Origin of the sequence: Streptomyces sp. NPDC051555 (genome assembly GCF_044454405.1) — a bacterium.
GTDB lineage: Bacteria > Actinomycetota > Actinomycetes > Streptomycetales > Streptomycetaceae > Streptomyces.
Genome location: NZ_JBITDP010000008.1, coordinates 168,397 through 224,473 on the forward strand (window position 1 = coordinate 168,397; position 56,077 = coordinate 224,473).

Sequence of the window (56,077 nt, forward strand, 5' to 3'; positions counted from 1 at the left end):
CGCTCGCTCAGCGGGCGGGAGGGGCCGGCCGCGGCCAAGTGCCGTTCCTTCGCCACCGAGCTGGCCAAGGGCATCAAGCCCGTGACCGTGCGGCTGGTGGACGAACGGATGACCACGGTCACCGCGGCCCAGGGCCTGCGGGCCGCGGGGCGCAACGCCAAGAAGGGGCGCTCGGTGATCGACCAGGCGGCCGCTGTGGTCATCCTCCAGAACGCTCTGGAGACCGAACGGGTATCAGGTAATCCGCCCGGTGAGTGCGTCGAAGTGGTTGTCTGATCGCGATACGGTAACGTTCCGCGCGATGTGACGGCATTCGAACAGCCGTCGCCCACCACTTCTGAGGCGGAACCGGGTGCCGCGGCCCACAAGCAGCCGCTGCCTCCGTCTCGCGGCTCTAGGGGACCGATGACCGAGTATGGACGGGGCTCCGGCCCTGAACCGTGGCACCCAGAGGACCCTCTCTACGGGGACCCGGCGTGGGCCGGGCACCAGGCCCAACAGGGTCAGGTGCCCTACGCCGTCGGCCAGCAGCAGTATCCGCAGGAGCCGCAGTACCAGGGGCAGCCGCAGCAGTACCAGCAGCAGCCCCAGCCGCAGTACGCCCAGCACCCGCAGCAGTACCCCGCGGAGTACCAGGGGCAGCCGCAGCAGTACCAGCCCGAACACCCGCAGCACCTTCAGCAGCCGCAGCACCCCCAGCAGCTGCACCCGCAACACCAGCAGCAGCAGTACCCCATGCAGCAGCAGCCCCAGCAGCAACTGCACCCGCAGCAGCAGCCCGGGTACGACGGCCAGCCGGACCAGGTCTGGGACACCGGCCAGGGCCAGCAGGCCGTTCCCTACGGCGTGGACCCCTACGCCCAGCAGGCCGTGGCCTACCCGGGGGAGACCCCGGACGGCTACGCCACGGACACGGCCTACCCGCCGCCGCAGCCCCCCGGCCGCCGCCACCTCGTCCCGGAGCCCTCCACCGAGTGGCAGGACGAGGTCGCCGAGCCGGAGGAGGAGTCCCTCCTCGCGGCCGGTGGCGGCGGCGACGCGGACGAGCCCCCGTCCGGCGGACGACGCGGCGGCCGCGGCAAGGGCAAGGGCGGCAAGAGCAAGGGCACCAAGCGCACCGGCTCGGCCTGCCTGATCGCCGCCCTGGTCATCGTGGGCGCCGTCGGCGGCGTCGGCTACTACGGGTTCTCGTACGTTAAGGCGAAACTCGGCATGGCCGACGACTACACGGGCGAGGGCACCACCTCGGTCGACGTCGAGATCCCCAAGGGCGCGACCCTGGGACAGATGGGCGCCATCCTGGAGAAGGCGGGCGTCGTCGCCAGCGCCGAAGCCTTCGTGAACGCGGCCCAGGAGCACCCCAAGGGCAGCGGGATCCAGCCGGGTCTCTACCCCCTGCGCAAGCAGATGTCGGCGAAGTCCGTCGTCGAGGTCATGTCCGACCCCTCGAAGCTGAACGTGATCATCGTCGCCGAGGGCCTGCGCAACGTGCAGGTCTACGGTGCGATCGACAAGAAGCTCAAGCTCCAGGAGGGCACCACCGCGGAGCTCGCCAAGCGCGAGGTCAAGACGCTCGGCCTGCCCGCCTGGGCCGAGGACGGGCAGAACATCAAGGATCCGCTGGAAGGGTTCCTCTACCCGGCGCGCTACGACCTCACGACGGGCATCACCCCGCAGGACCTGCTCAAGAAGATGGTCAAGAACGCCACGGAGAAGTACGGGGCGCTCGGCATCGAGGGCAAGGCGAAGGACCTGGGCCTCAAGTCCCCGCTGGAAGTGGTCACGGTCGCGAGCCTGGTGCAGGCCGAGGGCAACAAGCACGAGGACTACCGCAAGATGGCGGCCGTCATCTACAACCGCCTCAAGCCGACGAACAACGTCACCATGCAGCGCCTCGAATTCGACTCGACGATCAACTACATCAAGGGCACGAGCAACATCAACGTCTCCCGCGACGAGACGCGCTCCATCGAGGACCCGTACAACACCTACAAGGTCAAGGGCCTGCCGCCCGGAGCCATCAGCAACCCGGGCATCGACGCGCTCAACGCGGTGCTGAGCCCGGACAAGGACGGCTGGATGTTCTTCGTCTCGGTCGACGGGAACAAGACCAGCTTCACCAAGACCCTCGCCGAGCACAACAAGCTCGTCGAGGAGTTCAACGCACGACAGGCACAGAAGAAGCAACAGCAGAGCGGTGGGTAGCGGGAACATGTCACGGATAAGGGCCGCGGTGCTGGGTTCGCCCATCGAGCACTCCCTCTCACCGGTGCTGCACCGCGCCGCTTACCAGGAGCTGGGCCTCGTCGACTGGTCATACGACCGCTTCGAGACCGACGAGGCCGCGCTCCCCGGATTCCTCGCGGGGCTCGGCTCCGAGTGGGCCGGGCTGTCGCTGACCATGCCGCTCAAGCGGGCGATCATGCCGCTGCTCGACGAGGTCAGCGAGACCGCCGCCTCCGTGGAGGCGGTGAACACGGTCGTCTTCACCGAGGACGGCCGCAAGGTCGGCGACAACACCGACATCCCCGGGATCCTCGCCGCGCTGCGCGAGCGGGGCGTGGAGCGGGTCCCGACCGCCGCCATCCTCGGGGCGGGGGCCACGGCCTCCTCCGCGCTGGCCGCCCTCTCCCGGATCTGCTCCGGCGAGGTCACGGCGTACGTCCGCTCCGCCGAGCGGGCCGCCGAGATGCGCCGGTGGGGCGAGCGGCTCGGCGTGCCCGTGCACACGGCCGACTGGTCGGCCGCGGCCGAGGCCCTGGGCGCGCCGCTGGTGATCGCGACCACCCCCGCCGGGGCGACCGACGCCCTGGCCACGGCGGTCCCCGAGCGACCGGGCACCCTCTTCGACGTGCTCTACGACCCCTGGCCGACCGCACTCGCGGCGGCCTGGTCGCGGCGCGGCGGGCAGCTGGTCGGCGGTCTCGACCTCCTGGTCCACCAGGCCGTCCTCCAGGTCGAGCGGATGACCGGCCGCTCTCCCGGCCCGCTCGCCGCGATGCGGGCCGCCGGGGAACGGGCCCTGGCCGCCCGGTAGATCCATCCGGGGCGGTGGGCCCGTAACCGCCTGTACCCGTCCGTACCCGCCCCGACCTGCCACAGTGGCGTCCGATAGCTGGACCGGGGGCCGGTACATCGGCCCGGACGTGGGAGGATCGGGGGTGGCGGGCCCGGACGGCGCACCCGGTCGCGCCTTAGCTGTGCCAGGCGCGAGCATGAGGAGCATCGTTGAGCAGGTTGCGTTGGCTGACCGCCGGGGAGTCGCACGGACCGGCGCTGGTAGCGACGCTGGAGGGGCTTCCCGCCGGCGTTCCGGTCACCACCGAACTGGTGGCCGACCACCTGGCGCGCCGCCGGCTCGGATACGGCCGCGGTGCCCGGATGAAGTTCGAGCAGGACGTGGTGACCTTCCTCGGCGGCGTCCGCCACGGTCTCTCCCTCGGTTCCCCGGTCGCCGTCATGGTCGGCAACTCCGAGTGGCCCAAGTGGGAGAAGGTCATGTCGGCCGACCCGGTCGACCCGGCCGAGCTGGAGGGCTCCGGGCGCAACGCCCCGCTGACCCGCCCCCGCCCGGGCCACGCCGACCTCGCGGGCATGCAGAAGTACGGCTTCGACGAGGCCCGCCCGATCCTGGAGCGCGCCAGCGCCCGCGAGACGGCCGCCCGCGTCGCCCTCGGTGCCATCGCCCGGTCCTTCATCAAGGAGACCGCGGGCATCGAGATCGTCTCCCACGTGGTGGAACTGGCCGCCGCCAAGGCCCCGTACGGCGTCTACCCGACCCCCGCGGACGTCGAGAAGCTCGACGCCGACCCGGTGCGCTGCCTCGACGCCGACGCGTCGAAGGCGATGGTCGCGGAGATCGACCAGGCCCACAAGGACGGCGACACGCTCGGCGGCGTCGTCGAGGTGCTCGCCTACGGTGTCCCGGTCGGCCTCGGTTCGCACGTGCACTGGGACCGCCGCCTCGACGCGCGGCTCGCCGCCGCGCTCATGGGCATCCAGGCGATCAAGGGCGTCGAGGTCGGCGACGGCTTCGACCTGGCCCGCGTCCCGGGCTCCCAGGCCCACGACGAGATCGTCTCCACCTCCGAGGGCCTGAGGCGCACCTCCGGCCGCTCCGGCGGCACCGAGGGCGGACTGACCACCGGCGAGCTGCTGCGCGTACGGGCCGCCATGAAGCCGATCGCGACCGTGCCCCGCGCGCTCGCGACCGTCGACGTGGCCACCGGCGAGGCGACGGTCGCCCACCACCAGCGCTCCGACGTGTGTGCCGTCCCCGCGGCGGGCATCGTCGCCGAGGCGATGGTCGCCCTCGTGCTGGCCGACGCCGTCGTGGAGAAGTTCGGCGGCGACTCGGTGACCGAGACCCGCCGCAATGTCCGGTCGTACCTCGACAACCTGCAGATCCGGTGACCGGCGGCCCCCTGGTCGTCCTGGTCGGACCGATGGGGTCCGGCAAGTCCACGGTGGGGGCGCTGCTCGCCGAACGGCTCGGCGTGCACTACCGGGACACGGACGCCGACATCGTCGCGGCGCAGGGCCGGGAGATCGCGGAGCTCTTCGTCGACGAGGGCGAGCCGTACTTCCGCGGCCTGGAGCGCGCGGCCGTGGCCGACGCCCTCGCGGGACACACCGGGATCCTCGCCCTCGGCGGCGGTGCGATCCTCGACGACGGCACCCGGGCCCTGCTCGCCGGGCTGCCCGTCGTCTACCTGTCGATGGACATCGACGAGGCGGTCCGCCGGGTCGGCCTCGGCGCGGCCCGCCCGCTGCTCGCGGTCAACCCGCGCCGCCAGTGGCGCGAGTTGATGGACGCGCGCCGCCACCTGTACACCGAAGTCGCGCGCGTCGTGGTGGCCACCGACGACCGCACCCCCGCAGAGGTCGCCCAGGCGGTCCTCGACGCTCTGGAGTTGAAGGACGTATGACAGACCAGGTGACGCGCATCCAGGTCGGCGCGAGCTCCGGGCACGACGCCTACGACGTGCTGGTCGGCCGGCAGCTGCTCGGCGAGCTCGGCACCCTGATCGGCACGAAGGCGCAGCGCGTCGCGGTGATCCACCCCGAGGCGCTGGCCTCCACGGGTGAGGCGCTGCGCGACGACCTCGCGGCCCAGGGCTACGAGGCGGTCGCCATCCAGGTGCCGAACGCCGAGGAGGCCAAGACCATCGAGGTCGCGGCGTACTGCTGGAAGGCCCTGGGGCAGTCCGGCTTCACCCGCACCGACGTGATCGTCGGCGTCGGCGGCGGCGCCACCACCGACCTCGCGGGCTTCGTCGCGGCCTCCTGGCTGCGCGGCGTGCGCTGGATCGCGGTGCCGACGACCGTCCTCGCGATGGTCGACGCGGCCGTGGGCGGCAAGACGGGCATCAACACCGCCGAGGGCAAGAACCTCGTCGGCGCCTTCCACCCGCCCGCCGGTGTGCTCTGCGACCTGGCGGCCCTCGACTCGCTGCCCGTCAACGACTACGTCAGCGGCCTCGCCGAGATCATCAAGGCCGGATTCATCTCCGACCCGGTGATCCTCGACCTGATCGAGGGGGACCCGCAGGCGGCCCGGACCCCCGAGGGCCCGCACACCGCCGAGCTGATCGTGCGCTCCATCCAGGTCAAGGCCGATGTGGTCTCCAGCGACCTCAAGGAGTCGGGCCTGCGGGAGATCCTCAACTACGGCCACACCCTGGCCCACGCGATCGAGAAGAACGAGCGCTACAAGTGGCGCCACGGCGCCGCCGTGTCGATCGGCATGGTCTTCGCCGCCGAACTGGGCCGGCTCGCCGGCCGGCTCGACGACGCGACCGCCGAGCGGCACAAGAGCGTGCTCGCCTCGGTGGGCCTGCCGCTGACCTACCGCGGCGACCAGTGGCCCAAGCTGCTGGAGACCATGAAGGTCGACAAGAAGTCCCGCGGCGACCTGCTGCGCTTCATCGTCCTGGACGGGCTGGCCAAGCCGACCGTCCTGGAGGGCCCCGACCCGGCCGTGCTGATCGCGGCCTACGGCGAGGTGTCCGCGTGAGCCGCAAGGTGCTCGTGCTGAACGGCCCGAACCTGGGCCGGCTCGGCTCCCGCGAGCCCGACGTGTACGGGGCCACCTCGTACGCGGGGCTGGTCGAGAGCTGCCAGAGCCTCGGCCGGGAGCTCGGCTTCGACGTCGAGGTCCGCGAGACCAACGACGAGGGCCAGCTGGTGCGCTGGCTGCACGAGGCCGCCGACGGGAAGATCCCGGTGGTCATCAACCCCGGCGCCTTCACGCACTACTCCTACGCGATGCGGGACGCGGCGGCGCAGCGCACCGCGCCGCTGATCGAGGTGCACATCTCGAACCCGTACGCCCGTGAGGAATTCCGGCACACTTCGGTCATCGCCTCGGTGGCGACCGGGACCGTGGCGGGCTTCGGACTGGGCTCCTACCGGCTCGCGCTGCACGCGCTGGCGGAGGAACTGCCCGCGGCCTGAGATAACGTTCTCGCATCAGTCCTCGCCTGAACGAGACGGAGTGGCAGCGGATGCAGCACGGAGTGGGGGGATGGGGCGAGCCGGGACAGCATCCGGCCGCCCCCGCGCAGCCGCCGATAGCCCCCGTGACCGGCTGGGCCCCGCCGCCTGCCGGCCCGCCGCACCCGTCGCACCCCGGGGGGCCGCCGCGCCACCACGCGGGCCCGCCGCATCCGGCCGGCCCGCCGCACCCGCCGGCTCCGCCCGCTCCGCCGCACCACGCGGGTCCGGTGCACCCCGCGGGCCCGCCCGCTCCGCCGCATCCCGCCCCCGTGCCCGCGCCGCACGGGGCGCCGCGCCGGCCCGGCTACGTACCGGGCGCGGTGGTGGCGCCCGTACCCGAGGCCACCGGGCACATCCCGCTGCCGGCGGCCGCGCCGCCCGCCCCCGGCACGGGCGTGGCCACCCTCGCCGTCCTGCTCATCGGCCCCGCCGGCGCCGGCAAGACCACCGTGGCCCGGCACTGGGCGGGCTCCCGGCAGGTGCCGACCGCGCACATCAGCCTGGACGACGTCCGCGAGTGGGTCTGCTCGGGCTTCGCCGACCCGCAGGCCGGTTGGAACGACCACTCCGAGGCCCAGTACCGGCTCGCCCGCCGCACCTGCGGCTTCGCCGCCCGCAACTTCCTGGCCAACGGGATCTCCTGCATCCTCGACGACGCGGTCTTCCCCGACCGGCCCGTGGTGGGCCTGGGCGGCTGGAAGCGGCACGTGGGGCCCGGGCTGCTCCCGGTGGTCCTGCTGCCCGGCCTGGAGATCGTCCTGGAGCGCAACGCGGCCCGCTCCGGCAACCGCCGCCTCTCCGACGAGGAAGTCGCCCGGATCCACGGCCGGATGGCGGGCTGGTACGGCTCCGGCCTGCCCATCATCGACAACTCCCACCTGGACGTGGAGGGCACCGCCCGCGCCCTCGACGAGGTCCTGGCCCGCGCCATCTCGACCCCCGCCAGCTGGTGACCACGGCCTAGGGCGGCCGCGCACCCCGTCCGGACGCGCTCGTCGAGCCGGATGCGCGGGGCGCTCGTACGCTCGAAGACATGTCAGACGTGTACGCGGCCCGTCGGGCCCTGCTCCGCGACCGCTGTGCCGCAGCGGGCAACTCCGCCGCACTGATCACGCGTCCGGCGAACGTCCGCTATCTCGCCGGGGCCTTCCCCGAAGGGGCGGTCCTGCTGATCGGGCCCGCCGAGGACGTCCTCCTCTGCGCCGCCTCGCCCACCGGCGAGGCGGACGAGGGGCGGCTCGACGAACACCTGCGGCTGTCCGTCCTGTCCGGTCCCGGCGCTGATCCCGCCGTCGCCGCGGCCGACCTCGCCTGCGGCAAGGACGTCCGGGCGGACTCCCTCGCCGTCGAGGAGCACCACCTCACCGTCGCCCGGCACCGGGCCCTGCGCTCGGTCGCGCCCAGGCTGCGGCTGGCCGACCTCGGGCCCGCCGTCGAACAGCAGCGGCTGATCAAGGACGAGGAGGAGATCGCCTGTCTGCGGATCGCCGCCGAGATCGCCGACCAGGCCCTCGGTGAACTCCTGGAGTCCATCCTCGTCGGCCGTACCGAGCGCCACCTCGCCCTGGAGCTGGAGCGGCGGCTGGTGGACCACGGCGCGGACGGCCCGGCCTTCCCCACCTCCGTCGGCACCGGCCCGCACTCCGGGCGCTCCCGGCACCGGCCCTCGGACCGGCGGGTGGAGGAGGGGGACTTCCTCTCCGTCTGCCTGGGCGCGAACTACCGCGGCTACCGGTGTGAGATCGGCCGTACCTTCGTGATCGGTACCTCCCCCGCGGACTGGCAGATCGAGCTCTACGACCTCGTCTTCGCCGCTCAGCGGGCCGGCCGGGAGGCGCTGGCGCCGGGGGCCGCGTACCGCGACGTGGACCACGCGGCGCGCTCCGTACTGGACTCCGCGGGGCACGGGGAAGCCCTCGCTCCGTCGACCGGACACGGCGTCGGTCTCGAAATCGACGAGGACCCGCAGCTTGCACCTACAGCAATGGGTAAACTGGACGCTTGCGTGCCGGTCACCGTCGAACCGGGGGTTCACCTCCCGGGCCGGGGCGGCGTCCGGATCGATGACACGCTCGTCGTACGCCCTGAGGCGGACGGCGGACCCGAGCTACTCACCATCACGACCAAGGAGCTGCTCGCGCTCTAGCTTTGCTGTGCGCGCCACCCGTGGTCCACCAGTCCAGGAGATTTCGCAACCGTGGCTTCCACGAACGACCTCAAGAACGGCATGGTGCTGAAGCTCGACGGGGGCCAGCTCTGGTCCGTCGTCGAGTTCCAGCACGTCAAGCCCGGCAAGGGCCCGGCCTTCGTGCGCACCAAGCTCAAGAGCGTGATGTCCGGCAAGGTCGTCGACAAGACGTTCAACGCCGGCACCAAGGTCGAGACGGCCACCATCGACCGCCGTGACATGCAGTTCTCGTACATGGACGGCGACTACTTCGTCTTCATGGACATGGACACCTTCGACCAGCTGATGGTCGACCGCAAGGCCGTCGGCAGCGCCGCCAACTTCCTGATCGAGGGCTTCACCGCCTCCGTCGCGCAGCACGAGGGCGAGGTGCTCTACGTCGAGCTGCCGGCCGCCGTCGAGCTCGTGATCGAGCACACCGACCCGGGCGTCCAGGGCGACCGCTCCACCGGCGGCACCAAGCCGGCGCGCCTGGTCACCGGTCACGAGATCCAGGTCCCGCTCTTCGTCACCACCGGCGAGAAGGTCAAGGTCGACACCCGTACCAGCGACTACCTCGGCCGGGTGAACAGCTAACCGTGGGAGCCCGGAGCAACGCCCGCAAGCGTGCTTTCCAGATCCTCTTCGAGGCGGACCAGCGCGGTGTACCCGTGCGCGAGGTCCTCGCGGACTGGGTCCGTCACTCACGGAACGACACCGACGGCCGTCAGCCGGCGGTCAGCGAGTTCACGATGGTCCTCGTCGAGGGGTACGCCGACAAGGTGGACCGCATCGACGACCTGATCGTCACCTACGCCGTGGACTGGGACCTCGACCGCATGCCGGTCGCGGACCGGAACATCGTGCGCCTGGGTGCCTACGAGCTGATCTGGGTAGACGAGACCCCGGACGCCGTGGCGATCGACGAGGCGGTCCAGCTCGCCAAGGAGTTCTCGACCGACGAGTCGCCGTCCTTCGTGAACGGGCTGCTGGCCCGCTTCAAGGACCTCAAGCCGAAGCTGCGACGGGACGAGAGCGCCTAGCGTCCCAGTGGTTCGGTACGCGTAGGGCCCGCAGCGCATCGCGCGCCGCGGGCCCTTCGCGTGTCCGCCCCTCGGGGCGGGAAGCGGAAAAACCGGCGGGGGCCGGGAAGCACATGGCTTCCCGGCCCCCGCCGGTAACGTTTCTGCTGGGCCTGGGCCCGGAGGTCAGAACGCTCAGATCTCCTCGTGGGTCACCGCGCGGCGGGCGTCCGCGTCCAGCACGCCCCAGCTGATGAGCTGCTCGGTCAGGACCGAGGGGGACTGGTCGTAGATGACCGCGAGGGTGCGCAGGTCGTCCTGGCGGATCGACAGCACCTTGCCGTTGTAGTCGCCGCGCTGGCTCTGGATCGTGGCCGCGTAGCGCTGGAGCGGGCCGGCCTTCTCGGCGGGCACGTGGGCAAGGCGCTCCAGGTCCAGACGGAGCTTCGGCGGCGGCTCGGCCGCTCCGCCCGGAGTGGTGCCCGGCAGGAGTTCCTGCACCGGCACACCGTAGAAGTCCGCCAGCTCGGCGAGGCGCTGGACGGTCACGGCGCGGTCCCCGCGCTCGTACGATCCGACCACCACGGCCTTCCATCGGCCCTGGGACTTCTCCTCGACACCGTGGAGGGAAAGGCCCTGCTGGGTGCGGATGGCACGGAGCTTGGCCCCGAGCTGCTTGGCGTATTCGCTGGACATAACGCTCCCGGACGCTGTGACGCTGTGATGATATGGACAACGTGCGGCTGCGCCGCGCGGCTGGTAACTCACTGTGAGGTTACGCAGCGTTACTTGGATGCGTCAAGCCGAATGGTCTCCCCCGCCCCCTTTAAGGGGACCCGCCCGACCCGGGTCGGGCGGCCCCGGACGGCCCTGGTACCGTGGATGCCGTACGACCCGGTTGCCTGCGGCAGCCGGCCAGACGTCCTTTAAGGTCCGTCCCGTGAGGCGGAGAAGGAGGTCCTTTTCATGGACGCTCAGCATGACCGGCACACCGCCGACGGTGCCCGCCCCGTTCTCGAGGCGCAGGACATCGCGCGGGTGCTGACCCGTATCGCCCACGAGATCGTCGAACGCGCCAAGGGCGCCGACGACGTGGTGCTCCTCGGCATTCCGACCCGCGGCGTCTTCCTGGCCCGCAGGCTCGCAGCCAAGCTCGAAGAGATCACCGGCACCAAGGTCCCGGTCGGCTCCCTCGACATCACCATGTACCGCGACGACCTGCGGATGAAGCCCGCCCGGGCGATCGGCCGCACCGAGATCCCCGGTGACGGCATCGACGGCAGGCTCGTGGTCCTCGTCGACGACGTGCTCTTCTCCGGACGCACCATCCGCGCGGCCCTCGACGCCCTCGGCGACATCGGCCGCCCGCGCGCGGTCCAGCTCGCCGTCCTCGTCGACCGGGGCCACCGCGAGCTGCCGATCCGCGCCGACTACGTCGGCAAGAACCTCCCCACTTCGCTGCGGGAGACCGTCATGGTCCAGCTCCAGGAGGAGGACGGCCGCGACGCCGTGCTGCTCGGCCAGCGGACCGCCCCGGCAGGCGGGCAGTAGCCCGAACAGGTGAGGGCCCCCGTTCACGGGTGCCCGCGCCGACGCCTGCCCGCGCGGACGCCCGCCCGACCGGCGCCCGCCCGCTCGACAGCCTGCCTTCCCGCCCTCCCCAGCCCAGACCCACGGACTCACGGAGCACCCAGATGAAGCGTCACCTCATCTCGGCCGCCGATCTCTCGCGCGACGACGCCGTCCTCATCCTCGACACCGCCGAGGAGATGGCCCGGGTCGCCGACCGGCCGATAAAGAAGCTGCCCACCCTGCGCGGCCTGACCATCTGCAACCTCTTCTTCGAGGACTCGACCCGCACCCGCATCTCCTTCGAGGCCGCCGAGAAGCGCCTCTCCGCCGATGTGATCAACTTCGTGGCCAAGGGGTCCAGCGTCTCCAAGGGCGAGTCCCTCAAGGACACCGCCCAGACCCTGGCCGCCATGGGCATCGACGCCGTGGTCATCCGGCACAGCGCCTCCGGGGCCCCGTACCGGCTCGCCACCTCGGGCTGGATCGACGTCCCCGTCATCAACGCCGGCGACGGCACCCACCAGCACCCGACCCAGGCCCTGCTGGACGCCTTCACCATGCGCCGTCGCCTGGTCGGCCCCGACGCGCTCGGCCAGGACCTCGCGGGCAAGCGGATCACGCTCGTCGGCGACGTCCTGCACAGCCGGGTCGCCCGCTCCAACGTCGACCTGCTGCACACCCTCGGCGCCCACGTCACCCTGGTGGCCCCGCCGACCCTGGTCCCGATCGGCGTCGAGACCTGGCCCTGCGAGGTCTCGTACGCCCTCGACGAGGTGCTGCCGAAGTCCGACGCGGTCATGATGCTGCGTGTGCAGCGAGAGCGGATGAACGCCGCCTTCTTCCCCACCGAGCGCGAGTACTCGCGGCGCTACGGCCTGGACGGCGAGCGCATGGCGAAGATGCCCGCCCACGGCATCGTCATGCACCCCGGCCCGATGGTCCGCGGCATGGAGATCACCGCCGAGGTCGCCGACTCCGACCGCTGCACCGTCGTCGAGCAGGTCGCCAACGGCGTGTCCATCCGCATGGCGGTCCTGTACCTGCTTCTGGGCGGCAACGAGTCCGCCGTCAGCCACGCCCGCCCCGTCGAATCGGAGAGCAAGTAAAGATGAGCAAGATCCTTATTCGTGGCGCGAAGGTGCTCGGCGACGACGTGCAGGACGTCCTGATCGACGGCGAGACCATCGCCGCCGTCGGCGAGAACCTGAGCGCCGAGGGCGCGACCGTCATCGAGGCCGCCGGCCAGGTCCTGCTCCCCGGCCTGGTCGACCTGCACACCCACCTGCGCGAGCCGGGCCGCGAGGACTCCGAGACCGTCCTCACCGGCACCCGCGCCGCCGCCAGCGGCGGCTACACCGCCGTCTTCGCCATGGCGAACACCTTCCCGGTCGCCGACACCGCCGGCGTCGTCGAGCAGGTCTGGCGCCTGGGCAAGGAATCCGGCTACTGCGACGTGCAGCCCATCGGCGCCGTCACCGTGGGCCTGGAGGGCAAGCAGCTCTCCGAGCTGGGCGCCATGCACGAGTCCGCCGCCCGCGTCACCGTCTTCTCCGACGACGGCAAGTGCGTCGACGACGCGGTGATCATGCGGCGCGCGCTGGAGTACGTGAAGGCCTTCGGCGGCGTCGTCGCCCAGCACGCCCAGGAGCCCCGCCTCACCGAGGGCGCCCAGATGAACGAGGGCATCGTCTCCGCCGAGCTGGGCCTCGGCGGCTGGCCCGCCGTCGCCGAGGAGTCGATCATCGCCCGTGACGTGCTCCTCGCCGAGCACGTCGGTTCCCGGGTGCACATCTGCCACCTCTCGACCGCCGGATCCGTCGAGATCGTCCGCTGGGCCAAGTCCCGCGGCATCGACGTGACCGCCGAGGTCACCCCGCACCACCTGCTCCTCACCGACGAGCTGGTCCGCTCGTACAACCCCGTCTACAAGGTCAACCCGCCGCTGCGCACCGAGCGCGACGTGCTGGCCCTGCGCGAGGCGCTCGCCGACGGCACGATCGACATCGTCGCCACCGACCACGCCCCGCACCCGCACGAGGACAAGGACTGCGAGTGGGCCGCCGCCGCCATGGGCATGGTGGGCCTGGAGACCGCGCTCTCCGTCGTCCAGCAGACGATGGTCGAGACCGGACTGCTCGACTGGGCGGGCGTCGCCGAGCGGATGTCCTGCGCCCCGGCGCGGATCGGCAGCCTCCAGAACCACGGCCGTCCCGTCTCGGCAGGTGAACCCGCCAACCTGACCTTGGTCGATACCTCGTACCGTGGTGTCGTGGACCCCGCACACTTCGCTTCCCGCAGCCGCAACACGCCTTACCAGGGCCGTGAGCTTCCGGGACGCGTCACTCACACCTTCCTGCGGGGCCGGGCAACGGTCGTGGACGGGAAACTGGCGTGACACCTGCAGTGATCCAACTGGCCGCCGAGGCCGCCGAACGACAGTCGGCGGAGGTGACGGACTGGGACGCGCGCCTCGCGTGGGTCCTCGGTCTGCTCGTCTTCATCGCGTTCGTGTACTGGCTGATGCGGCAGGGCTGGAAGTGGCGCGGCGCACTGCAGAACGATCTGCCGGCGCTGCCCACGACACCGAGCGGCCTCCCCGCGCACCGGCTGGCCCTGACCGGCCGGTACCACGGCTCCACGACCGCCGGGCAGTGGCTCGACCGGATCGTCGCCCACGGGCTGGGCGTCCGCAGCCGGGTCGAGCTGACGCTCACCGACACGGGCCTCGACGTGGTCCGTCCGGGTGCCACCGACTTCTTCGTACCGGCCGCGCGACTGCGCGGCGCCCGCCTCGACAAGGGAATCGCGGGCAAGGTACTGACCGAGGGCGGTCTGCTCGTCGTCACCTGGGCGCACGGCGACAAGCTGATCGACTCCGGATTCCGCTCCGACCGGGCGGCCGAGCACGCCGCCTGGGTCGAAGCGATCACCACACTCGTGAACCAGAACTCATCCATCCCGACGGAAGGCGCCGCACGATGACGACCTCCACCAGGGGAGCAGCCAAAGCTCCCGCCGTACTCGTCCTGGAGGACGGCCGCATCTTCCGCGGGCGCGCCTACGGGGCCGTGGGGGAGACCTTCGGCGAAGCCGTGTTCTCCACCGGCATGACCGGCTACCAGGAGACGCTGACCGACCCGTCGTACCACCGCCAGGTCGTCGTGATGACCGCCCCGCACGTGGGCAACACCGGCGTCAACGACGAGGACCCCGAGTCCTCCCGCATCTGGGTCGCCGGATACGTCGTGCGCGACCCCGCCCGCGTCCCCTCCAACTGGCGCTCGCAGCGCTCGCTGGACGAGGAGCTGGTCAAGCAGGGCGTCGTCGGGATCTCCGGCATCGACACCCGCGCGCTCACCCGCCACCTGCGCGAGCGCGGCGCCATGCGCGTCGGCATCTTCTCGGGCGAGGACTGGGCGGGCGTCCGCGACGAGGCCCTGCTGGCCCGCGTCCAGGACGCCCCGCAGATGAAGGGCGCGAACCTCTCCGCCGAGGTCGCCACCAAGGAGGCGTACGTCGTCCCCGCGATCGGCGAGAAGAAGTTCACCGTCGCCGCCGTGGACCTCGGCATCAAGGGCATGACCCCGCGCCGGATGGCCGAGCGCGGCATCGAGGTGCACGTGCTGCCCGCCACCGCCACGGTCGAGGACGTCTACGCCGTCAACCCCGACGGCGTCTTCTTCTCCAACGGCCCGGGCGACCCGGCCACCGCCGACGGCCCTGTCGCCGTCATGCAGGGCGTCCTGGAGCGCAGGACCCCGCTCTTCGGCATCTGCTTCGGCAACCAGATCCTGGGCCGCGCGCTCGGCTTCGGCACCTACAAGCTGAAGTACGGCCACCGCGGCATCAACCAGCCGGTGCAGGACCGCACCACCGGCAAGGTCGAGATCACCGCGCACAACCACGGCTTCGCCGTCGACGCGCCCCTCGACAAGGTCTCGGACACGCCCTACGGCCGCGCCGAGGTCTCCCACGTCTGCCTGAACGACCAGGTCGTCGAGGGCCTCCAGCTACTCGACCAGCCGGCCTTCAGCGTCCAGTACCACCCCGAGGCCGCCGCGGGCCCGCACGACGCCGCGTACCTCTTCGACCGTTTCACCGCCCTGATGGAGGCCGATCGTGCCTAAGCGCACCGATATCCAGTCCGTCCTGGTCATCGGCTCCGGCCCGATCGTCATCGGCCAGGCAGCCGAGTTCGACTACTCCGGTACCCAGGCCTGCCGCATCCTCAAGGCCGAAGGCCTGCGCGTCATCCTGGTGAACTCCAACCCGGCGACGATCATGACCGACCCGGAGATCGCCGACGCCACCTACGTCGAGCCGATCACCCCCGAGTTCGTCGAGAAGATCATCGCCAAGGAGCGCCCCGACGCGCTCCTGCCGACCCTCGGCGGCCAGACCGCGCTCAACACCGCCATCTCCATGCACGAGCAGGGCGTGCTGGAGAAGTACGGCGTCGAGCTGATCGGCGCCAACGTCGAGGCCATCAACAAGGGCGAGGACCGCGACCTCTTCAAGGGCGTCGTCGAAGCCGTCAAGGCGAAGATCGGCTACGGCGAGTCCGCCCGCTCGGTCATCTGCCACACGATGGACGACGTCATCGGCGGCGTCGACATCCTCGGCGGCTACCCCGTCGTCGTCCGCCCCTCCTTCACCATGGGCGGCGCCGGCTCCGGCTTCGCCCACAACGAGGACGAGCTGCGCCGCATCGCCGGCCAGGGCCTGATGCTCTCCCCGACCACCGAGGTGCTCCTGGAGGAGTCCATCCTCGGCTGGAAGGAGTACGAGCTGGAGCTGATGCGCGACACCAAGGACAACGTCGTCGTCGTCTGCTCCATCGAGAACTTCGACCCGATGGGCGTCCACACCGGCGACTCGATCACCGTCGCCCCGGCGATGACGCTGACCGACCGCGAGTACCAGCGGCTGCGCGACATCGGCATCGCGATCATCCGCGAGGTCGGCGTCGACACCGGCGGCTGCAACATCCAGTTCGCGATCGACCCCACCGACGGCCGGGTCATCGTCATCGAGATGAACCCGCGCGTCTCGCGCTCCTCGGCGCTCGCGTCGAAGGCCACCGGCTTCCCGATCGCCAAGATCGCGGCCAAGCTGGCCATCGGCTACACGCTCGACGAGGTCCCCAACGACATCACCGAGAAGACCCCGGCCTCCTTCGAGCCGTCCCTCGACTACGTCGTCGTCAAGGCCCCGCGCTTCGCCTTCGAGAAGTTCCCGCACGCCGACTCCACCCTCACCACCACCATGAAGTCGGTGGGCGAGGCCATGGCGATCGGCCGCAACTTCACCGAGGCCCTCCAGAAGGCCCTGCGCTCCCTGGAGAAGAAGGGCTCGCAGTTCACCTTCGTGGGCGAGCCGGGCGACAAGGACGAGCTGCTGCGCACCGCGGTCCGCCCGACCGACGGCCGCATCAACACCGTCATGCAGGCCATCCGCGCCGGCGCCACCCAGGAGGAGGTCTTCGAGTTCACGAAGATCGACCCCTGGTTCGTCGACCAGATGTTCCTCATCAAGGAGATCGCCGACGACCTGGCCGCCGCCGAGAAGCTCCACCCCGAGCTGCTCGCCGAGGCCAAGCGGCACGGCTTCTCCGACGCCCAGATCGCCGAGATCCGCGGCCTGCGCGAGGACGTCGTCCGCGAGGTCCGGCACGCGCTCGGCGTCCGCCCGGTCTACAAGACGGTCGACACCTGCGCCGCCGAGTTCGCCGCGAAGACCCCGTACTTCTACTCGTCCTACGACGAGGAGTCCGAGGTCGCCCCCCGCGAGAAGCCCGCGGTGATCATCCTGGGCTCCGGCCCGAACCGCATCGGCCAGGGCATCGAGTTCGACTACTCCTGCGTCCACGCCTCCTTCGCGCTCAGCGACGCCGGCTACGAGACCGTGATGGTCAACTGCAACCCCGAGACCGTCTCGACGGACTACGACACCTCCGACCGCCTGTACTTCGAGCCGCTGACGCTCGAGGACGTGCTGGAGATCGTGCACGCCGAGTCCCTCGCGGGCCCGATCGCCGGCGTCATCGTCCAGCTCGGCGGCCAGACCCCGCTCGGTCTCGCCCAGGCGCTCAAGGACAACGGCGTCCCCGTCGTCGGCACCTCGCCCGAGGCGATCCACGCCGCCGAGGACCGCGGCGCCTTCGGACAGGTCCTGGCCGAGGCCGGGCTGCCCGCCCCCAAGCACGGCACCGCGACCACCTTCAAGGGCGCCAAGGCCATCGCCGACGAGATCGGCTACCCCGTCCTCGTACGCCCCTCGTACGTGCTCGGCGGCCGCGGCATGGAGATCGTCTACGACGAGACCCGCCTGGAGTCGTACATCGCCGAGTCCACCGAGATCAGCCCCACCCGGCCGGTCCTGGTCGACCGCTTCCTCGACGACGCCATCGAGATCGACGTCGACGCCCTCTACGACGGCACCGAGCTCTACCTCGGCGGCGTCATGGAGCACATCGAGGAAGCCGGGATCCACTCCGGCGACTCCGCCTGCGCCCTGCCCCCGATCACCCTCGGCGGCCACGACATCAAGCGGCTGCGCGCCTCCACCGAGGCCATCGCCAAGGGCGTCGGCGTGCGCGGTCTGATCAACATCCAGTTCGCGATGGCGGGTGACATCCTCTACGTCCTGGAGGCCAACCCGCGCGCCTCGCGCACCGTCCCCTTCACCTCGAAGGCGACCGCGGTGCCGCTGGCCAAGGCCGCCGCGCGCATCTCGCTCGGCACCACCATCGCCGAGCTGCGCGCCGAGGGCCTGCTGCCGAAGACCGGCGACGGCGGCACCCTGCCGCTCGACGCGCCGATCTCGGTGAAGGAAGCCGTCATGCCGTGGTCGCGCTTCCGCGACATCCACGGCCGCGGCGTCGACACGGTCCTCGGCCCGGAGATGCGCTCGACCGGTGAGGTCATGGGCATCGACTCGGTCTTCGGCACGGCGTACGCGAAGTCGCAGGCCGGTGCCTACGGCCCGCTGCCCACCAAGGGCCGCGCCTTCATCTCCGTCGCCAACCGCGACAAGCGCTCGATGATCTTCCCGGCCCGCGAGCTGGTCGCCCACGGCTTCGAGCTGCTGGCCACCTCCGGCACCGCCGAGGTGCTGCGCCGCAACGGCATCAACGCCACCGTGGTGCGCAAGCTCAGCGAGGGCGAAGGCCCGAACGGCGAGAAGACGATCGTCCAGCTCATCCACGACGGCGACGTCGACCTGATCGTCAACACCCCGTACGGCACCGGCGGCCGCCTCGACGGCTACGAGATCCGTACGGCCGCCGTGGCGCGCAGCGTCCCGTGCCTGACCACGGTCCAGGCGCTCGCCGCCGCCGTCCAGGGCATCGAGGCGCTGGGCCACGGCGAGGTGGGCGTCCGCTCGCTCCAGGAGCACGCGGAGCACCTGACCGCGGCCCGCGACTAGCAGCACCTACACGCCCGGACAGGGGAGGGGGACACCGGACGCGCCGCACGCGCGCCGGGTGTCCCCCTCTTCATGAGCGCAGAAGGATCCTCACCCCGTGTACAAACTCTTCTTCAACCTGGTCTTCAAGCGGATGGACCCCGAGCAGGCCCACTACATGGCCTTCCGGTGGATCCGCCTCGCCGCCCGCACCCCGGTCCTGCGCACCTTCGCCGCGGTCGCCCTCGCCCCCCGCTTCCCGGAACTGCGCACCGAGGCCCTCGGCCTGCGGATGCACGGCCCCTTCGGCCTCGCCGCCGGTTTCGACAAGAACGCCGTGGCAATCGACGGTATGTCGATGCTCGGCTTCGACCACATCGAGATCGGCACGGTCACCGCCGAACCGCAGCCCGGCAACCCCAAGAAGCGGCTGTTCCGGCTGGTCGCCGACCGCGCGCTGATCAACCGCATGGGCTTCAACAACGAGGGCTCGGCCGCCGTCGCCGAGCGCCTCGCGACCCGACGCCCGGTCTTCAGGACCGTCGTCGGCGTCAACATCGGCAAGACGAAGGTCGTGCCCGAGGAAGAGGCCGTGGCGGACTACGTCGCCTCCACCGAGCGGCTCGCCCGCCACGCCGACTACCTCGTCGTCAACGTCTCCTCGCCGAACACCCCGGGCCTGCGCAACCTGCAGGCGACGGAGTCGCTGCGGCCGCTGCTGAGCGCCGTGCGCGAGGCCGCCGACCGCACGGTGACCGACCGCCGGGTCCCGCTGCTCGTCAAGATCGCCCCCGACCTCGCCGACGAGGACGTCGACGCGGTCGCCGACCTGGCCCTGGAGCTGGGGCTGGACGGCATCATCGCGACGAACACCACGATCGCCCGCGAGAGCCTCGGCCTGAAGTCGGCGCCCGAGCTGGTCAAGGAGACCGGCGGGCTGTCCGGGGCCCCGGTGAAGGCGCGCTCCCTGGAGGTCCTGCGCCGCCTGTACGCCCGCGTGGGCGACCGGATCGTCCTGGTGGGCGTCGGGGGCATCGAGAACGCCGAGGACGCCTGGCAGCGGATCCTGGCGGGCGCCACGCTCGTCCAGGGTTACAGCGCCTTCATCTACGAGGGCCCGTTCTACGCCCGCGCCCTCCACAAGGGTCTGGCCGCGCGCCTGGCCAACAGCCCGTACGCGACCCTCGCCGAGGCCGTCGGCGCCGAAACCCGAGCCGAAATCCGAAAGGCCGCCAAGTGACCGTGACCGTGACCCCCTTCGGTACCCGCCTGCGCGAGGCGATGGACTCCCGCGGCCCGCTGTGCGTCGGCATCGACCCGCACGCGGAGCTGCTGGCCTCCTGGGGCCTGAACGACGACATCGCGGGCCTGGAGCGGTTCTCGCGGACCGTCGTCGAGGCGCTGGCCGACCAGGTGGCCGTCTTCAAGCCGCAGGCCGCCTTCTTCGAGCGCTTCGGCTCCAAGGGCATCGCGGTGCTGGAGCGGACCGTCGCCGACGCGCGGGCCGCCGGCACGCTGGTGGTCATGGACGCCAAGCGCGGGGACATCGGCTCGACGATGGCCGCGTACGCGCAGACCTTCCTCGACCCGGCCTCGCCGCTCTTCTCCGACGCGCTGACCGTCTCCCCGTACCTCGGCTACGGCTCGCTGCGGCCGGCCGTGGAGCTGGCGCGGGCGTCGGGTGCGGGGCTCTTCGTGCTGGCCCTGACCTCCAACCCGGAGGGGGCGGAGGTCCAGCGGGCCGTGCGCGAGGACGGGCGGACCATCGGGGCCACGATGCTGGCGCACCTGGCCGCGGAGAACGCGGGCGCCGAGCCGATGGGCTCCTTCGGAGCGGTGGTGGGCGCCACGCTCGGGGACCTGTCCTCCTTCGACCTGGACATCAACGGGCCGCTGCTGGCGCCGGGGATCGGTGCGCAGGGGGCCACCGCGGCGGACCTGCCGGGGGTCTTCGGGGCGGCGGTGCGCAACGTCGTGCCGAACGTTTCGCGCGGGGTGCTGCGGCACGGTCCCGACGCGGCGGCCCTGCGGGCCTCCGCCCTCACCTTCGCCGAAGAGATCCGCAAGGCCGTCTCGGCCTCCTGACCGGCCCGCGGCCGGCGCGCCCCCGGCGGTGGCCGGTGTTGCCTCCGGCGGCGCCTCAATCGCCGGCGGGGCTCGATTGGGCCGGGCTGGGTCGGCCCGTTTCAGCCTCGCCGGCGTTTGAGGCGCCCCCGGAGGGCCGGAGACCGGTGGTCGGGCGGCGGGCCGTGCGGGTCATGCCGTGGCCGGGGTTGCCTCCGGCGGCGCCTCAATCGCCGGCGGGGCTTGGTTCGGCCCGGCTGGGTCGGCCCGTTTCAGCCTCGCCGGCGTTTGAGGCGCCCCCGGAGGGGCCGGCCCGCCGGGGACCGAGGCGCGGGCCCGGTAGGGGTCCAATGGCCGGTGGGGTCGGGGCCTTGGGCCGGTTCGGGTGGGAGGCGGGGCGGCGATCATGGGGGAGGGGGAGACCGCCGTCCCCACACGATCGGAGCGCCGCCGCGTGCCCCCAGTCCAGACCGTCGCCACCATCCGGCGGATCGAGCCCGTCGGCGCCTACCACCGGCTGATCCTCCACGCCCCCGCCGCCGCCGCGGCCGACGTACGGCCCGGCCACTTCGGGGCCCTCGCCATCGGCGGCCGCGACGGCGCCATGCTGCTGCGTCGGGCCTTCTCCGTCCACCGCGCCGACCCGGCCACCGGCACCGTCGAGTTCGTCTTCGCCGAGCGCGGCAAGGGCACCCGCGCCCTCGCCCGGCACCGGCCCGGGGACACGGTGGACCTCATCGCACCCCTCGGCACGCCCTTCCCGCTCCCCGAAGGCCCGGTCAGCGCCGTCCTGGTCGCCGGAGGCTACGGCAGCGCCCCGCTGTTCTCCCTGGCCGAGACGATCCTCGGCCGGGGCGGTCGGGTCTCCTTCGTGCTCGGCGCGGCCACCGCGGACCGACTGTTCGGCGTGGAGCGGGCCCGCACCCTCGGCGAGCACGTCTTCGTCGTCACCGACGACGGCTCGGCCGGCCGCCGCGGCCGGGTCACGGACCCGCTGGCGCGGGCGATCGCCGGGATCGGCGCCACCGAGGTGCACTCCTGCGGCCCCATGGGCATGCTGCGCGCCGTCACCGAGGTCGCCGTCGCCGCGGGTGCCCGCAGCCACACCGCCGTCGAGGAGGCCATGGCCTGCGGGATCGGCATCTGCATGTCCTGCGTCCTGCCGGTCACCGGAGCCGACGGGGTCACCCGCTTCCTGCGCTCCTGCACCGACGGCCCGGTCTTCGACGGGACCACGGTCCGCTGGGACCGGGCGGGCACGCTCCCGCCCGACCTCGAAGGCGCCGCCGCCATGGCTCCGCGGCAGCCGCGCGGGGTGAGCGCCCGATGAGGCCCGAGGAAGTCGACATGTCGGCACCGCTGGGTGCCCACCGCACCCTGCCCAACCCGGTCTCCACCGCCTCCGGATGCGCCGGGTACGGCCGTGAACTGCACCGCTTCGTCCCGCTCGGCGAGCTGGGCACGATCACCACCAAGACCGTGATGCCGCACGTCCGCTCGGGCCGCCCCACGCCCCGCATGGCGGAGACCCCCAGCGGGATGCTGAATTCCATCGGCCTCCAGGGTTGCGGCATCGACCGCTTCGTCGCGCACGAACTGCCCTGGCTCGCCGAGCGCGGCGCGCGGGTGGTCGTATCGATCGCGGGGGAGCACGCGCAGGAGTTCGCCGAGGTCGCCGCGCGGCTGACCGGGCGGCCCGGGGTGGTCGGGATCGAGGTGAACATCTCCTGCCCCAACGTCGCGAGCCGCGGCCTGGTCTTCGGCTGCGACCCGCGGGCCTCCCACGAGGTGGTCGAGGCGGTCCGGGCCGCGGCCGACCCGGCGCTGCCGGTGTACGCCAAGCTCACCCCCGACGTGACGCGGATCACGGACATCGCCGCCGCGTGCGTCGACGCCGGCGCGGACGGGCTCTCGATGATCAACACCGTGCTCGGCACGGCCGTCGACGTCGACGCGATGCGCCCCGCCCTCGCCGCGGCCACCGGCGGTCTGTCCGGCCCGGCGATCCGCCCCGTGGCGGTCCGCTGCGTCTTCCAGGTGTACGCGGCCATGCTGGCCGGACAGGTGCGCGAGGTGCCGATCCTCGGCATGGGCGGGATCACCGACGGCCGCGACGCCCTGGAGTTCGTTTTGGCGGGTGCTTCGGGGGTCGCGGTCGGCACCGCGCTGTTCAACGACCCGTCCGCACCCCTGAGGATCATCGAGGAGCTGCGCGCGGCCCTCGCGGCCCGCGGCATCGGGTCGTTCACGTCCGCCGTGGGGCTGGCTCATCGGACCACATGACTAATTCGTACGGCCTCCACCGGACAAAACCGGGGTGCTTTGTCCGTGATGTACGGTTCAGTGGAGGCTGACCAGGACTTTTCGTCCGTTCTCGCTGACTAGAGCGGCCTTGGCCGCTAGTCTCCGACCAGAGTGAACGAACGGCGGACCTGCTGGACCGTTGTTCGTGGGGCTCGCCTGGTGAGGTGCCTTGTGTTCCCCACCGGTCCGTATCCGACAGTTCGACATCCGAGGTGACGTAGGCGTGGCTCTTCCGCCCCTTACCCCTGAACAGCGCGCAGCCGCGCTCGAAAAGGCCGCCGCGGCTCGCCGGGAGCGGGCCGAGGTGAAGAATCGACTCAAGCACTCCGGTGCATCCCTGCACGAAGTGATCAAGCAGGGACAGGAGAACGATGTCATCGGCAAGATGAAGGTGTCCGCTCTCCTGGAGTCTCTGCCGGGCGTGGGCAAGGTCCGCGCCAAGCAGCTCATGGAGCGCCTCGGCATTTCCGAGTCCCGGCGTGTCCGAGGTCTCGGTTCCAACCAGATCGCTTCCCTGGAGCGCGAGTTCGGCGGTAGCGGCGCCTGACGCGTCGCCCGAAGTTCTCCCGGTGTTCTCAGGCAGTCCTGGGAGCCTGGATAATCGCTCTATGGCAGCAGAGGTACGTCCGCGGCTGACCGTGCTCTCCGGCCCCTCAGGGGTCGGCAAGAGCACGGTCGTCGCGCATATGCGCAAGGTCCACCCCGAGGTATGGCTCTCGGTCTCGGCCACCACCCGCAAGCCGCGGCCTGGTGAGCGTCACGGAGTCCATTACTTCTTCGTCACCGACGACGAGTTCGACAAGCTGATCGCCAACGGCGAGCTGCTGGAGTGGGCCGAGTTCGCGGGCAACCGCTACGGCACACCGCGCGGCGCGGTGCTGGAGCGCCTGGACAACGGCGAGCCGGTCCTGCTGGAGATCGACCTGCAGGGCGCCCGGCTCGTCCGCGAGTCGATGGCCGAGGCCCAGCTGGTCTTCCTCGCTCCCCCCAGTTGGGAGGAGCTGGTCCGCCGCCTCACCGGCCGCGGCACCGAATCGGCCGAGGTCATCGAACGCCGACTGGCCGCGGCGAAGATCGAACTCGCGGCCGAGTCCGAGTTCGACAGCACGCTTGTCAATACCTCCGTCGAAGACGTGGCGCGCGAGCTGCTAGCCTTGGTGGCAGTTGTTTGATCGTAGTTCGATCATTACCCATCTTCGGAAGGTAGAGCGTGTCCTCTTCCATGTCTGCGCCCGAGGGCATCATCAACCCGCCGATCGACGAGCTGCTCGAGGCCACCGACTCGAAGTACAGCCTCGTGATCTACGCGGCCAAGCGTGCCCGTCAGATCAACGCGTACTACTCGCAGCTCGGTGAGGGCCTGCTGGAGTACGTCGGCCCCCTGGTGGACACCCACGTCCACGAGAAGCCCCTTTCGATCGCGCTGCGCGAGATCAACGCGGGTCTGCTGACCTCCGAGGCCATCGAGGCCCCGGCCACGTAAGCGGCACGCGACATCATTTTTGCCACCACAGGCCCGGTAGACCGACTGCCGGGCCTGTGGTGTGTCATGTGTGGGATGTGACGTGCGTCAGGCAGCGGAGCGTCAGGCAGCGTCAGGCAGCGTCAGTCAAGGGAGTGCGCAGTGGACAAGCCGAAGGTGGTTCTCGGGGTCAGCGGCGGGATCGCCGCCTACAAGGCGTGCGAGTTGCTACGCCGGCTGACCGAGTCGGGGCACGACGTCCGCGTGGTGCCGACCGAGGCCTCGCTGAACTTCGTGGGCGAAGCCACCTGGGCCGCCCTCTCCGGGAACCCCGCCTCCACCCGGGTCTGGGAGAGCGTGCACGAGGTCCCCCACGTGCGGATCGGGCAGGGCGCCGACCTCGTCGTGGTCGCCCCCGCCACCGCCGACATGTTGGCGAAGGCCGCCCACGGCCTCGCCGACGACCTGCTCACCAACACCTTGCTCACCGCCCGCTGTCCGGTGGTCTTCGCGCCCGCCATGCACACCGAGATGTGGGAGCACCCCGCCACCCAGGAGAACGTGGCCACGCTGCGCCGCCGGGGCGCCGTGGTGATCGAGCCCGCCGTCGGTCGGCTCACCGGCAAGGACACCGGCAAGGGGCGGCTGCCCGACCCCGAGGAGATCTTCGAGGTGTGCCGGCACGTCCTGCGCGGTCGGGGCCGCGCCGACGGACCCGATCTGGCCGGCCGGCACGTGGTGATCAGCGCGGGCGGCACGCGCGAGCCGCTGGACCCGGTCCGTTTCCTCGGCAACCGCTCCTCCGGCAAGCAGGGCTACGCCCTCGCCCGGACGGCCGTCGCGCGCGGGGCCCGGGTGACCCTCGTCGCCGCCAACGCCGCGCTGGCCGATCCGGCCGGGGTGGACGTCGTACGGGTGGGGACCGCGCTGCAGCTGCGGGAGGCCGTCCTCAAGGCGGCCGCCGACGCCGACGCGGTGGTGATGGCCGCCGCGGTGGCCGATTTCCGGCCCGCCTCCTACGCCGAGGGGAAGATCAAGAAGCAGGACGGTCAGGAGCCCGCGCCGGTCGCCCTCGTGCGCAATCCTGACGTACTCGCAGAACTGTCTTCCGCGCGTTCCGTGCCCGGTCAGGTCGTCGTCGGATTCGCCGCCGAGACCGACGACGTCCTCGCCAACGGGCGCGCGAAGCTGCTCCGCAAGGGCTGCGACCTCCTCGTCGTCAACGAGGTCGGCGAGGCCAAGACCTTCGGTTCCGAGGAGAACGAGGCCGTGATCCTTGCCTCTGATGGCTCCGAGGTTCCTGTGGCCCATGGTCCGAAGGAATTCCTGGCCGATGTCATCTGGGACCAGGTGGTGCCCCGACTCGCGCCCCCGGTCGTGCTCCGGCGCGCCTGAAAAACGGACCTTTTCTCCGGCTGCCCGATGGGAGAAGATGGAGTGCCGCAGGTCACGCGCCTCCCATAGGGCGAGACGGGTGGTCCGGCAAACGGTGGCGACCGATAAACTGCACCAGGAACATGGTCGGGCGCAGCTCCCGGTAGTGTTCCGCCAATTGATTCAGCCAGCAGCCGCTGCAACCCCAGGGAGCGATGTGTCCCGCCGCCTCTTCACCTCGGAGTCCGTTACCGAGGGCCACCCCGACAAGATCGCTGACCAGATCAGCGACACCATCCTCGACGCCCTGCTCAGGGAAGACCCCACCTCGCGCGTCGCGGTGGAGACCCTGATCACCACCGGTCTCGTGCACATCGCGGGCGAGGTGACGACGAAGGCCTACGCGCCGATCGCCCAGCTCGTCCGCGAGAAGATCCTCGAGATCGGCTACGACTCCTCGAAGAAGGGCTTCGACGGCGCCTCCTGCGGCGTCTCGGTGTCCATCGGCGCGCAGTCCCCGGACATCGCGCAGGGCGTCGACACCGCGTACGAGAGCCGGGTCGAGGGCGACGAGGACGAGCTGGACAAGCAGGGCGCGGGCGACCAGGGCCTGATGTTCGGCTACGCCTGCGACGAGACCCCCGAGCTGATGCCGCTGCCGATCCACATCGCGCACAAGCTCTCGCGCCGCCTGTCCGAGGTCCGCAAGAACGGGACCATCCCGTACCTGCGTCCCGACGGCAAGACCCAGGTCACCATCGAGTACGACGGTGACAAGGCCGTCCGCCTCGACACCGTCGTCGTGTCCTCGCAGCACGCCTCGGACATCGACCTCGACTCGCTGCTCGCTCCCGACATCCGCGAGTTCGTCGTCGAGTACGTCCTCAAGCAGCTCGTCGAAGACGGCATCAAGCTGGACACCGAGGGCTACCGCCTGCTGGTCAACCCGACCGGGCGCTTCGAGATCGGCGGCCCGATGGGCGACGCCGGCCTCACCGGCCGCAAGATCATCATCGACACCTACGGCGGCATGGCCCGTCACGGTGGCGGCGCCTTCTCCGGCAAGGACCCGTCCAAGGTCGACCGCAGCGCCGCCTACGCGATGCGCTGGGTCGCGAAGAACGTCGTCGCCGCCGGTCTGGCCTCGCGCTGCGAGGTCCAGGTCGCCTACGCGATCGGCAAGGCCGAGCCCGTCGGCCTCTTCGTCGAGACCTTCGGCACCGCCAAGGTCGAGGTGCAGAAGATCGAGGACGCGATCGCCCAGGTCTTCGACCTGCGTCCGGCCGCGATCATCCGCGACCTCGACCTGCTGCGCCCGATCTACGCGCAGACCGCCGCTTACGGCCACTTCGGCCGTGAGCTGCCCGACTTCACCTGGGAGCGCACCGACCGCGTCGACGCCCTGCGCGCCGCCGCCGGTCTGTAAGTCCCCACCTGCTCCACCTGCTCCACCGCGTACGGCCCCGGACCCCACGGTCCGGGGCCGTACGTCGTTGCGGCCGGCTCCCGTTCCCGGTCCGCCCCGCCGTCGTGGCCGTGACTGTCGGTGGCATGGGTGAGAATTCCGGTGTGAGCAGCCAGAACGGACCGGACACCGGTGGAGCGCCGGAGCAGCTCGCGCTGATGCGGGAGATGGTCGCCGAGGCGAAGGCCAAGGCGCCCAAGGCCAAGCCGCGCACCTGGCGCGGAGCCTCGCTGGCCCATGACCTGCCCGTCGCGCGGATCCTGGTGAACAAGGGCGTGCTCCACCTCGACCAGCTCTGGGACTACGCCGTCCCCGAGGACCTGTCGGAGGCCGCGCAGCCCGGGGTCCGGGTCCGGGTCCGCTTCGGCGCCGGCTCCCACCAGGTGCACGGCGGCCGCCGCGAGGGCGGCGGCCTGATCGACGGGTTCGTCGTCGAGCGGCGCGCCGACACCGACTACAACGGCCCGCTCGCGGCCCTCGCCCAGGTCGTCTCGCCCGAGGCGGTCCTCGGCCCGCGCATGCTCGCCCTCGCGCGGGCCGTCGCCGACCGGTACGCGGGCAGCCTGGCCGACGTCCTCCAGCTCGCCCTCCCGCCCCGCAACGCGCGCGCCGAGGCCAAGCCCTCGCCCGAGCCGCTGCCCGCGCCCGCCGCGCCCGAGCCCGGCGGCTGGGAGCGCTACCCGGCGGGCCCCGGCTTCCTGCGGGCCCTGGCGGGCGGCGCCGACCCGCGCGCGGTGTGGACCGCGCTGCCCGGACCCGGCTGGGCCGACGAACTGGCCCGGGCCATGGCCGCCACCCTGGCCTCCGGCCGCGGCGCGCTGGCCGTCCTGCCCGACGGGCGCACGGCGGCGCGGGTCGACGCGGCCCTGACCGCGCTGCTGGGGGAGGGGCGCCACGCCCTGCTGACCGCCGAATCCGGCCCCGAGAAGCGTTACCGGCAGTGGCTCGCCGTCCACCGCGGCTCGGTGAAGGCGGTGATCGGCACCCGGGCCGCGATGTTCGCGCCCGTCCGGGACCTCGGCCTGGTGGCGGTCTGGGACGACGGCGACTCCAGCCACAGCGACGACCACGCCCCCTTCCCGCACGTGCGGGAGGTGCTCGAACTCCGCGCGGTCACCGACGGCTGCGGCTTCCTCGTCGGCAGCACCAGCTGCACCGTGGAGGCCGCCCAGCTGGTCGAGTCCGGCTGGGCCCGGCCGCTGGCCGCGGACCGGGAGCGGGTACGGGAGTGCGCGCCCCGGATCCGGACCGTGGGCGACGAACTGCTGGCCCGGGACGAGGCCGCGCGGGCCGCCCGACTGCCGAGCCTGGCCTGGGAGACCGTACGGGAGGGCCTGAAGAGCGGACCGGTGCTCGTCCAGGTCCCGCGGCGCGGGTACGTGCCCCGGCTCGCGTGCGAGCGGTGCCGGACCCCGGCCCGCTGCCGGGCGTGCGCGGGGCCGCTGGAGGCGCCCGACGAGCGGGAGCTGCACTGCGGGTGGTGCGGGCGCGGGGAGTCCTCCTGGCATTGCGAGGAGTGCGGGGCCGTCCGGCTGCGGGCCCAGGTGGTCGGCGCCCGGCGGACCGCGGAGGAGCTGGGGCGGGCGTTCCCCGCGGTCCCGGTGCGGACCTCCGGGCGGGACCACGTGCTGGACTCGGTGCCCGACCGGCCCGCGCTGATCGTGTGCACGCCGGGTGCGGAGCCGGTGGCCGAGGGGGCCGGCTACGCGGCGGGGCTGCTGCTGGACGGTTGGGCCATGTTGTCGCGGCCCGACCTGAGGGCCGGCGAGGAGGCGCTGCGGCGCTGGATCGCGGCCGCCTCGCTGGTCCGGGGGGACGGGCAGGTGGTCGTGGTCGCCGAGCCGACGCTGCGGCCGGTGCAGGCGCTGGTGCGGTGGGACCCGGTGGGGCACGCGGTGCGGGAGCTGGCCGAGCGGGCGCAGCTGGGCTTTCCGCCGGTCTCCCGGATGGCCGCGGTGGCGGGGCGGCGGGAGGTGCTGGACGCGTTCTTGGCGGACGCCGGGTTGCCGGCCGATGCGGAGGTGCTGGGGCCGGTGCCGGTGCTCGGGCGGCGGGGGGAGCCGTCGCCCGGTGAGCGGGCGCTGGTGAGGGTGCCGCCGGGTAGTGGGGCCGCTCTGGCCGCGGCGCTCAAGGCGGCGCAGGCGGCTCGGACGGCGCGGGGGGTCTCGGTGGCGGATGCGATTCGGGTGCGGATCGATCCGCCGGACATCGGGTGACGGGGGCCTGGCGGCCGGCCGGGGGGTGAGGGGGGCCGGGGCGTGTGCCCCTTGGCTTGGCCTGGCCTGGTCTGGCCTGCCTGCCTGGCCGGTCGCCGCCGGGTCGGGTGCCTGTGTCCGGTGGGCCGCCGCCCGGTCGGGAGGGCCTGCGGCTCGGTGGGCCCTCCGGGGGCGCCTCAAACGCCGGCGGGGCTTGGATGGCCGGGGTGGGCTCTTCCGATGCCTGTGGCTGGTGGGCCGCCACCGGTCGGGAGGGCCTGCGGCTCGGTGGGCCCTCCGGGGGCGCCTCAAACGCCGGCGGGGCTTGGATGGCCGGGGTGGGGTGTTCGGGTGTGCCTGGAGCGCCGGTGGGGCTGGGTTTGGCTGGGGCTGGGTGCCTCAAGCGCCGGCGGGGCTGGGGCTGGCTGGGGGCCGGGTGGGGCCGGAGCGCCGGCGGTTGAGGGCTTGGTGGTGGGTCAGCCGTTGCGGGGGCCGGGGAAGGCCGGGGGGCGCAGGGACGGGGCCGCTGCCGCTGCCGCGGATTCCTCGCGCTGGGGCTGGGGCGGTACCGACCGGGCGGCCGGGATCGTGGGCAGCGGGGACATCGGGGGGATGCCCAGGGTCCGCGTGGTCGATCCCTCGGCCAGCGGCTCCGCCGCCTCGGAGGCCTGCGCGCGCCGGGCCCCGTACCGCCGGTGCACGGCCTGCTTGGTGACCCCGAGGGCGGAGCCGACCGCGTCCCACGAGAAGCCGAGTGAGCGGTCGAAGTCCACCGCGGCGGTGACCAGCGTCTCGACGCTGTCCCGCAGTTCCTGCGCCAGGCGGACGGTGGGGGCGGGCGCGCGCCCGTAGACGACGAAGCCCGTGGAGGGGCCGGAGCGGCGCGGGCGGTACACGTTGCCCAGCTGGGCGGTGAGCGTACGCAGCGCGTCCACCTGCCGGCGGACCCGCTCGATGTCCCGCACCAGGAGGTGCAGGCTGGCCCGCGCTTGGGCGTCGTGGCTGGCGTGGTCGGCCATGAAGAAGCCTCTCGTACCGGTGCTGAGGAGCGGATCGGGCCGCACACACCGTTCACACGCGGCCCGCTTCGGGTCAATCTCTCTTGACCAACGCGTCATGTGGCGCGTTGGTCACGCTGTGGGGGCGTGTCGGCATATGCGAGAGGCGCGCGCGTGTGCGTACGCCCCCCGTGTGGGTGGCGCCGCGGGACGGGTGGCCACCGGTGGGGGGTTGGTCGGGCGCCCCATAGACTGGTGCGCTGCTGACAGCCGAGATAGCGAGGTAGACACCGGTGAAGCTCGTCTTCGCAGGCACCCCCGAGGTCGCCGTTCCCGCCCTGGACGCCCTGCTCGCCTCCGGGCGCCATGAGGTCGCCGCCGTCGTCACCCGACCCGACGCGCCCGCGGGCCGCGGGCGGCGGATGGTCGCGAGCCCGGTGGCCGAGCGCGCCGCGGAGGCCGGGATCGAGGTGCTCAAGCCGGCCAGGCCGCGTGACGAGGAGTTCCAGGCCCGGCTCCGGGAGATCGACCCGGACTGTTGTCCGGTCGTCGCCTACGGCGCCCTGATCCCCAAGAGCGCCATCGAGATCCCCCGGCACGGGTGGGTCAACCTGCACTTCTCGCTGCTGCCCGCCTGGCGCGGCGCGGCGCCCGTCCAGCACTCGATCATGGCCGGGGACGAGGTCACCGGTGCGTCCACCTTCCAGATCGAGGAAGGACTGGACTCCGGCCCGGTCTACGGCATCCTCACCGAGGAGATCCGCCCCACCGACACCAGCGGCGACCTGCTGACCCGGTTGGCCTTCGCCGGGGCCGGTCTGCTGGCCGCCACCATGGACGGGATCGAGGACGGCACCCTGCGCGCCGTCGACCAGCACCTCGACGGCATCTCGCTCGCGCCCAAGATCTCGGTCGAGGACGCCCGGGTGGACTGGACGGCCCCGGCGCTGCGCGCCGACCGGGTCGTGCGCGGCTGCACGCCCGCGCCGGGCGCGTGGACCGTCTTCCGCGGGGAGCGGCTCAAGCTGATCTCGATGGCCCTGGTGACCGACCGCACGGACCTGGCGCCCGGCGAGCTCTCGCCGGCCAAGAACAACCTCTACGTCGGCACCGGTTCGCACGCCGTGGAACTGCTCTGGGTGCAGCCGCAGGGCAAGAAGCCGATGAAGGCGGCCGACTGGGCGCGCGGGGTCCGGATCGCTCCCGGCGAGCGGTTGGGCGGGGTCGACGTAGGCTGATCGGGAGGCCGTACGGCCCCGATCCCGCCCCCCGCCGCCCCTCCTCGACGCACCTCCCCCTCCCCCCTCCTCACCTCCCGTTTCTTTTCGTACTTCCGGAGCACCTTTCACGTGAGCGATCAGCCCCGCCGCCCCGCCGCCGCCGGCGGCAAGCAGGCCAACCCGTACCGCAGGCCCAAGAAGGACCCCGTCCGGTTCCTCGCCTTCGAGGCGCTGCGGGCGGTGGACGAGCGTGCCGCGTACGCGAACCTCGTCCTGCCCCCGCTGCTGCGCAAGGCCCGCAAGGACGAGAGCTTCGACGCGCGGGACGCCGCCCTCGCGACCGAGCTGGTCTACGGGACGTTGCGCCGCCAGGGCACGTACGACGCCATCATCGGCGCCTGCATCGACCGGCCGCTGCGCGAGGTCGACCCGCCGGTGCTGGACGTGCTCGCGCTCGGCGCGCACCAGCTGCTCGGCACCCGGATCCCCTCGCACGCCGCCGTCTCGGCGAGCGTGGAGCTGGCCCGCGTGGTGCTGGGCGACGGCCGGGCCAAGTTCGTGAACGCCGTCCTGCGCAAGATCGCCGCGAAGGACCTGGACGCCTGGCTGGAGCAGGTCGCCCCGCCCTACGACGTGGACGCCGAGGACCACCTCGCGGTCGTCCACTCGCACCCGCGCTGGGTCGTCTCCGCACTGTGGGACTCCCTGGGCGGGGGGCGGGCCGGCATCGAGGACCTCCTCGAAGCCGACAACGAGCGCCCCGAGGTCACCCTCGTCGCCCGGCCCGGCCGGTCCACGCCGCAGGAGCTGCTGGAGGCGGTGGGCGAGGACTCCGCGCTGCCGGGCCGCTGGTCGCCGTACGCCGTCCGGATGGCCGAGGGCGGCGAGCCGGGTGCGCTGGAAGCGGTCCGCGACGGGCGCGCGGGCGTCCAGGACGAAGGCAGCCAGTTGGTCGCGATGGCGCTGGCGAACGTGCCCGTCGAGGGTCGTGACGCCCGCTGGCTGGACGGCTGCGCCGGACCGGGCGGCAAGGCGGCGCTGCTGGCCGCGCTCGCCGCGCCGCGCGGCGCCCTCCTGCTGGCCTCCGAGAAGCAGCCGCACCGGGCCCGGCTGGTGGAGAAGTCGCTGGCGGGCAATCCCGGCCCGTACCAGGTGATCACGGCCGACGGCACCCGCCCGCCGTGGCTGCCGGGCACCTTCGACCGGGTCCTGATGGACGTGCCGTGCACGGGCCTCGGCGCGCTGCGCCGCCGCCCGGAGGCCCGCTGGCGGCGCCGCCCGGAGGACCTGGAGGGCTTCGCCCCGCTCCAGCGCGCGCTGCTGCGCGAGGCGCTGTCCGCGGTGCGGGTGGGCGGCGTGGTCGGCTACGCGACCTGCTCGCCGCACCTGGCGGAGACGCGGGTCGTGGTGGAGGACGTGCTCAAGGGCCGCGGCGCGGGCCACGAGCCGGTCTCGGCCGAACTGATCGACGCGCGGCCCTACATGGAGGGCGTCCCGGCCCTCGGCGAGGGACCGGACGTCCAACTGTGGCCGCACCTGCACGGCACGGACGCGATGTACCTCGCACTGCTGCGGCGCACCGGCTGAGCATCCCGCCGCGCCGTGCGGCGCGCGGCGCGGCGGGATCCGTCGGGGACGACCTACGCCAGGAGTGCCAGCAGGCGCCCCACCGCGTCCGCCACGGGCTGGCCCACCGCGCCGACGGCGGCCGCGATCTGGGCGACGTGCGCCAGGAGGAGGCCGCGCTCGCGCAGGGCGCCGCGGTCCGGGGTGAGCTCGGGCAGCGCCTGTTCGACGGTGCGGTCCTGCTCCGGGGTGAGGTGGCGGCGCAGTTCGCCGAGGAGGCGGGTGAGCTCCTCGACGGCGGCGCGCAGTTCGGCGTCCTGGGCGCCGGCGCCGACGTTGCCGTAGTTGATGCCGATGTTGCCGTGGCCGTCGTTCATGTTGACCACGGGCCCGTAGTAGTTCGACGACTCGCTCATGCGCGGATCCCCGTGTTCCCGCTGCCGCCGTTCATGTTGACGACGGGAGCCAAGTAGTTGACGACGGTGGTGAACTCGGCCTCCGGGTGGTCGATCGCGTACACGATCCGTCCGGCGATGTAGCGCAGTTCGTCCACGCTCGGCAGGGTCACGATGATCTTGGTGCCGCCGGCGGTCTCGACGGCCAGTACCGGCTTGGGCATCTTGAGCAGGGCCGCCACGGCGAGGACGGCCAGCATGACCACGGCCAACGGGAGCAGGGTGCCGCTGTTGTCGTCGTCGACCAGCTCGCCCCCGCTCGCGTAGGCGAGCACGGCGATGACGACGGCGATGACGATGAACCACTTGAGCGAGTCGACGAAGGAAGCCCACCGCGAGGGTCGGTACTTGAAGGCGTCGACGAGGGCGATGTTGTGCAACGGGACGGCCGCCGAGCCCACCCACAACATGCGGCCGGTGACCCGCAGGACCAGTCTGCCGCGCTCGGTCGGCGGCGGCGTGTCCTGGACCGGGAGCGGGGTGGGCGGGGTCGGTGGTGGGGTGGGCGGGGGCGGCGGCGCCCCGACGTTTCCTGTGGAATCCATCTGGTCCCCCGTGGTGGTCGCTCCGGCTCGCGCGGCGCGGAGTGGAGCACCATTAAGCGCCCGTGGCCAGCCGGAGGGCAGGCGGGAAACGGCCAAACCGCCGCGGTGGCCGAAAGTGGGGCACCCCGGCGAGGGTCGGCTCGATTTCACCCGCCCCCGGAACCGGGGCCCGCGGAGCCGCCCGCCCCGGTTCCGGGGGCGGGTCGGGAAGCGGCGGCGGGCATGGCAGGCTTGGGGCATGGCCGTTCAGATCAATCCCAGCATCCTGTCCGCGGACTTCTCCCGCCTCGCCGAGGAGGCGAAGGCCGTCGAGGGCGCCGACTGGCTGCACGTCGACGTCATGGACAACCATTTCGTCCCGAACCTCACCCTCGGCGTGCCGATCGTGGAGTCCCTCAGCCGCGCCACGGACATCCCGCTGGACCTCCACCTCATGATCGAGGACCCGGACCGCTGGGCCCCGCAGTACGTCGAGGCGGGAGCCGGATCGGTCACCTTCCACGCCGAGGCGGCCGCGGCGCCCGTCCGGCTGGCCAGGGAGATCCGGGCCAAGGGCGCGCGCGCCTCCATGGCGCTCAAGCCCGCGACGCCGATCGAGCCGTACGAGGACCTGCTCCCCGAGCTCGACATGCTGCTGATCATGACGGTCGAGCCGGGCTTCGGCGGACAGCCGTTCCTCGACATCATGCTGCCCAAGATCCGCCGCACCCGGGAGCTGATCGCCAAGCACGGTCTGGAGCTGTGGCTCCAGGTGGACGGGGGTGTCTCGGCCTCGACCATCGAGCGCTGCGCCGAAGCCGGCGCCGACGTCTTCGTGGCGGGCAGCGCGGTCTACGGCGCCGTCGACCCGGCCGCCGCGGTCCGCACCCTGCGCGAGCAGGCGGACCTGGCGATCTCCGCGGCGCCCTGGGCTTGCGGCCACTGAGCCAAGGCTTGGTGAACAGCTCGGTGAACGCTGGCTGTCCAGGCTGATCAACGGCCGCCGGATCTGACAGGATGAACGGCGAGTCGAGAATGTGAACAGCAGTGAGGAGAACGCGGTGTCTGCAATGTCGGCGGGACGGTCAGCCCTGCGGATGGGACCCGCGGAGCTGGTACAGGCGGCGGCGATGGCCCGTCGCTTCTATCTGGAGGGCAAGTCCAAGATCCAGATCGCCGAGGAGTTCGGCGTGAGCCGCTTCAAGGTGGCCCGGGTACTGGAGACCGCCCTCGAACGCGACCTCGTGCGCATCGAGATCCGGGTGCCGGCGGAGCTGGACGCGGAGCGCTCCGACGCGCTGCGCGCCCGGTACGGCCTGCGGCACGCGGTCGTCGTGGAATCCCCGGCCGACGCGACCGAGGACGCCCCCGACCCGGAGAACCTGGGCGCGGTGGCGGCGGACCTGCTCGGCGAGCTGGTCAACGAGGGCGACGTACTGGGCCTGGCATGGGGCCGGTCCACCATCCACATGGCCGCCTCCCTGCACCGGCTGCCGCCGTGCACCGTGGTGCAGCTCACCGGCGTGTACGACGCCGGGACGGCCGAGCGCGGATCCGTGGAGGCCGTCCGCCGCGCCGCCCAGGTCTCGGGCGGGGACGCGCACCCCATCTACGCGCCGATGCTGCTGCCCGATCCGGCGACGGCCGCCGCGCTGCGGGGGCAGACCGGGATCGCACGGGCCTTCGAGTACTTCGACAAGGTGACGGTCGCGGCGGTGTCCATCGGGTCCTGGGAGCCGGGGATCTCGACCGTGCACGACATGCTGACCGACGAGGAGCGGGCGCACTACGCCTCGCTCGGCGTCGCCGCCGAGATGTCCGCGCACCTCTTCGACTCCGAGGGCCGCCGGGTCGGCCGCGACCTCGGAGAGCGCTGCATCACGGTCGAGGCGGACCGGCTGCGCCGGATCCCGGAGGTCGTGGCGATCGCGGGCGGCCTGCGCAAGGCTTCGGCGATCGGGGCGGTGCTGCGCTCGGGGCTGGTCACCAGCCTGGTGACGGACACGGCGGTGGCGGACTTCCTGCTGACCGAGTCGCAGCCGGGGCTGCGCCCCGCGCTGGAGCGCGCCGACCCGGACGACCTGGCGTAGCCGCGGGCTTGCTCGGGGCGCCTGCTCCGGGCGCCCGCGCCGTACGCCCGCGTCGGCCACCTGCCGCTCGCGATTCGCGGGCGAAACGGATATTTGACACCATCAGCGCATGATCTTCCGGACCGTGCCCCGCCAGCTGCTGCGTCTGCTCGGGGCTGTGTTCCTCTGCGTGGCCCTGGTGGGTACGGCGGGCTGCGCGGGGAAGAAGGACCCCGCGCCCCCGGGCGCCGCCGCCTCCGGCAGCTCGCCGAGCGGCTCCGCCTCCAGCGGCTCCCCGAGCCCGCGGGCGAGCGCCGCCCCGGGATGGGCGAAGGGGATGAAGACCGTCCGGGCGGCCGAGCTGCCCCCGCAGGCGCGGGACACGCTCGCCCTCATCGACAAGGGCGGACCCTACCCGTACCGGCAGGACGACACCGTCTTCGGGAACTTCGAGAAGCGGCTGCCGCAGCAGAAGCGCGGCTACTACCACGAGTTCACGGTGAAGACGCCGGGCTCGCGGGACCGCGGTGCGCGCCGGATCATCACCGGTCAGGGCAGCGAGTTCTTCTACACGGACGACCACTACGACACCTTCAAGGCGGTTCTCCGATGACCCTGGACCCGCAGGCGCTCGCCCCGGCCCTGGCAGCAGCCGAGCAGGCCGGCTGGATGGTCGTTCGGCTCGATCTGGACGGCGTGCGCAGCAAGGCCGATCTGATGGGGCGGTGCGAGCGGGCGCTGCGGCTGCCGGAGCACTTCGGCGGGAACTGGGACGCGCTGGCCGACTGCCTGATCGACCTGTCCTGGCTGCCGGCGGCGTCGGGGCGGCTGCTGGCCGTCACCTCCTGGCGCGGCTACGCGGCGGCCCGGCCGGGGGACTGGGAGACCTTCCAGGACGTCCTGGAGCAGGCCGTCGACTTCTGGCGGGGCTCCACCGAGGGCGTGCTGACCGTGCTGCTGGCGGAGCCGGGCGAGAAGCCCCGGCCGAAGCCGGGGCCGCCGCCGCGCCGCGGCTGACGCCCAGCGGCCGATGCGCGGCGGCCGCCGACCGGGCGGGGCTCGCCCCGCGCGGCCGCCGGCCGTGGCTCAGTCGTCCTGCGCCGCCTTCGGCACCCAGGGCGGGGTCTGGCCCCAGGACCAGATCGGGATCTTGGCCGCGTCCACCGGGGGCGGGTTGGGGCCCGAGTAGATCAGCGCCATCCGGGTGCCCCACTCGATGTAGTAGACGAACACCGCGCGGAACTCGGGGTCCGTCGGCAGACCGACCTCGTCGGCCGTGTCGAGGAGCAGGTCCACCCAGCGGCGGCGCTGTTTCTCGGTGATCGCGCGGCCGAGGTGCTTGGTGGCCATGTGCTGGTGGCCGCCGTGGTGGGCCGAGTACGCGGCCGGCCCGCCGAAGACCTCGGACAGCCAGGCCGCGACGTGCTGGGGGTGCTCGGCGTCCATGCCGGCGAAGACCGGCGCGAGGATCTCGTCCCGCAGGGCGTACGAGTAGAAGACGTCGGTGAGGCGGTTCATCGCCGCGGCCCCGCCCATCCACTCGTAGATCGTCGGCGTGCTCATGAGCTTCAGGAAGCCTTTCCCGTGCCCACGACATCGGTGACGAGGTAGTGCTGCATCTCCTCGATGGCGGTCACGTAGGGGCGGATCGCGGTGAAGAACGCCGGGAAGTGCTCGCCCTTGCGGAAGCCGTTCAGGTGGGCGTCGATCGAGGTCCAGCGGATCCGCAGGACGTAGCGCTCGGGCTCCTCCTCGCAGTGCGCCAGCTCGTAGTCGATGCACTCGGGCGAGGCGGCCAGGGCCTCGGCCGCCCGCCGGTACGCGTCCTCGAAGGCAGGCTGGTCGGCCGATGCGATCCGGTAGCGGATGTATTCGACGGTCGTGGTCATGGTGTGCGTGCCTCTCCCTGGGTTCGGGTGTTCGCGGCTACCCTTCCGCGATCATTGGTGCCCGGCCGCGCATTCGGTCATTCGTCCCCGGACTTCCTGGAGTCGGCGGCGTCGGGCTTCGCCGCCTCCGCCTGGTCGGGGCCCTGCGCGCGGACCTGCTGGACCTTCTCCAGCGAGCCCCGGAGATCGGCGAGCCAGGCGTCGGTGTTCTTCCCGACGAGCCGGACGCACCAGGCGAGCGCGTCGGCCCGGCTGCGGGCCACCCCGCCCGCGACCAGGGTGTCGAGCACGGCGCGCTCGGACTGGCGCAGGCGGGTCATCACGGGCACGGCGAGGTGGGTGAAGAGGGTCCGCTCGCCCTCCGCCTCGACCCCCCAGGCCACCTTGCGCTGGTAGAGCTCCTCGGCCTCGCGGGCCACCTCGATGCGCTGCTCGCGGGTGCGCTCGCGGAACTCCCGCACCGATTCCGTGGCCGGGATGCGGCCGACGACGGTGATCTCCTCGCGGTCGACCACCACCTCGACCAGCTCTTCGTAGACGTCGATGGGCAGGCGCTCGGCGAACCAACCCCGGAGCTGCTCGCGCCGTTCGGCTGTAATCATGTAATCAACGTTGCATCCGGTGGGTGCTTGATCGCAAGGCACCGGACCCCGCGCCCCCCGGATTTCGCTCTCAGCCCATCGAGCGGTAGCGGTGGATCAGGGACACCGCCATCGCGCCCTCGCCCACCCCCGAGGCGACCCGCTTGACCGAACGGGCCCGGACGTCGCCCGCCGCGAAGACCCCGGGGACGCTGGTCTCCAGCGGGTACGGCGCCCGTTGCAGGCTCCACTCGGCGGGCAGTTCGCCCCCGTTGGAGATCAGGTCCGAGCCGGTCAGCACGAAGCCGAACTCGTCCCGCTCGACCACCCCGGCCAGCCAGTCGGTGTGCGGGCGGGCGCCGATGAAGGTGAACATGAAGCGGGCCGGGACCTCGGTGTCCGCCCCGGTGTCCGCGTCGTGCAGGACGATCCGCTCCAGGTGCTCGTCCCCGTCGAGCGAGACCACCGTGGTGCGGACCCGGACCTCGATGTTGGGGGTCCGCCCGATCTCCTCGATCAGGTACCGGGACATGCTCTCGTCGAGCGAGGCGGCCCGGACCAGGACCGTCACCCGGGCCGCGTACTTGGCGAAGTGGACCGCCGCCTGACCGGCCGAGTTCGCCCCGCCCACGATGAACACGTGCTGCGAGATACAGGCCGAGCTCTCCGTCGTGGCCGCGCCGTAGTAGAGGCCCGCGCCCTCGAAGCGGTCCGCGCCCGGTGCCTGGAGCCGGTTGTAGGCGACCCCGGTCGCCAGCAGGACCGTCTCCGCGCTGATCTCCGTACCGTCGGCGAGGGTCAGGATCTTCGCCGGATCGTCCCGGGTCAGCGAGACCACCTCGACCGGGTGCAGGATCTCGGCGCCGAACCGGGCGGCCTGGATGGTGGCCCGGCGGGTCAGGTCCGCGCCGGAGAGGCCCGAGGGGAAGCCGAGGTAGTTCTCGATCAGGCTGGAGGTGCCCGCCTGGCCGCCCGGCGCCCGGGAGTCCAACATCAGCGTGGTCAGGCCCTCGGAGGCGGAGTACACCCCGGCGGCCAACCCCGCCGGGCCCGCGCCCACGATGACGCACTCGTAGTGCGGACGCGAGGCGGTGGTCGCCAGGCCCAGGCGGACGGCCAGCTCGGTGTCCGTCGGCGCGGAGAGCACCGAGCCGTCCGGGAAGCGGACGAGCGGCAGGGCGGCCCCCGGCTGTGCGGCGAGCAGGGTCAGCGCCTCGGGGTCACGCTCGACGTTGAGGAAGCGGAACGGCTGGCCGTTGCGGGTGAAGAAGTCCCGCACCGCGTGGGTGCCCGGGGCCACCAGGTGACCGGCGACGATGATCCCGTCGTAGGCGGGGCGGTAGGTGGCCAGCCAGTCCGACAGCAGGTCGTCCAGGACCGGGAAGAGCCGTTCGTGCGGCGGGTCCCACGGCTTGAGGAGGTAGTAGTCCAGGCGGACCCGGTTGATCGCGGTGATCGCCGCGTCCGTCTCGGCGTAGGCGGTCAGCAGTACGCGGCGCGCGTCGGGGAAGCGGGAAACCGCTTCGAGCAGGAACTCGACGCCCGTGACGTCCGGCATCCGCTGGTCCACCAGGAAGAGCGCCGGGTCGTGGCCGCGTTCGTCCAGGGAGTCGAGGATCTTCAGGGCGTCGGCGGCGGAGGAGGCGCCCAGCACCCGGTAGCGGTCCCCGTAGGCGCTGCGCAGGTCCCGGCGGACCGCCCGCAGCACCTGCGGGTCGTCGTCCACGGCGAGGATGACGGGCTTGCGGCTCTCCGCCCGGGCGGCGCTCGCCGCGGCCGCGACGGCGGTGGAGGTGGGGCCGTTGGACGCGGGGCCGGAGGCGGGCGCGGTGCCGGAGGCGGGCGCGGGGGTCCCCGGGGCCGCGCTCACGCCGGGTCCAGCATGAGCCGGTCGGCGTAGCACCAGGCCCAGTACTCGCCGGGCTCGTGCGAGGCGGCGATCGGGTGGCCGGAGGCCCGGAAATGGCGGGTGGCGTGCCGGTGCTTCGAGGAGTCGCAGCACCCCACGTGGCCGCAGCCGAGACACATCCGCAGGTGCACCCAGCCCTCGCCCAGGGCGAGGCACTCCTCGCAGCCCTCCGCGGAGGGCTTCACCGGACGTATCTGATCGATGTGTGCGCAACTACCGTCCATCGGCCCGTCCTCCTTCTCGACCTTGATCCGGCCTCGAACGACGATAGGGCGGGCCTCGGGGAGTGGTTCATGGATTCGGCCGAAGTCATGAAGTCCGGCGGGTACTTCATGAACTCACCGGACGACTTCGTGAGGTGCCCGCATGACCTGGGCCGCTACCTCACGTAGTCGCACACAGGCGCTTTGACGCGGGCTCGCGGCGGAAGCAGTGTGGGGAACGCCAACGACAACAGGCGGCGCCTGGAGGAATCCGTGAGCAGAAAGATTCTGGTCATTGTCTCCGAACACGGTTACTGGGCCGAAGAACTGATAGGGCCCGTTTCGAAGTTCGACGAGCGGGGCTACGACGTCGTATTCGCCACCCCGACCGGAAAGCGCGCGCACGCACTTCCACCGAGTCTCGACGCGCACTACATCGACCCCCCGCTGGGGCGCTCGGTCACCACCGAGGAGAACGCCCGGCTGGGGCGCGAGTTCGAGCAGTCGAGCCGGCTGGACTCCCCGCTCGACATCGAGGCGTGGGCCCCGGAGCGCCCGTACACGAGCGACGAGGGCTACCTGCGCAAGCTGGAGCAGTACCACCGCGACCTGGACAAACTCCAGGCCGACATCGACGGCTACGACGCCGTTCTCATCGTGGGCGGCAGCGGACCCATCGCCGACCTCGCCAACAACGAACGCGTCCACGCCCTGATCCTGGCCTTCCACAAGGCCGGCAAGGTCGTGGCCGCCGAGTGCTACGGCGTGGCCTGCCTGGCCTTCGCCCGGGACTGGGGCGACCGCCGCAGCATCATCCGGGGCAAGCACGTCACCGGCCACTGCAAGGAATACGACTACAAGGACGGCACCGGTTTCCTCGGTACCGATTTCAACATGGGCCCGCCGCCGTACCCGCTGGAATACATCCTGCGCGATGCCACGGGCCCGCGCGGGGCGTACCACGGGAACTTCGGCAAACCGGTCTCGGTGATCGTCGACCATCCCTTCGTGACCGGCCGTTCCACCCCCGATTCCTATCTCACGGGGCAGAAGATCGTGGAAGTCCTGGAGGACGGTCTCACCCGGTACGGATGGTAGTCGGGCGGATCGCTCGGCAACCCGTGTGAATCGAGGGGGAATTCATGGAAGCCACTCCCGGACGGGAAAGGCTGATCGAGCAGTTCAAGGCCGACGGCCTGACGGTGATGTTCGGAAATCCCGGGACCGTGGAACAGGGATTCCTCGACGCGGCCGACGCGGCGGCGGACTTCCGCTACGTCCTCGCCCTCCAGGAAACGGTGGCAGCGGGCATCGCCGACGGCTACGCCCGCGCCACCGGCGGTCCGGCGCTGCTCCAGCTGCACTCCGGCGTGGGTCTGGGCAACGGGATCGGCATGCTCTACCAGTCCCTGCGCGGTCACACCCCGCTCGTCGTGGTCGCCGGTGACGCCGGGGTCCGCTACGACGCGATGGACGCGCAGATGGCCGCCGACCTGGTCGCCATGGCCCGGCCGGTCACCAAGTACGCCACCCGGGTGACCGATCCGCGCTCGGTGCTGCGCACGCTCCGGCGGGCCGTGAAGATCGCCCTGACCCCGCCGCGCGGCCCGGTCTTCGTGGCGCTGCCGATGGACGTGCTGGACGAGCTGAACGCCGAGCCCGTCCTGCCCGCCACCGTTCCGCTCACCGATGTGGCGCCCTCGCCCGCGTCGGTGGGCCGGGCGGCCGAGCTCCTCGCGGCGGCCGAGCGGCCCGTCGTGCTCATCGGCGACGGGGTCGCCCTCTCCGGGGCGCAGGCCGAACTCGTGACCGTCGCCGAGCTGTTGGGCGCCGACGTGTACGAGGTCGACTCCTCGGAGGTCAACATCGCGGCCTCGCACCCACTGCGGCGCGGGCAGAGCGGCCACATGTTCGGCCCGCACAGCAGGGAGCTGATCGCCGGCGCGGACGGGGTGCTGATCGTCGGCACCTACGTCTTCCCGGAGGTCTTCCCGGAGCTGGAGAGCCCCTTCCGGGCAGGCGCCAAGGTCGTCCACATCGACCTCGACGCCTACGAGATCGCCAAGAACCACCCCGTGGACCTCGGCCTCGCCGCCGACCCGAAACGGGCGCTGCGCGCGCTGGCCGGCGCGCTGGAGCAGCTGCTCACCCCGCAGCGGCGGGCGGCCGCGGCCGCCCGGCTGGACGCCCGCACCCGGGAGCGGGCCCTGGCGGCCCGCGACCCCGGGCCCGGGGACGGTACGCCGATGGCCGTCTTCCTGCGAACCCTGGCCGAACGGACCGGGGGCGACCTGATCGTCTTCGACGAGGCGCTGACCACCTCCCCGCTGGTCACCCACTACCTGCCCGCCGAGCGGCCGGGGGACTACCACCTCACCCGGGGCGGCTCCCTCGGGGTCGGCTTCCCGGGGGCGGTCGGCGCCAAGCTCGCCCGTCCCGACCGGACCGTGGTCGGCTTCGCGGGCGACGGCGGGTCGATGTACACCTACCAGGCCCTGTGGACCGCGGCCCGGCACGGCATCGAGGCGAAGTTCGTCGTGTGCAACAACCGCAAGTACCGGCTGCTGGACGACAACATCGCCCAGTACTGGCGCGAGCGGGCCATTCCCGAGCACGGTTTCCCCGACTCCTTCGACCTCTCCCGCCCCGAGATCGACTTCGCCGCCCTGGCCCGGGCGCTGGGCGCGGGCGGGACGCGGGTGGAGAAGCCGGACGAGGCGGCCGCGGCCGTCGACCGGATGCTGGCGCACCCGGGCCCGTTCCTCGTCGACGTCCAGATCTGAGCACGCCGTGCGCGCACGTCATCCGAGCACGTTCGTTCCCGCCCCCGCCCCACCGACAAGGAGGAGACAGGCATGTCCGTCGAGCGGCTGACCGAGGACGCGATCCGCGCGTTCACCGACCGGTGGTACGTGGCCCTGGACCAGCACCTTCCGCTGGACCGGGTGCTCGCCCTCATCACCGCGGACCTGGAGTTCAAGGTCCCGGAGGACACCTTCCTCGGCCACGAGGGCTTCGGCCGCTGGTACGCGGCCGTCACCAACCGCTTCTTCGACGAGGTGCACACCGTCACCAAGGTGGAGCCCGTCATCGAGGGCGACCGCGCGGTGGTGCGCGTCCTCGTCAACTGGCAGGCCAAGATCTGGGACCCGCCGGGCGCCCGCAGCCAGTGGCTCGGCTTCGACGCCGACCAGACCTGGACGGTCGTCGCCGCTCCCGGCGGCCCGCGCATCAAGACCTACACCGTCGACCAGCTGGCCCCGATGCCCGGTTCGGGCGCGCTCTGAGGCCCGGTACCGGGCCCGAGGAAGGACACGAGCGATGACCGAAGTGACACGGGAGCGGGTCGAGTCGGCCTACCGGGCGCTCGGCTCGGGAGACCGCGCCCGGATCCTGGAGTACTACGCCGAGGACCTGCGCTGGCTGGTCCCGGGCAACCACCCGCTGGCCGGTTGGTACGAGAGCCTGGACGCCTTCCTGGAGCTGATGGGCCAGACCCACAAGCTCACCGGCGGCACCTTCCGCATGGACATCGACGCCGTGCTCGTCGGCGAGGACTGCAGCGCCGACCTGTGCCGCAACGTCGCCCGGCGCGAGGGCGCGGACCCCGCGGGCACGTCCCCGTACGAGCGGATGGACTACCCGGTCTTCCACTTCATGCGCTGGCGGGACGGCCGGATCGTCGAGGGCCGCGACGGTCTCTTCGGCGACTCGGCGACCGCATTCAGCCAGTTCTGGGCGCCCTTCGCGCCGGACGGAACCCGTAGGGACCGATAGGGGGATGAGCGCGATGGACGCACGTCAGATCCTGACGAAGTACTACGAGTACGCCAACGCCGGTGACTGGGACCGCTGGTGCGACCTCTTCGCCGACGACCAGGTCATGGACGAACAGCTCGCCGGACACGTCGAGGGCCTGGACACCCTGCGCTCGATGATGAAGGGCATGGGCGCGATGTACCGCACCTTCCGCAACGAACCCGTGCACTTCGTCCTCGACGGGGGAGGGGAGAAGGCCGCCGCCGTCTCCCACCTGAGCGCCGTCAGCGCCACGGGCGAGGCCGTCGAGGCCGAGGTCATGAACTTCTTCCGGATCGTGGACGGAAAGATCGCCTACATGGCGAACTACCACGACACCGTCCCCTTCCAGGTGCTGGGTCAGGACTGAGGGGGCCACCGGTGGACAGCAGAGCGCGCGCCGGGTCCCGCGGCGGGACCGGCAACGAGGAAGCGTACGACTACGTCGTCGTGGGAGCGGGCACCGCGGGCAGCGTCCTGGCCAACCGGCTCTCCGAGGACCCGGACGTCACCGTCCTCGTCCTGGAGGCGGGCGGACCGCGGATCCCGCCCGAGGTGGACGACCCGTCCTCCTGGTACAAGCTGCTGGGCGGGCCCGTCGACTGGGGCTACACCAGCGTCCCGCAGCCCGGGCTGGACGGCCGCCGCACCTACGAACCGCGGGGCAAGGCACCCGGCGGCAGCAGCAACCTCTACATCATGATGCACGTCCGGGGCCACGCCTCGGACTTCGACAACTGGGCCTACCAGGGCGCCGCGGGCTGGGCCCACGAGGACGTCCTGCCCTACTTCGCGCTGCTGGAGGCACAGGAGGACCGCACCGCCGCCACCACCGGCACCCGCGGCCCCCAGCGCGTCACCCACGCCGGGCGGCACGACCCCAACCCCGTCTCCCGCGCCTTCATCGACGCGGCCGTGGAGCTCGGCCATCCGGAGATCGAGGACTTCAACACCGACGGGCCCCGGCGCGGCCTCTTCGGCACCGGCTGGCACCACATCGACGTCGCCGACGGCCGCCGCCAGGGAGCGCTCGCCGCCTACCTGGAACCCGCCCTCGACCGCTCCAACCTCACCCTGCGCACCGGCGCCCAGACCACCCGGCTGCTCTTCGACGGGGACACCTGCACCGGCGCCGAGTACGTCCAGAGCGTCCCGGCGGCGGACTTCCCGGGCCGCGACGTGCGCGACGTACACCTGAGCGCCGCCGCGCCCGGCACGCACACCGTCCGGGCCCGGCGCGAGGTGATCGTGGCGGCCGGGGCGATCGAGTCCCCGAAGCTGCTGCTGCTCTCCGGGATCGGGCATCCGGACCGACTGCGCCCGCACGGCATCGCGGTCACCGCGGCGCTGCCGGGGGTCGGCGAGAACTTCCACAACCACGTCCTGACGGGCCTGATGGCCGAGGTCACCCAGGAACTGCCCGCGCCCGCGCAGAACCTCTCCGAGAGCGCGCTCTTCCTGTCCTCCCGGCCGGGCCTGCCCGCGCCGGACCTCCAGATCGCCTTCGTCCACGTCCCGTTCGACGTCATCGTCGGCCAGGACCATCCGCACACCGTCTCGATCCTGCCCGGGGTGGTCCGGCCCGTCTCGCGCGGCTGGATCCGGCTGGCGAGCGCCGATCCGCTGGCCCACCCGCTGATCAACCCGAACTACCTGGGCGACCGTTGGGACCTGGAGCGGATGGTGCAGGGCGTCCGGGTGGCCCGCGAGATCTTCGCGACCTCCGCCTTCTCGCCCTGGTACAAGCAGGAACTCCAGCCGGGTCCGGGCGCCGTCACCGACGAGGACCTGCGCCGCTTCGTGCGGCAGAAGGCGGAGAGCTACCACCACCAGGCCGGCTCCTGCCGGATGGGCGTCGACGACCTCTCCGTGGTCGACCCCGAGCTGCGGGTGCACGGCGTACGGGGCCTGCGCGTCGTCGACGCGAGCGTCATGCCCGCCGTGCCCTCGGGCAACTGCCACACCGCCATCGCGATGATCGCCGAGCGCGCGGCGGACTTCCTGAAGGGGGCTTCCCGTGTCTGACGCCGTGCTGCGCGAGGGAGCGCTGTCCGGGACCCGGATCGCGGTCCTGATCGAGAGCGACTTCTACGAGCCGGAGATCTTCTACTACGGCCGCCGCTTCGCCGAGGAGGGCGCCGAGGTCGACTTCCTGACCCGGCTGTGGGGCAACGACTCCCTCACCTTCACCGGCCACGAGTACCGGGCGCCCTTCACCGCCGACCACAGCCTCGAAGGGCTCGACGACGAGCAACTGCGCGGCTACGCGGCCCTGATCGTGCCCTCGGGCATGGTCGCCGACCGGCTGCGCTACACCGAGGACGTCGACCGGCCGGCCCCCGCCACCGAGCTGCTGCGCCGGGCCTTCGAGGAACCGACGGTCCTCAAGGGGATCATCTGCCACGGCATGTGGCTGGCCTCCTCGATCCCCGAGAAGGTCCGCGGCCGCAAGGTGGTGTGCCACAACAACCTGATCGGCGACGTCCGCAACATGGGCGCGCAGTACGTCGACGAGGACGTGGTCGTCGACGGAGACCTGGTCACCGGCCGCACCGGCGCCCACCACCACCTCTTCGCCCGCCGGATCATCGAGCAGATCGCCGCGGCGCGGGGTCGGGGGACCGTCCCCCAGCCACCGCCGGGAGGTGCCCCCTGATGGACGCGAGCCTGCGCTTCTCGCACGTGGGTCTGAACTGCGCAGACCAGAAGACCACCGAGGAGTTCTACACCCGGTACTTCGGCTTCGCCCGGGCCCGCGTGGTGGACCTGGGGGACGCCCGGATCGTGTTCCTGCGCAAAGGGGACGCGTACCTGGAGCTCTTCGGCTCCGCCGACGGGCCGGCCCGCCCGGCGCACGAGGACGGCCCCCGGGCCCCGGGGCGGATGCGCCACCTGGCCTTCCAGACCGACAGCGTCGACGCCTTCCTGGCAGACCTGGGGGACGCGGCCGAAGTGACCCTGGGGCCACTGGACTTCGACGACTTCATCTGCGGCTGGCGCACGGTGTGGTTGCGCGACCCCGACGGCGTGATCGTCGAGGTCAGCCAGGGATACGAGGACGAAGACCGTTCAGTGACCGACCGCTCTCCCGACAAGGACGGTGCATGACATGGCGGACGCCGTGAGCTTCTCCTTCTCCGACACCATCGCGGGCTACGTCGGCCGCTTCGACTCCACCACCCGCACCCTGCGCCTGAACACGGCCGACGGCCGCACCTTCGAGGTCTCGCTCGCCGGGGACCCCAGCGCCGAGTTGGTCCGCAATCTGGACGAGCCGTACGTGGACGCCTCCGGGCACATCGACGAGATGCTCTCGCCGGGCCGCTTCCTCTACGTCTACGGCGTGCACTATCCCGAGGCCGGGGGCCGGTTCGAGGCGAAGCGGCTGGTCTTCCTCGGCCGCGGCGCCGAGGACTTCCGCTTCGAGGAGCCGAGCTGGTGGGTCAAGCAGATCGAATCGCTGGCCTCCTTCTACCGGCGCGCCCAGTTCGGCGACGGCCCGGTCGACTTCGCGCAGTACCGCACGGAGATCCGGCTCGGCGGCGACAAGACGGCCAGCCACGTCCAGGAGACGGACACCATCTCCCGGCTGGTCTACGGCATGGCCTCGGCCTACCTCCTGACCGGCAAGGACGAGTACCTGGAGGTCGCCGAGCGCGGCACCGAGTACCTGCGCAAGCACATGCGGGTCGTGGACAGCGAGGAGGACGTGGTCTTCTGGTACCACGGCATCAGCGTCGACGGGGACAGCGAGCGCAAGCTCTTCACCTCGGAGTTCTCCGACGACTACGACGCGATCCCGATGTACGAGCAGATCTACGCGCTCGCCGGGCCGATCCAGACCTACCGGATCACCGGCGACGTCCGGATCAAGAACGACGCGGACGCCACCATCCGGCTGTTCGACAAGTTCTTCCACGACGGCGAGCTCGGCGGCTACTACTCGCACATCGACCCGATCCTCTTCAGCGCCGACCACGAGTCGCTGGGCGAGAACCGCGAGCGCAAGAACTGGAACTCCGTCGGGGACCACGCGCCCGCCTACCTGATCAACCTGTACCTGGCGACCGGCGAGCAGAAGTACGCCGACTTCCTGGAGTACACCTTCGACACCATCGCGGACCGCTTCCCGGACTACAAGAACAGCCCCTTCGTCCAGGAACGCTTCCACCGCGACTGGTCCCACGACACCACGCACAGCTGGCAGCAGAACCGCGCGGTCGTCGGCCACAACCTCAAGATCGCCTGGAACCTGATGCGGATGAACTCCCTGAAGGCGAAGCCCGCCTACGAGGAGCTGGCCCGCCGGATCGGCGAGATCATGCCGGAGGTCGGGAGCGACCTCCAGCGCGGCGGCTGGTACGACGTCGTGGAGCGCCAGAAGGTCGGAGACGCCCAGACGTATCGTTTCGCCTGGCACGACCGGAAGGCGTGGTGGCAGCAGGAACAGGCCGTCCTGGCCTACCTCATCCTGCACGGCACCCTCGGCGACGAGGACTTCCTGCGCGAAGGCCGCCAGGCCGAGGCCTTCTACAACACCTTCTTCCTCGACCACGACGAGGGAGCGGTCTACTTCAACGTGCTGGCCAGCGGCACGCCGTACCTGCTCGGCACCGAGCGGCTCAAGGGCAGCCACTCGATGTCCATGTACCACTCGGCGGAGCTCTGCTACCTCTCCGCCGTCTACAACAACCTGCTGATCAACGGCCGGGAGATGGACTTCCACTTCCAGCCCGACCCGGCGGGCCTGCCCGACCGCGTGCTGCGCGTCTCGCCCGACCTGCTCCCCGCCGGCTCGGTCCAGGTCGCGTCCGTCGAGATCGACGAGAAGCCGTGGACGGACTTCGACGCGGACGGCCTCACCGTGCGGCTGCCCGACGTCCAGGGGCGGGTGAAGGTCAAGGTCCGGCTGCGGCCGGTGAACCGATAGCGCTCAACGGGGGGCGCCCCAACACGAGGGGAAGAAGACCATGACACTCAGCGTCAAGGAACGCCGGAACAAGACGGGCACCGTGCTCGTCGCCACCGGCGAGATCAACAGCGAGACCTCCGGGTCCCTGCTCCAGTCGCTGCTGCCGCTGGTCCGCGAGGGCCGTCCGCTGCGCATCGACCTCACCACCGTCACCTACGTCTCCAGCGCGGGCCTGCGGACCCTGCTCGTCGTCTACCGCGAGGCCCAGCACGCCGGGGTCGCCGTCACCCTGTACGGGGTGAGCGAGGAAGTCCGGTTCGTCATGTCGGCCACCGGCTTCCTCGACTTCTTCGAGACCGGCGAAGCCGCCGCGGCCGCCGCGAAACCGGCCGTGCGATGAGCGGGAGCAGCTCCGAACAGGTCCTGCGCGTCGACGCCTACCCGACCCACGAGGTGGGCGGGTACGGCGTCCGCGCGGGCAAGCCCTTCCCCTTCGGGGCCAACGTGGTCCCCGGCGGGGTCAACTTCTCCGTCTTCTCCGACCAGGCCACCTCGATGGCCCTGGTCCTCTTCAAGCGCGGAGAGCCCGAGCCGATGGCCGAGCTGGACTTCCCCCAGGAGTTCCGCACCGGCAGCGTCTTCTCCATGACCGTCTTCGGCCTCGACCACGAGAACATCGAATACGGCTACCGGGCCGACGGCCCCTTCGACCCCGTCACCGGGCACCGCTTCGACGCCCGGCAGATCCTCTCCGACCCTTACGCCCGGCTGATCAGCGGCCGCGACGTGTGGGGCGTGGAACCGGACCGCGACCGGGCCTACCAGTACCGCTCGCGCGTCTGCCTCCAGGACTTCGACTGGGGCGACGACACCCCGCTCCAGATCCCCGCCACCGACCTCGTCGTCTACGAGACCCACGTGCGCGGATTCACCCGGCACCCCTCCTCGGGCGTGACGGCCCCCGGCACCTTCGCGGGCCTGCGCGAGAAGATCCCGTACCTCAAGGAACTCGGGGTGAACTGCATAGAGCTGCTCCCCGTGTTCGAGTTCGACGAGAGCGACAACCCGCGCTCCAACCCGGAGACCGGCGAGCACCTCTTCGACTACTGGGGCTACAACACCGTCTCCTTCTTCGCCCCGAAGGCCGGGTACGCGGCGACCGGACGCTACGGCATGCAGGGCGACGAGTTCCGCACCCTGATCAAGGACCTGCACGCGGCGGGCATCGAGGTCATCCTCGACGTCGTCTTCAACCACACCGCCGAGGGCAACGAGTTCGGCCCGACCATCTCCTTCAAGGGCCTCGACAACGCCACCTACTACATGCTCACGCCCGAGGGTTACTACTTCAACTTCAGCGGCACGGGCAACACGGTCAACTGCAACCACCCGGTCGTGCGCAACTACGTGCTCGACTGCCTGCGCCACTGGGTCGCCGACTACCACATCGACGGCTTCCGCTTCGACCTCGCCGCCATCCTCGGCCGGGACCTGGACGGCACCCCGCTGCCCAACCCGCCCCTGCTGGAGATGCTCGCGTACGACCCCGTGCTGCGGCACACCAAGCTGATCGCCGAAGCCTGGGACGCGGGCGGCCTCTACGAGGTCGGCAACTTCCCGGCCTACGGACGCTGGGCGGAGTGGAACGGCAAGTACCGCGACACCGTCCGCAGCTTCCTCAAGGGCGATCCCGGCCTCACCGGGGAACTCGCCACCCGGATCGCCGGTTCGCCCGACCTGTACACCGGCCGCGGCACCGCCGCCTCCGTCAACTTCCTCACCGCGCACGACGGCTTCACGCTGGCCGACCTGGTCTCGTACAACGAGAAGCACAACGACGCCAACGGCGAGTACAACAACGACGGCGCCAACGACAACCAGAGCTGGAACTGCGGCGCCGAGGGACCCACCGACGACGTCGAGGTCAACCGGCTGCGGCTGCGCCAGATGAAGAACGCCCTCGCCATCCTCTTCACCAGCCAGGGCATCCCCATGCTGCTGGCGGGCGACGAGGTCGGCCGCACCCAGCAGGGCAACAACAACACCTACTGCCAGGACAACGAACTCTCCTGGTTCGACTGGGACCAGGTCGAGGACAACGCCGAACTGCTGCGCTTCGCACGCCAGATGATCGCCCTGCGCATGCACCACCGCGAGCTGCGTTCCACCGAACACCCCACCGGCCTCGTCCGCGACCACGTCGGCCTCCCGGACATCAGCTGGCACGGGGAGCGGGCCTGGCAGCCCGACTGGTCGCCCGACAGCCGCCTGCTGGCGGTCGCCCGGTGCGGGCCCGCGGACGACGACGTCGTGTACGTCGCCATGAACGCGCACTGGGAGGCGCACGACCTGGAGCTGCCCGCCCTGCCCGGGCACCGCAGCTGGCACCTCTTCGCCGACACCGGCGCCACCGCCCCGCACGACATCCGCTCCCCGGGCGGCGAGGCCGTCCTGGAGAACGCCGGCAAGTACCTGATCGGTCCGCGCTCGGTCGTCGTCCTGGTCGGCCGCGCACCGGATCCCGAGACGTCCTGACCGCACGGCCGAAGGAGACCTGACATGCCGCTTTCCGTGTCCTTGAGCATCGAGGGCGACACCACCGTGATCGAGCTGGCGGGCGAACTGGACGCCAACACCGCACCCGACTTCCACCAGACCATCGAGAAGGCCGCCGGGCACGGCACGAGCACCGTCGAGATCCGGATGGCCGGCGTCGGCTACATGGCCAGCGCCGGGCTGCGTTCCCTGGTCTTCGCCCAGCAGAAGGTCGCCGGCCACGTCACCATCCGGGTCGTCGGCGCGATCGAGCCGGTCTCCCGGACCATCCGGACGGCCGGCCTGGACCGCAGCATCATCCTCTCCGATGAGTGAGGGCGACGCCCATGGGCGCTAGCCCGCACCGCGGGACCCGTCTGACCGAACCGGCCACCGCCGAGCTGCACGTCCCGGCCACCCTCGGTTCGCTGACCGCCATCGCCCAGTTCGTCCGGGCGGTGGCGGTGGCGGCCGGACTCGACCGGGGGGCCGCCTACCGGCTGCGGCTCGCGGTGGACGAACTGGCGACGAACATCGTGACGCACGGGTACCGGGGCGGCGAGGGGCGGATCACCGTCCTGGGCCGCGCCGGGGCCGGGCGGGCGAGCATCGCCTTGGAGGACGGGGCGCCGGCCTTCGACCCGGTGGCCGGCCGGCTGCCGCCCGCCACCGAGCTGCCGCCCGAGCGCAGGCGGATCGGGGGCCTGGGCATCCACCTCGCCCTCACCAGCGTGGACGACTTCGGCTACGTACGCAGGGAGGGCCGCAACATCAGCACGCTGACCGTCCTCGCGGGCCCGCGGCCGCAGCGATGACACCCATGCAGGCAGAGGGGACCGGCCCATGCCCTCCACGACCGTGATCGTCCTAGAGGCGCACCCGCCGCCGCCCCCGGAACTGCTCGCCGCCCTGGCGGCGATGGACGCCGCCGTGGTCGGCCGCACCCTGTCGGAGCTGCTCACCGGACCGCTGGGGGCGCTGCCCGTCGCCGACGTGCTGCTCGCCCCCGCCGAGGTGGCGGGCGAGTCCGTGCGCACGGTCGTGCGCAGGCTGCGCCGCTGGGCCGGAGCCCCGATCGTGGTCGTCTGGACCGTGGGCGGGTTCGCCTCCCTGGAGGAACACGTGCGCATCGGCCACGACTACCTCGTCCCGCCCTTCCTGCCCGCCCTGGTGGCGGCCCGGCTGCACACCTGCTCCGAGCGCGCCGAGCTCGGCCGCACCCTGCGCGAGGCCGATGCCCGCGCCGAACTCATGAGCTACGAGAAGGAGTTGGAGATCGGTCGGGAGATCCAGGCCGGCTTCCTGCCCGAGTCCCTGCCCGTGCCCGACGGTTGGGAGATCGACGTCCGCTTCCGGCCGGCCCGACAGGTCGCCGGGGACTTCTACGACGTCTTCGAGATCTCCCACCGCCGACGCCTCGCCGTGGTCGTCGCCGACGTCTGCGACAAGGGCGTCGGTTCGGCCCTCTTCATGGCCCTGATCCGCTCGCTGCTGCGGCACACCGCCGAGAACAGCGGCCTGCAGAACCTGGTCGCCGGCGGGCGCGCCGGCAGCAGCAGGCGCATCCCGGTCGTCGGCGCCACCCCGCTGCTCAACGCGGTCACCGCGACGAACGGCTACCTCACCCGCAACCACCTCCGGCAGGGGTACTTCGCCACTCTCTTCTTCGGCGTCCTCGACCCGCACACCGGCAGCCTCGTCTACATCAACGGCGGCCACAACCCGCCCCTGTTGCTCAGCGCGAACGGCTCCACGCCCAGGCCCCTGGAGGTCACCGGACCCGCCGTCGGGGTGCTGCCCGACTGCGTCTACACCCTCGGGTACGCCCAACTCGACCCCGGGGACACCCTCTTCATCTTCACCGACGGGGTGCCCGAGGCCCGGTGCCCGGACGGCACCTTCCTCGGCGACGCGCGCATGCTCGACCTGCTCTCCCGCACGCCGCTGCGCGGCCGGGACCTGCTGGACCGGATGGACACCGCGGTACGGGAACACACCGGGAGCGCGGAGCAGCACGACGACGTCACCATGCTGGCCCTGCACCGGCCACCTGCGGCGCGGGGGCCGCACGGGACCGGTGGCGGGGACGCCGGACCGGCCGAGCGGGCGGTGGCCTGATGGCCCTGACCGTCGTGGTCCACTCGCACCGCGGCGGCACCGGCAAGTCCACCGTGCTGGCCAACCTGGCACTGCTGCTCGCGGGCGCGGGCCGCCGGGTCGGGGTGGTCGACACCGACCTCCAGTCGCCCGCCCTCGACCTGCTCTTCCGGCTCGGACCCGGTCCGTCGCTGACCGACTACCTGCTCGGCCGGTGCGAGATCGAGGCCGCGGCCCAGCAGGCCGGCGTCCCCGGGCTGTACGTCGTACCCGCCAGGACCGGCAGCGCGGCCCTGCGGGAGATCATGACCGCGGGTTACGACGTCGGGCTGCTCCCGGAGGGCTTCGACCGACTGGCCTCCTCCTTGGCCCTGGACGTGCTGCTGCTCGACACCCACGCCGGACTCAGCAACGAGTCGGTCACCGCCATGGCGAGCGCCGACGTCCTCTTGATCCTCGCGCGCGCCGACCGGATCGACCTCTCGGGGGTCGAGGAGACCATCGCCCTGGCCGGGCGGCTCTCCTGCCGGCGGGCCCTGGTGATGAGCATGGCCCCGCAGGGCGTGGATCCGGTCCGCTTCCGGCGCTGCGCGGAGGAGGTCTACGGAGCGCCCCTGGCCGGAATCCTGCCGTACGCACCGGAATTGGCCGCGCTGTACGGCGAACGCATATTCGCCGAAGCCCATCCCGACCACCCCATGGTCGGTGAATTCCACACCATCATCTCGGTACTCGACGCACGTGACGAAGTATCACGTGCCTGAGGGCACCCCCCTTACGCCCCTTGCGGGCGGCGTGTTGAATCGGCAGCGAATCGGAAACAAGGAGAACAGTCATGAAGATTCTCGTCGTCATGACGGCCAAGGCCACGCTCCACCTGCTGGACGGTGAACAGCATCCCTCGGGATTCTGGGCCGAGGAATTCGTGGTGCCCTATCAGCTCTTCAAGGCAGCGGGCCACAGCGTGGACGTGGCGACGATCGGCGGCCGGGCCCCCACGGTCGACCAGACCAGCGTCGACGCCGCCTTCCTGCGGTGGGTCCGGCCGCAGGGCTCCGAGGACAACGACGCGGCCAATGCCGCCGCGTACCTGCGGGCCATCGAGCAGACCCCGCAGCTGAGGCAGCCGATCGCCCTGGAGACCCTGGGCGAGAAGGACGTCGCCGACTACGACGGGATCTACATCAGCGGCGGTCACGGCGCCATCGGGGACCTCCCCAAGTCCGACGAGCTCGCGCAGGTCCTGCGGTGGGCGATCGCCCAGGACAAGCCGCTCGCGACGGTCTGCCACGGCCACACCGCGCTGCTCGCGCTGCGCGACGGCGAGGGCCGGTGGCCCTTCGAGGGCTATCGGATGACGGCCTTCTCGCACGGCGAGGAGATGGTCACCAACATGGCGGGCCGGCTCCCGCTGATCCTCGAAGTCGAACTCACCCGGCTCGGTGCCCGCTACGAGAAGGCCGAGGCGATCTGGGACGCGCACGTGGTCGTGGACCGCAGGCTCACGACGGGACAGAACCCCTACTCCTCCAAGGCCCTCGCCGAGACGTTCCTGCTCCAGCTCGACCAGGGGTAGCACACCCGCCCGCACCCGATACCGGAAGGCAGTCATGACGAAGCGTCAGCTCAAGGGCCAGCCCCTTGCCAACCCCGGGAAGCTGTTCATCGGCGGCACCTGGGTCGAGGCCCGGGACGGCCGGACCGAACCGGACATCAGCCCCGTGGACGGTCAGGAGATCGTGCCGGTGGCCCAAGCCGCCGCCGCCGACGCGGACGCGGCCGTCGCCGCCG

At 71.8% G+C, this 56,077-nt stretch carries 59 protein-coding genes (2 of these 59 running past the window's edge); 50 read left to right on the forward strand and 9 right to left on the reverse strand.

The genetic code is table 11. The features are described from left to right. The 11 genes from ruvX to nusB all read left to right on the forward strand — a co-directional run. Nucleotides 1-276, forward strand: partial view of a Holliday junction resolvase RuvX gene (ruvX, locus tag ACIBEA_RS18910; RefSeq protein WP_399262248.1) — the 3' portion only. Its footprint begins 195 nt before the window's first position; the window shows 276 of its 471 coding nt (coding positions 196-471); the start codon falls outside the window, past its left edge; it ends in the stop codon at nucleotides 274-276. Nucleotides 277-507: 231 nt separating this feature from the next. After that, nucleotides 508-2,205: an endolytic transglycosylase MltG gene (mltG, locus tag ACIBEA_RS18915; RefSeq protein ID WP_399262250.1), complete on the forward strand. Its 1,698-nt coding sequence runs from the start codon at nucleotides 508-510 to the stop codon at nucleotides 2,203-2,205. A gap of 7 nt (nucleotides 2,206-2,212) precedes the next feature. Beyond that, the gene (locus tag ACIBEA_RS18920; protein ID WP_399262252.1) at nucleotides 2,213-3,037 is read left to right on the forward strand and encodes a shikimate dehydrogenase; all 825 of its coding nucleotides are present in this window, start codon (nucleotides 2,213-2,215) and stop codon (nucleotides 3,035-3,037) included. A 191-nt stretch (nucleotides 3,038-3,228) separates the two neighbouring features. Beyond that, the gene (gene aroC / locus ACIBEA_RS18925) at nucleotides 3,229-4,413 is read left to right on the forward strand and encodes a chorismate synthase (protein WP_399262254.1); all 1,185 of its coding nucleotides are present in this window, start codon (nucleotides 3,229-3,231) and stop codon (nucleotides 4,411-4,413) included. After that, nucleotides 4,410-4,928, forward strand: a complete 519-nt coding sequence (locus ACIBEA_RS18930; protein WP_399262256.1) for a shikimate kinase — start codon at nucleotides 4,410-4,412, stop codon at nucleotides 4,926-4,928. Before aroC ends, ACIBEA_RS18930 begins: the two co-directional genes overlap by 4 nt. Then, a complete protein-coding gene (aroB, locus tag ACIBEA_RS18935) occupies nucleotides 4,925-6,016 on the forward strand; it encodes a 3-dehydroquinate synthase (RefSeq protein ID WP_399262258.1) in 1,092 nt (363 codons plus the stop codon). Before ACIBEA_RS18930 ends, aroB begins: the two co-directional genes overlap by 4 nt. Continuing rightward, nucleotides 6,013-6,456: a type II 3-dehydroquinate dehydratase gene (aroQ, locus tag ACIBEA_RS18940; RefSeq protein ID WP_399262260.1), complete on the forward strand. Its 444-nt coding sequence runs from the start codon at nucleotides 6,013-6,015 to the stop codon at nucleotides 6,454-6,456. Before aroB ends, aroQ begins: the two co-directional genes overlap by 4 nt. A gap of 50 nt (nucleotides 6,457-6,506) precedes the next feature. After that, entirely contained in the window at nucleotides 6,507-7,451 is a 945-nt protein-coding gene (locus tag ACIBEA_RS18945; RefSeq protein WP_399262262.1) for an AAA family ATPase, read from the forward strand. 80 nt (nucleotides 7,452-7,531) lie between these two features. Next, nucleotides 7,532-8,644: an aminopeptidase P family protein gene (locus ACIBEA_RS18950; protein WP_399262264.1), complete on the forward strand. Its 1,113-nt coding sequence runs from the start codon at nucleotides 7,532-7,534 to the stop codon at nucleotides 8,642-8,644. A gap of 51 nt (nucleotides 8,645-8,695) precedes the next feature. Continuing rightward, on the forward strand, nucleotides 8,696-9,262 hold the full coding sequence (gene efp / locus ACIBEA_RS18955) for an elongation factor P (protein ID WP_399262266.1): 567 nt from the start codon (nucleotides 8,696-8,698) through the stop codon (nucleotides 9,260-9,262). Between the two features lie 2 nt (nucleotides 9,263-9,264). Continuing rightward, nucleotides 9,265-9,708 (forward strand): transcription antitermination factor NusB, encoded by a 444-nt coding sequence (gene nusB / locus ACIBEA_RS18960; protein WP_399262268.1) that lies wholly within the window; start codon nucleotides 9,265-9,267, stop codon nucleotides 9,706-9,708. A gap of 174 nt (nucleotides 9,709-9,882) precedes the next feature. Here nusB and bldD read toward each other — a convergent pair whose 3' ends face one another. Continuing rightward, a complete protein-coding gene (gene bldD / locus ACIBEA_RS18965) occupies nucleotides 9,883-10,383 on the reverse strand; it encodes a transcriptional regulator BldD (protein WP_283451446.1) in 501 nt (166 codons plus the stop codon). Between the two features lie 270 nt (nucleotides 10,384-10,653). On the opposite strand from bldD, the gene pyrR reads away from it, so the two are divergent. From pyrR to ACIBEA_RS19045, 16 genes are all read left to right on the forward strand, one after another. After that, nucleotides 10,654-11,238, forward strand: coding sequence for a bifunctional pyr operon transcriptional regulator/uracil phosphoribosyltransferase PyrR (gene pyrR / locus ACIBEA_RS18970; protein ID WP_385777475.1), 585 nt, complete (start codon nucleotides 10,654-10,656; stop codon nucleotides 11,236-11,238). A 143-nt stretch (nucleotides 11,239-11,381) separates the two neighbouring features. Then, a complete protein-coding gene (locus tag ACIBEA_RS18975) occupies nucleotides 11,382-12,365 on the forward strand; it encodes an aspartate carbamoyltransferase catalytic subunit (RefSeq protein ID WP_399262270.1) in 984 nt (327 codons plus the stop codon). 2 nt (nucleotides 12,366-12,367) lie between these two features. Then, nucleotides 12,368-13,654, forward strand: coding sequence for a dihydroorotase (locus tag ACIBEA_RS18980; protein ID WP_399262272.1), 1,287 nt, complete (start codon nucleotides 12,368-12,370; stop codon nucleotides 13,652-13,654). Beyond that, complete coding sequence (locus ACIBEA_RS18985; RefSeq protein WP_399262274.1) at nucleotides 13,651-14,241, forward strand: hypothetical protein; 591 nt, start codon at nucleotides 13,651-13,653, stop codon at nucleotides 14,239-14,241. Before ACIBEA_RS18980 ends, ACIBEA_RS18985 begins: the two co-directional genes overlap by 4 nt. Then, the gene (gene carA / locus ACIBEA_RS18990; RefSeq protein WP_399262276.1) at nucleotides 14,238-15,386 is read left to right on the forward strand and encodes a glutamine-hydrolyzing carbamoyl-phosphate synthase small subunit; all 1,149 of its coding nucleotides are present in this window, start codon (nucleotides 14,238-14,240) and stop codon (nucleotides 15,384-15,386) included. The genes ACIBEA_RS18985 and carA overlap by 4 nt, the downstream gene beginning before the upstream one ends. Further along, a complete protein-coding gene (carB, locus tag ACIBEA_RS18995) occupies nucleotides 15,379-18,687 on the forward strand; it encodes a carbamoyl-phosphate synthase large subunit (RefSeq protein ID WP_399262278.1) in 3,309 nt (1,102 codons plus the stop codon). The genes carA and carB overlap by 8 nt, the downstream gene beginning before the upstream one ends. Nucleotides 18,688-18,784: 97 nt before the next feature. Beyond that, nucleotides 18,785-19,906 (forward strand): quinone-dependent dihydroorotate dehydrogenase, encoded by a 1,122-nt coding sequence (locus tag ACIBEA_RS19000; RefSeq protein WP_399262280.1) that lies wholly within the window; start codon nucleotides 18,785-18,787, stop codon nucleotides 19,904-19,906. A 2-nt stretch (nucleotides 19,907-19,908) separates the two neighbouring features. Further along, entirely contained in the window at nucleotides 19,909-20,751 is an 843-nt protein-coding gene (gene pyrF, locus ACIBEA_RS19005; protein WP_399262489.1) for an orotidine-5'-phosphate decarboxylase, read from the forward strand. A gap of 433 nt (nucleotides 20,752-21,184) precedes the next feature. Beyond that, nucleotides 21,185-22,060, forward strand: a complete 876-nt coding sequence (locus ACIBEA_RS19010; protein WP_399262282.1) for a dihydroorotate dehydrogenase electron transfer subunit — start codon at nucleotides 21,185-21,187, stop codon at nucleotides 22,058-22,060. A 17-nt stretch (nucleotides 22,061-22,077) separates the two neighbouring features. After that, entirely contained in the window at nucleotides 22,078-23,013 is a 936-nt protein-coding gene (locus ACIBEA_RS19015) for a dihydroorotate dehydrogenase (protein WP_399262284.1), read from the forward strand. A gap of 244 nt (nucleotides 23,014-23,257) precedes the next feature. Next, nucleotides 23,258-23,581 carry an integration host factor gene (locus tag ACIBEA_RS19020; protein WP_330329439.1) on the forward strand — a complete coding sequence of 108 codons (324 nt, stop codon included), beginning with the start codon at nucleotides 23,258-23,260 and terminating at the stop codon, nucleotides 23,579-23,581. Nucleotides 23,582-23,642: 61 nt separating this feature from the next. After that, the gene (gene gmk / locus ACIBEA_RS19025; RefSeq protein WP_399262286.1) at nucleotides 23,643-24,206 is read left to right on the forward strand and encodes a guanylate kinase; all 564 of its coding nucleotides are present in this window, start codon (nucleotides 23,643-23,645) and stop codon (nucleotides 24,204-24,206) included. A 38-nt stretch (nucleotides 24,207-24,244) separates the two neighbouring features. Continuing rightward, nucleotides 24,245-24,517: a DNA-directed RNA polymerase subunit omega gene (gene rpoZ / locus ACIBEA_RS19030; protein ID WP_283451425.1), complete on the forward strand. Its 273-nt coding sequence runs from the start codon at nucleotides 24,245-24,247 to the stop codon at nucleotides 24,515-24,517. A 141-nt stretch (nucleotides 24,518-24,658) separates the two neighbouring features. After that, complete coding sequence (coaBC, locus tag ACIBEA_RS19035; RefSeq protein WP_399262289.1) at nucleotides 24,659-25,891, forward strand: bifunctional phosphopantothenoylcysteine decarboxylase/phosphopantothenate--cysteine ligase CoaBC; 1,233 nt, start codon at nucleotides 24,659-24,661, stop codon at nucleotides 25,889-25,891. Between the two features lie 196 nt (nucleotides 25,892-26,087). Further along, complete coding sequence (metK, locus tag ACIBEA_RS19040; RefSeq protein WP_354381498.1) at nucleotides 26,088-27,296, forward strand: methionine adenosyltransferase; 1,209 nt, start codon at nucleotides 26,088-26,090, stop codon at nucleotides 27,294-27,296. Between the two features lie 125 nt (nucleotides 27,297-27,421). Beyond that, nucleotides 27,422-29,551: a primosomal protein N' gene (locus tag ACIBEA_RS19045; RefSeq protein ID WP_399262291.1), complete on the forward strand. Its 2,130-nt coding sequence runs from the start codon at nucleotides 27,422-27,424 to the stop codon at nucleotides 29,549-29,551. Nucleotides 29,552-30,006: 455 nt separating this feature from the next. On the opposite strand, the gene ACIBEA_RS19050 is transcribed toward ACIBEA_RS19045, so the two are convergent. After that, nucleotides 30,007-30,549 carry a hypothetical protein gene (locus ACIBEA_RS19050; protein ID WP_399262293.1) on the reverse strand — a complete coding sequence of 181 codons (543 nt, stop codon included), beginning with the start codon at nucleotides 30,547-30,549 and terminating at the stop codon, nucleotides 30,007-30,009. A 272-nt stretch (nucleotides 30,550-30,821) separates the two neighbouring features. On the opposite strand from ACIBEA_RS19050, the gene fmt reads away from it, so the two are divergent. After that, on the forward strand, nucleotides 30,822-31,766 hold the full coding sequence (gene fmt, locus ACIBEA_RS19055) for a methionyl-tRNA formyltransferase (RefSeq protein WP_399262295.1): 945 nt from the start codon (nucleotides 30,822-30,824) through the stop codon (nucleotides 31,764-31,766). A 111-nt stretch (nucleotides 31,767-31,877) separates the two neighbouring features. Then, the gene (locus ACIBEA_RS19060) at nucleotides 31,878-33,335 is read left to right on the forward strand and encodes an RsmB/NOP family class I SAM-dependent RNA methyltransferase (protein WP_399262297.1); all 1,458 of its coding nucleotides are present in this window, start codon (nucleotides 31,878-31,880) and stop codon (nucleotides 33,333-33,335) included. 53 nt (nucleotides 33,336-33,388) lie between these two features. On the opposite strand, the gene ACIBEA_RS19065 is transcribed toward ACIBEA_RS19060, so the two are convergent. Together ACIBEA_RS19065 and ACIBEA_RS19070 are read right to left on the reverse strand one after the other, a co-directional pair. Beyond that, on the reverse strand, nucleotides 33,389-33,730 hold the full coding sequence (locus ACIBEA_RS19065) for a hypothetical protein (RefSeq protein ID WP_399262299.1): 342 nt from the start codon (nucleotides 33,728-33,730) through the stop codon (nucleotides 33,389-33,391). Next, complete coding sequence (locus ACIBEA_RS19070) at nucleotides 33,727-34,314, reverse strand: DUF6232 family protein (RefSeq protein WP_399262301.1); 588 nt, start codon at nucleotides 34,312-34,314, stop codon at nucleotides 33,727-33,729. Before ACIBEA_RS19070 ends, ACIBEA_RS19065 begins: the two co-directional genes overlap by 4 nt. A gap of 238 nt (nucleotides 34,315-34,552) precedes the next feature. Between ACIBEA_RS19070 and rpe the strand changes: the two genes are divergently transcribed. The 4 genes from rpe (at nucleotide 34,553) to ACIBEA_RS19090 (ending at nucleotide 37,379) form a co-directional block, all read left to right on the forward strand. Further along, entirely contained in the window at nucleotides 34,553-35,239 is a 687-nt protein-coding gene (gene rpe, locus ACIBEA_RS19075) for a ribulose-phosphate 3-epimerase (RefSeq protein WP_385777519.1), read from the forward strand. A gap of 91 nt (nucleotides 35,240-35,330) precedes the next feature. Further along, the gene (locus ACIBEA_RS19080) at nucleotides 35,331-36,383 is read left to right on the forward strand and encodes a sugar-binding transcriptional regulator (protein WP_385777521.1); all 1,053 of its coding nucleotides are present in this window, start codon (nucleotides 35,331-35,333) and stop codon (nucleotides 36,381-36,383) included. Nucleotides 36,384-36,492: 109 nt separating this feature from the next. Beyond that, entirely contained in the window at nucleotides 36,493-36,975 is a 483-nt protein-coding gene (locus ACIBEA_RS19085; RefSeq protein ID WP_399262303.1) for a ribonuclease domain-containing protein, read from the forward strand. Then, complete coding sequence (locus ACIBEA_RS19090) at nucleotides 36,972-37,379, forward strand: barstar family protein (RefSeq protein WP_399262305.1); 408 nt, start codon at nucleotides 36,972-36,974, stop codon at nucleotides 37,377-37,379. The genes ACIBEA_RS19085 and ACIBEA_RS19090 overlap by 4 nt, the downstream gene beginning before the upstream one ends. A 69-nt stretch (nucleotides 37,380-37,448) precedes the next feature. On the opposite strand, the gene ACIBEA_RS19095 is transcribed toward ACIBEA_RS19090, so the two are convergent. The 5 genes from ACIBEA_RS19095 to ACIBEA_RS19115 all read right to left on the reverse strand — a co-directional run bounded on the left by ACIBEA_RS19095 (nucleotide 37,449) and on the right by ACIBEA_RS19115 (nucleotide 40,965). Beyond that, nucleotides 37,449-37,925 carry a group II truncated hemoglobin gene (locus ACIBEA_RS19095; RefSeq protein ID WP_399262307.1) on the reverse strand — a complete coding sequence of 159 codons (477 nt, stop codon included), beginning with the start codon at nucleotides 37,923-37,925 and terminating at the stop codon, nucleotides 37,449-37,451. Nucleotides 37,926-37,930: 5 nt separating this feature from the next. Then, entirely contained in the window at nucleotides 37,931-38,251 is a 321-nt protein-coding gene (locus tag ACIBEA_RS19100) for a putative quinol monooxygenase (RefSeq protein ID WP_385777529.1), read from the reverse strand. A gap of 77 nt (nucleotides 38,252-38,328) precedes the next feature. Next, nucleotides 38,329-38,853 carry a hypothetical protein gene (locus ACIBEA_RS19105; protein ID WP_399262309.1) on the reverse strand — a complete coding sequence of 175 codons (525 nt, stop codon included), beginning with the start codon at nucleotides 38,851-38,853 and terminating at the stop codon, nucleotides 38,329-38,331. 70 nt (nucleotides 38,854-38,923) lie between these two features. Then, a complete protein-coding gene (locus ACIBEA_RS19110) occupies nucleotides 38,924-40,558 on the reverse strand; it encodes an FAD-dependent oxidoreductase (RefSeq protein WP_399262491.1) in 1,635 nt (544 codons plus the stop codon). Between the two features lie 140 nt (nucleotides 40,559-40,698). After that, nucleotides 40,699-40,965 (reverse strand): UBP-type zinc finger domain-containing protein, encoded by a 267-nt coding sequence (locus ACIBEA_RS19115; protein ID WP_399262311.1) that lies wholly within the window; start codon nucleotides 40,963-40,965, stop codon nucleotides 40,699-40,701. A 252-nt stretch (nucleotides 40,966-41,217) separates the two neighbouring features. On the opposite strand from ACIBEA_RS19115, the gene ACIBEA_RS19120 reads away from it, so the two are divergent. The 17 genes from ACIBEA_RS19120 to ACIBEA_RS19200 form a co-directional block, all read left to right on the forward strand. Next, entirely contained in the window at nucleotides 41,218-42,042 is an 825-nt protein-coding gene (locus ACIBEA_RS19120) for a type 1 glutamine amidotransferase domain-containing protein (protein ID WP_399262313.1), read from the forward strand. A 44-nt stretch (nucleotides 42,043-42,086) separates the two neighbouring features. Further along, nucleotides 42,087-43,727 carry a thiamine pyrophosphate-binding protein gene (locus tag ACIBEA_RS19125; protein WP_399262315.1) on the forward strand — a complete coding sequence of 547 codons (1,641 nt, stop codon included), beginning with the start codon at nucleotides 42,087-42,089 and terminating at the stop codon, nucleotides 43,725-43,727. Between the two features lie 72 nt (nucleotides 43,728-43,799). After that, nucleotides 43,800-44,231, forward strand: a complete 432-nt coding sequence (locus ACIBEA_RS19130) for a nuclear transport factor 2 family protein (protein WP_399262317.1) — start codon at nucleotides 43,800-43,802, stop codon at nucleotides 44,229-44,231. A gap of 34 nt (nucleotides 44,232-44,265) precedes the next feature. Further along, nucleotides 44,266-44,721, forward strand: coding sequence for a nuclear transport factor 2 family protein (locus tag ACIBEA_RS19135; protein WP_399262319.1), 456 nt, complete (start codon nucleotides 44,266-44,268; stop codon nucleotides 44,719-44,721). 13 nt (nucleotides 44,722-44,734) lie between these two features. Then, nucleotides 44,735-45,112 (forward strand): nuclear transport factor 2 family protein, encoded by a 378-nt coding sequence (locus ACIBEA_RS19140; RefSeq protein ID WP_399262321.1) that lies wholly within the window; start codon nucleotides 44,735-44,737, stop codon nucleotides 45,110-45,112. Nucleotides 45,113-45,123: 11 nt separating this feature from the next. Beyond that, nucleotides 45,124-46,767, forward strand: a complete 1,644-nt coding sequence (locus tag ACIBEA_RS19145) for a GMC family oxidoreductase (protein WP_399262323.1) — start codon at nucleotides 45,124-45,126, stop codon at nucleotides 46,765-46,767. Next, nucleotides 46,760-47,398: a DJ-1/PfpI family protein gene (locus ACIBEA_RS19150; protein WP_399262325.1), complete on the forward strand. Its 639-nt coding sequence runs from the start codon at nucleotides 46,760-46,762 to the stop codon at nucleotides 47,396-47,398. Before ACIBEA_RS19145 ends, ACIBEA_RS19150 begins: the two co-directional genes overlap by 8 nt. Then, a complete protein-coding gene (locus ACIBEA_RS19155) occupies nucleotides 47,398-47,850 on the forward strand; it encodes a VOC family protein (protein WP_399262327.1) in 453 nt (150 codons plus the stop codon). Before ACIBEA_RS19150 ends, ACIBEA_RS19155 begins: the two co-directional genes overlap by 1 nt. Before the next feature lies 1 nt (nucleotide 47,851). Further along, entirely contained in the window at nucleotides 47,852-49,672 is a 1,821-nt protein-coding gene (locus ACIBEA_RS19160; protein WP_399262329.1) for an AGE family epimerase/isomerase, read from the forward strand. A gap of 40 nt (nucleotides 49,673-49,712) precedes the next feature. After that, nucleotides 49,713-50,054: an STAS domain-containing protein gene (locus tag ACIBEA_RS19165; RefSeq protein ID WP_399262331.1), complete on the forward strand. Its 342-nt coding sequence runs from the start codon at nucleotides 49,713-49,715 to the stop codon at nucleotides 50,052-50,054. Further along, entirely contained in the window at nucleotides 50,051-52,189 is a 2,139-nt protein-coding gene (glgX, locus tag ACIBEA_RS19170; RefSeq protein ID WP_399262333.1) for a glycogen debranching protein GlgX, read from the forward strand. The genes ACIBEA_RS19165 and glgX overlap by 4 nt, the downstream gene beginning before the upstream one ends. Nucleotides 52,190-52,213: 24 nt before the next feature. Next, a complete protein-coding gene (locus ACIBEA_RS19175) occupies nucleotides 52,214-52,525 on the forward strand; it encodes an STAS domain-containing protein (protein WP_399262335.1) in 312 nt (103 codons plus the stop codon). Between the two features lie 11 nt (nucleotides 52,526-52,536). Further along, nucleotides 52,537-53,004, forward strand: coding sequence for an ATP-binding protein (locus ACIBEA_RS19180; RefSeq protein ID WP_399262337.1), 468 nt, complete (start codon nucleotides 52,537-52,539; stop codon nucleotides 53,002-53,004). A 28-nt stretch (nucleotides 53,005-53,032) separates the two neighbouring features. After that, the gene (locus ACIBEA_RS19185) at nucleotides 53,033-54,307 is read left to right on the forward strand and encodes a PP2C family protein-serine/threonine phosphatase (RefSeq protein ID WP_399262339.1); all 1,275 of its coding nucleotides are present in this window, start codon (nucleotides 53,033-53,035) and stop codon (nucleotides 54,305-54,307) included. Then, nucleotides 54,307-55,050, forward strand: coding sequence for a MinD/ParA family protein (locus ACIBEA_RS19190; RefSeq protein WP_399262341.1), 744 nt, complete (start codon nucleotides 54,307-54,309; stop codon nucleotides 55,048-55,050). The genes ACIBEA_RS19185 and ACIBEA_RS19190 overlap by 1 nt, the downstream gene beginning before the upstream one ends. A 71-nt stretch (nucleotides 55,051-55,121) precedes the next feature. After that, complete coding sequence (locus ACIBEA_RS19195; RefSeq protein ID WP_399262343.1) at nucleotides 55,122-55,862, forward strand: type 1 glutamine amidotransferase domain-containing protein; 741 nt, start codon at nucleotides 55,122-55,124, stop codon at nucleotides 55,860-55,862. Between the two features lie 34 nt (nucleotides 55,863-55,896). Then, nucleotides 55,897-56,077, forward strand: the 5' end (the start) of a protein-coding gene (locus ACIBEA_RS19200; RefSeq protein ID WP_399262345.1) for an aldehyde dehydrogenase family protein. The gene runs 1,304 nt beyond the window's last position; 181 of the gene's 1,485 nt are visible here — the first part of the coding sequence; it begins with the start codon at nucleotides 55,897-55,899; the stop codon falls past the right edge of the window.

Coding starts and splice junctions, on each gene's coding strand:
- ACIBEA_RS18920 (WP_399262252.1), top strand. CDS start 2,213: ATGTCACGGATAAGGGCCGCGGTGCTGGGTTCGCCCATCGAGCACTCC.
- aroB (WP_399262258.1), top strand. CDS start 4,925: ATGACAGACCAGGTGACGCGCATCCAGGTCGGCGCGAGCTCCGGGCAC.
- ACIBEA_RS18945 (WP_399262262.1), top strand. CDS start 6,507: ATGCAGCACGGAGTGGGGGGATGGGGCGAGCCGGGACAGCATCCGGCC.
- ACIBEA_RS18950 (WP_399262264.1), top strand. CDS start 7,532: ATGTCAGACGTGTACGCGGCCCGTCGGGCCCTGCTCCGCGACCGCTGT.
- bldD (WP_283451446.1), bottom strand. CDS start 10,383: ATGTCCAGCGAATACGCCAAGCAGCTCGGGGCCAAGCTCCGTGCCATC.
- pyrR (WP_385777475.1), top strand. CDS start 10,654: ATGGACGCTCAGCATGACCGGCACACCGCCGACGGTGCCCGCCCCGTT.
- ACIBEA_RS18975 (WP_399262270.1), top strand. CDS start 11,382: ATGAAGCGTCACCTCATCTCGGCCGCCGATCTCTCGCGCGACGACGCC.
- ACIBEA_RS18980 (WP_399262272.1), top strand. CDS start 12,368: ATGAGCAAGATCCTTATTCGTGGCGCGAAGGTGCTCGGCGACGACGTG.
- carA (WP_399262276.1), top strand. CDS start 14,238: ATGACGACCTCCACCAGGGGAGCAGCCAAAGCTCCCGCCGTACTCGTC.
- ACIBEA_RS19015 (WP_399262284.1), top strand. CDS start 22,078: ATGTCGGCACCGCTGGGTGCCCACCGCACCCTGCCCAACCCGGTCTCC.
- gmk (WP_399262286.1), top strand. CDS start 23,643: ATGGCAGCAGAGGTACGTCCGCGGCTGACCGTGCTCTCCGGCCCCTCA.
- ACIBEA_RS19045 (WP_399262291.1), top strand. CDS start 27,422: ATGGGTGAGAATTCCGGTGTGAGCAGCCAGAACGGACCGGACACCGGT.
- ACIBEA_RS19050 (WP_399262293.1), bottom strand. CDS start 30,549: ATGGCCGACCACGCCAGCCACGACGCCCAAGCGCGGGCCAGCCTGCAC.
- ACIBEA_RS19065 (WP_399262299.1), bottom strand. CDS start 33,730: ATGAGCGAGTCGTCGAACTACTACGGGCCCGTGGTCAACATGAACGAC.
- ACIBEA_RS19070 (WP_399262301.1), bottom strand. CDS start 34,314: ATGGATTCCACAGGAAACGTCGGGGCGCCGCCGCCCCCGCCCACCCCA.
- rpe (WP_385777519.1), top strand. CDS start 34,553: ATGGCCGTTCAGATCAATCCCAGCATCCTGTCCGCGGACTTCTCCCGC.
- ACIBEA_RS19085 (WP_399262303.1), top strand. CDS start 36,493: ATGATCTTCCGGACCGTGCCCCGCCAGCTGCTGCGTCTGCTCGGGGCT.
- ACIBEA_RS19090 (WP_399262305.1), top strand. CDS start 36,972: ATGACCCTGGACCCGCAGGCGCTCGCCCCGGCCCTGGCAGCAGCCGAG.
- ACIBEA_RS19095 (WP_399262307.1), bottom strand. CDS start 37,925: ATGAGCACGCCGACGATCTACGAGTGGATGGGCGGGGCCGCGGCGATG.
- ACIBEA_RS19100 (WP_385777529.1), bottom strand. CDS start 38,251: ATGACCACGACCGTCGAATACATCCGCTACCGGATCGCATCGGCCGAC.
- ACIBEA_RS19105 (WP_399262309.1), bottom strand. CDS start 38,853: ATGATTACAGCCGAACGGCGCGAGCAGCTCCGGGGTTGGTTCGCCGAG.
- ACIBEA_RS19115 (WP_399262311.1), bottom strand. CDS start 40,965: ATGGACGGTAGTTGCGCACACATCGATCAGATACGTCCGGTGAAGCCC.
- ACIBEA_RS19125 (WP_399262315.1), top strand. CDS start 42,087: ATGGAAGCCACTCCCGGACGGGAAAGGCTGATCGAGCAGTTCAAGGCC.
- ACIBEA_RS19130 (WP_399262317.1), top strand. CDS start 43,800: ATGTCCGTCGAGCGGCTGACCGAGGACGCGATCCGCGCGTTCACCGAC.
- ACIBEA_RS19135 (WP_399262319.1), top strand. CDS start 44,266: ATGACCGAAGTGACACGGGAGCGGGTCGAGTCGGCCTACCGGGCGCTC.
- ACIBEA_RS19140 (WP_399262321.1), top strand. CDS start 44,735: ATGGACGCACGTCAGATCCTGACGAAGTACTACGAGTACGCCAACGCC.
- ACIBEA_RS19155 (WP_399262327.1), top strand. CDS start 47,398: ATGGACGCGAGCCTGCGCTTCTCGCACGTGGGTCTGAACTGCGCAGAC.
- ACIBEA_RS19160 (WP_399262329.1), top strand. CDS start 47,852: ATGGCGGACGCCGTGAGCTTCTCCTTCTCCGACACCATCGCGGGCTAC.
- ACIBEA_RS19165 (WP_399262331.1), top strand. CDS start 49,713: ATGACACTCAGCGTCAAGGAACGCCGGAACAAGACGGGCACCGTGCTC.
- glgX (WP_399262333.1), top strand. CDS start 50,051: ATGAGCGGGAGCAGCTCCGAACAGGTCCTGCGCGTCGACGCCTACCCG.
- ACIBEA_RS19175 (WP_399262335.1), top strand. CDS start 52,214: ATGCCGCTTTCCGTGTCCTTGAGCATCGAGGGCGACACCACCGTGATC.
- ACIBEA_RS19180 (WP_399262337.1), top strand. CDS start 52,537: ATGGGCGCTAGCCCGCACCGCGGGACCCGTCTGACCGAACCGGCCACC.
- ACIBEA_RS19185 (WP_399262339.1), top strand. CDS start 53,033: ATGCCCTCCACGACCGTGATCGTCCTAGAGGCGCACCCGCCGCCGCCC.
- ACIBEA_RS19190 (WP_399262341.1), top strand. CDS start 54,307: ATGGCCCTGACCGTCGTGGTCCACTCGCACCGCGGCGGCACCGGCAAG.
- ACIBEA_RS19195 (WP_399262343.1), top strand. CDS start 55,122: ATGAAGATTCTCGTCGTCATGACGGCCAAGGCCACGCTCCACCTGCTG.